This window comes from Corynebacterium sp. S7 (assembly GCF_054401105.1).
On the sequence record NZ_CM136760.1, the window covers coordinates 454,497 to 511,915 of the forward strand.

The 57,419-nt window shown below is 57.1% G+C and carries 54 protein-coding genes and 1 CRISPR repeat array (2 of these 55 cut by a window edge); of the genes, 43 read left to right on the forward strand and 11 right to left on the reverse strand.

Features of this window, described 5'->3' with window-relative positions:
• From ACXZ66_RS02240 to ACXZ66_RS02255, 4 genes are all read right to left on the reverse strand, one after another.
• Positions 1-24, reverse strand: the start of a protein-coding gene (locus ACXZ66_RS02240; RefSeq protein ID WP_458750198.1) for an FAD-dependent oxidoreductase. Its footprint begins 1,593 nt before the window's first position; the window shows 24 of its 1,617 coding nt (coding positions 1-24); the start codon lies at positions 22-24; its stop codon lies beyond the left edge, outside the window.
• A 306-nt stretch (positions 25-330) separates the two neighbouring features.
• The gene (locus ACXZ66_RS02245; protein WP_458750199.1) at positions 331-2,040 is read right to left on the reverse strand and encodes a long-chain-fatty-acid--CoA ligase; all 1,710 of its coding nucleotides are present in this window, start codon (positions 2,038-2,040) and stop codon (positions 331-333) included.
• A gap of 99 nt (positions 2,041-2,139) precedes the next feature.
• Positions 2,140-3,852: a long-chain-fatty-acid--CoA ligase gene (locus tag ACXZ66_RS02250; RefSeq protein ID WP_458750201.1), complete on the reverse strand. Its 1,713-nt coding sequence runs from the start codon at positions 3,850-3,852 to the stop codon at positions 2,140-2,142.
• 111 nt (positions 3,853-3,963) lie between these two features.
• On the reverse strand, positions 3,964-5,460 hold the full coding sequence (locus tag ACXZ66_RS02255; RefSeq protein WP_458750203.1) for an HNH endonuclease signature motif containing protein: 1,497 nt from the start codon (positions 5,458-5,460) through the stop codon (positions 3,964-3,966).
• A gap of 247 nt (positions 5,461-5,707) precedes the next feature.
• Here ACXZ66_RS02255 and ACXZ66_RS02260 point away from each other — a divergent pair, with 247 nt between their 5' ends.
• From ACXZ66_RS02260 to ACXZ66_RS02290, 7 genes are all read left to right on the forward strand, one after another.
• Entirely contained in the window at positions 5,708-6,511 is an 804-nt protein-coding gene (locus tag ACXZ66_RS02260) for a (Fe-S)-binding protein (protein WP_458750204.1), read from the forward strand.
• Complete coding sequence (locus tag ACXZ66_RS02265; protein ID WP_458750206.1) at positions 6,511-8,154, forward strand: lactate utilization protein B; 1,644 nt, start codon at positions 6,511-6,513, stop codon at positions 8,152-8,154. Before ACXZ66_RS02260 ends, ACXZ66_RS02265 begins: the two co-directional genes overlap by 1 nt.
• Positions 8,151-8,792, forward strand: coding sequence for a LutC/YkgG family protein (locus tag ACXZ66_RS02270; protein WP_458750208.1), 642 nt, complete (start codon positions 8,151-8,153; stop codon positions 8,790-8,792). Before ACXZ66_RS02265 ends, ACXZ66_RS02270 begins: the two co-directional genes overlap by 4 nt.
• A gap of 100 nt (positions 8,793-8,892) precedes the next feature.
• On the forward strand, positions 8,893-10,158 hold the full coding sequence (gene mshA / locus ACXZ66_RS02275) for a D-inositol-3-phosphate glycosyltransferase (protein WP_458750210.1): 1,266 nt from the start codon (positions 8,893-8,895) through the stop codon (positions 10,156-10,158).
• Between the two features lie 51 nt (positions 10,159-10,209).
• On the forward strand, positions 10,210-10,956 hold the full coding sequence (locus ACXZ66_RS02280) for a phosphoglyceromutase (RefSeq protein ID WP_458750211.1): 747 nt from the start codon (positions 10,210-10,212) through the stop codon (positions 10,954-10,956).
• Positions 10,957-10,987: 31 nt separating this feature from the next.
• Positions 10,988-12,241, forward strand: coding sequence for a sensor histidine kinase (locus tag ACXZ66_RS02285; protein ID WP_458750212.1), 1,254 nt, complete (start codon positions 10,988-10,990; stop codon positions 12,239-12,241).
• Positions 12,238-12,930, forward strand: a complete 693-nt coding sequence (locus ACXZ66_RS02290) for a response regulator transcription factor (RefSeq protein WP_018297860.1) — start codon at positions 12,238-12,240, stop codon at positions 12,928-12,930. The genes ACXZ66_RS02285 and ACXZ66_RS02290 overlap by 4 nt, the downstream gene beginning before the upstream one ends.
• A 9-nt stretch (positions 12,931-12,939) precedes the next feature.
• Here the strand turns inward: ACXZ66_RS02290 and ACXZ66_RS02295 are convergent, their stop codons facing one another.
• Complete coding sequence (locus ACXZ66_RS02295) at positions 12,940-13,818, reverse strand: hypothetical protein (RefSeq protein ID WP_458750214.1); 879 nt, start codon at positions 13,816-13,818, stop codon at positions 12,940-12,942.
• Between the two features lie 34 nt (positions 13,819-13,852).
• Between ACXZ66_RS02295 and ACXZ66_RS02300 the strand changes: the two genes are divergently transcribed.
• The 5 genes from ACXZ66_RS02300 to ACXZ66_RS02320 all read left to right on the forward strand — a co-directional run bounded on the left by ACXZ66_RS02300 (position 13,853) and on the right by ACXZ66_RS02320 (position 17,104).
• Positions 13,853-14,797, forward strand: a complete 945-nt coding sequence (locus tag ACXZ66_RS02300) for a Ppx/GppA family phosphatase (RefSeq protein WP_458750215.1) — start codon at positions 13,853-13,855, stop codon at positions 14,795-14,797.
• Complete coding sequence (locus tag ACXZ66_RS02305; protein WP_458750217.1) at positions 14,798-15,571, forward strand: hypothetical protein; 774 nt, start codon at positions 14,798-14,800, stop codon at positions 15,569-15,571. It abuts the gene before it with no gap.
• A gap of 40 nt (positions 15,572-15,611) precedes the next feature.
• On the forward strand, positions 15,612-16,427 hold the full coding sequence (gene proC, locus ACXZ66_RS02310; protein ID WP_458750218.1) for a pyrroline-5-carboxylate reductase: 816 nt from the start codon (positions 15,612-15,614) through the stop codon (positions 16,425-16,427).
• Between the two features lie 143 nt (positions 16,428-16,570).
• Positions 16,571-16,762, forward strand: a complete 192-nt coding sequence (locus ACXZ66_RS02315) for a helix-turn-helix domain-containing protein (RefSeq protein ID WP_018297855.1) — start codon at positions 16,571-16,573, stop codon at positions 16,760-16,762.
• A 240-nt stretch (positions 16,763-17,002) separates the two neighbouring features.
• Positions 17,003-17,104, forward strand: coding sequence for a 30S ribosomal protein bS22 (locus ACXZ66_RS02320; RefSeq protein WP_012359487.1), 102 nt, complete (start codon positions 17,003-17,005; stop codon positions 17,102-17,104).
• A 63-nt stretch (positions 17,105-17,167) separates the two neighbouring features.
• Here the strand turns inward: ACXZ66_RS02320 and ACXZ66_RS02325 are convergent, their stop codons facing one another.
• Positions 17,168-18,208, reverse strand: coding sequence for an HAD family hydrolase (locus ACXZ66_RS02325; protein WP_458750219.1), 1,041 nt, complete (start codon positions 18,206-18,208; stop codon positions 17,168-17,170).
• A 117-nt stretch (positions 18,209-18,325) separates the two neighbouring features.
• Here ACXZ66_RS02325 and ACXZ66_RS02330 point away from each other — a divergent pair, with 117 nt between their 5' ends.
• The 22 genes from ACXZ66_RS02330 (at position 18,326) to ACXZ66_RS02435 (ending at position 39,947) form a co-directional block, all read left to right on the forward strand.
• A complete protein-coding gene (locus ACXZ66_RS02330; protein WP_458751239.1) occupies positions 18,326-18,547 on the forward strand; it encodes a glutaredoxin family protein in 222 nt (73 codons plus the stop codon).
• Positions 18,548-18,644: 97 nt separating this feature from the next.
• On the forward strand, positions 18,645-19,973 hold the full coding sequence (locus ACXZ66_RS02335) for a glutamyl-tRNA reductase (protein WP_458751240.1): 1,329 nt from the start codon (positions 18,645-18,647) through the stop codon (positions 19,971-19,973).
• A complete protein-coding gene (hemC, locus tag ACXZ66_RS02340; RefSeq protein ID WP_458750220.1) occupies positions 19,974-20,855 on the forward strand; it encodes a hydroxymethylbilane synthase in 882 nt (293 codons plus the stop codon).
• Positions 20,856-20,857: 2 nt separating this feature from the next.
• A complete protein-coding gene (locus ACXZ66_RS02345) occupies positions 20,858-21,217 on the forward strand; it encodes a hypothetical protein (protein WP_458750222.1) in 360 nt (119 codons plus the stop codon).
• A gap of 340 nt (positions 21,218-21,557) precedes the next feature.
• Positions 21,558-23,267 carry a bifunctional uroporphyrinogen-III C-methyltransferase/uroporphyrinogen-III synthase gene (locus tag ACXZ66_RS02350; RefSeq protein ID WP_458750223.1) on the forward strand — a complete coding sequence of 570 codons (1,710 nt, stop codon included), beginning with the start codon at positions 21,558-21,560 and terminating at the stop codon, positions 23,265-23,267.
• A gap of 43 nt (positions 23,268-23,310) precedes the next feature.
• Positions 23,311-24,309, forward strand: a complete 999-nt coding sequence (hemB, locus tag ACXZ66_RS02355) for a porphobilinogen synthase (RefSeq protein WP_458750224.1) — start codon at positions 23,311-23,313, stop codon at positions 24,307-24,309.
• A complete protein-coding gene (locus ACXZ66_RS02360; protein ID WP_458750225.1) occupies positions 24,309-24,965 on the forward strand; it encodes a hypothetical protein in 657 nt (218 codons plus the stop codon). The genes hemB and ACXZ66_RS02360 overlap by 1 nt, the downstream gene beginning before the upstream one ends.
• Positions 24,965-25,450, forward strand: coding sequence for a hypothetical protein (locus tag ACXZ66_RS02365; RefSeq protein WP_458750226.1), 486 nt, complete (start codon positions 24,965-24,967; stop codon positions 25,448-25,450). Before ACXZ66_RS02360 ends, ACXZ66_RS02365 begins: the two co-directional genes overlap by 1 nt.
• 39 nt (positions 25,451-25,489) lie before the next feature.
• The gene (locus tag ACXZ66_RS02370; protein WP_458750228.1) at positions 25,490-28,081 is read left to right on the forward strand and encodes a heavy metal translocating P-type ATPase; all 2,592 of its coding nucleotides are present in this window, start codon (positions 25,490-25,492) and stop codon (positions 28,079-28,081) included.
• Positions 28,082-29,020, forward strand: a complete 939-nt coding sequence (locus ACXZ66_RS02375) for an endonuclease/exonuclease/phosphatase family protein (RefSeq protein WP_458750230.1) — start codon at positions 28,082-28,084, stop codon at positions 29,018-29,020. It begins immediately after the preceding gene.
• A gap of 16 nt (positions 29,021-29,036) precedes the next feature.
• Positions 29,037-29,387: a VOC family protein gene (locus ACXZ66_RS02380; RefSeq protein WP_458750231.1), complete on the forward strand. Its 351-nt coding sequence runs from the start codon at positions 29,037-29,039 to the stop codon at positions 29,385-29,387.
• A gap of 45 nt (positions 29,388-29,432) precedes the next feature.
• A complete protein-coding gene (gene hemE, locus ACXZ66_RS02385; protein WP_458750232.1) occupies positions 29,433-30,479 on the forward strand; it encodes a uroporphyrinogen decarboxylase in 1,047 nt (348 codons plus the stop codon).
• A gap of 22 nt (positions 30,480-30,501) precedes the next feature.
• The gene (locus ACXZ66_RS02390) at positions 30,502-31,878 is read left to right on the forward strand and encodes a protoporphyrinogen oxidase (protein WP_458750233.1); all 1,377 of its coding nucleotides are present in this window, start codon (positions 30,502-30,504) and stop codon (positions 31,876-31,878) included.
• A gap of 11 nt (positions 31,879-31,889) precedes the next feature.
• Positions 31,890-32,696, forward strand: coding sequence for a DedA family protein (locus ACXZ66_RS02395; protein WP_458750235.1), 807 nt, complete (start codon positions 31,890-31,892; stop codon positions 32,694-32,696).
• A gap of 119 nt (positions 32,697-32,815) precedes the next feature.
• Positions 32,816-33,130, forward strand: coding sequence for a DMT family transporter (locus ACXZ66_RS02400; RefSeq protein WP_458750236.1), 315 nt, complete (start codon positions 32,816-32,818; stop codon positions 33,128-33,130).
• Positions 33,131-33,231: 101 nt separating this feature from the next.
• Entirely contained in the window at positions 33,232-34,557 is a 1,326-nt protein-coding gene (gene hemL, locus ACXZ66_RS02405) for a glutamate-1-semialdehyde 2,1-aminomutase (protein ID WP_458750237.1), read from the forward strand.
• Between the two features lie 8 nt (positions 34,558-34,565).
• A complete protein-coding gene (locus tag ACXZ66_RS02410) occupies positions 34,566-35,174 on the forward strand; it encodes a histidine phosphatase family protein (protein ID WP_458750238.1) in 609 nt (202 codons plus the stop codon).
• A 1-nt stretch (position 35,175) separates the two neighbouring features.
• On the forward strand, positions 35,176-35,742 hold the full coding sequence (locus ACXZ66_RS02415) for a TlpA disulfide reductase family protein (protein ID WP_458750240.1): 567 nt from the start codon (positions 35,176-35,178) through the stop codon (positions 35,740-35,742).
• 2 nt (positions 35,743-35,744) lie between these two features.
• On the forward strand, positions 35,745-36,530 hold the full coding sequence (locus ACXZ66_RS02420; protein WP_458750242.1) for a cytochrome c biogenesis CcdA family protein: 786 nt from the start codon (positions 35,745-35,747) through the stop codon (positions 36,528-36,530).
• A gap of 68 nt (positions 36,531-36,598) precedes the next feature.
• Positions 36,599-38,206, forward strand: a complete 1,608-nt coding sequence (locus ACXZ66_RS02425; RefSeq protein WP_458750244.1) for a cytochrome c biogenesis protein ResB — start codon at positions 36,599-36,601, stop codon at positions 38,204-38,206.
• A 66-nt stretch (positions 38,207-38,272) separates the two neighbouring features.
• Positions 38,273-39,409, forward strand: coding sequence for a c-type cytochrome biogenesis protein CcsB (gene ccsB / locus ACXZ66_RS02430; protein ID WP_458750246.1), 1,137 nt, complete (start codon positions 38,273-38,275; stop codon positions 39,407-39,409).
• Positions 39,410-39,650: 241 nt separating this feature from the next.
• Positions 39,651-39,947 carry a helix-turn-helix domain-containing protein gene (locus tag ACXZ66_RS02435; RefSeq protein ID WP_458750247.1) on the forward strand — a complete coding sequence of 99 codons (297 nt, stop codon included), beginning with the start codon at positions 39,651-39,653 and terminating at the stop codon, positions 39,945-39,947.
• Here ACXZ66_RS02435 and ACXZ66_RS02440 read toward each other — a convergent pair.
• Entirely contained in the window at positions 39,944-40,228 is a 285-nt protein-coding gene (locus ACXZ66_RS02440; protein WP_458750249.1) for a hypothetical protein, read from the reverse strand. The genes ACXZ66_RS02435 and ACXZ66_RS02440 overlap by 4 nt on opposite strands.
• 55 nt (positions 40,229-40,283) lie before the next feature.
• On the opposite strand from ACXZ66_RS02440, the gene ACXZ66_RS02445 reads away from it, so the two are divergent.
• Positions 40,284-40,607, forward strand: coding sequence for a DUF4229 domain-containing protein (locus ACXZ66_RS02445; protein ID WP_458750250.1), 324 nt, complete (start codon positions 40,284-40,286; stop codon positions 40,605-40,607).
• Here ACXZ66_RS02445 and ACXZ66_RS02450 read toward each other — a convergent pair.
• From ACXZ66_RS02450 to ACXZ66_RS02465, 4 genes are all read right to left on the reverse strand, one after another.
• The gene (locus ACXZ66_RS02450; RefSeq protein ID WP_458750252.1) at positions 40,604-41,539 is read right to left on the reverse strand and encodes an AEC family transporter; all 936 of its coding nucleotides are present in this window, start codon (positions 41,537-41,539) and stop codon (positions 40,604-40,606) included. The two genes, ACXZ66_RS02445 and ACXZ66_RS02450, sit on opposite strands and share 4 nt — an antisense overlap.
• Positions 41,540-42,023: 484 nt before the next feature.
• Complete coding sequence (locus ACXZ66_RS02455) at positions 42,024-42,926, reverse strand: 1,4-dihydroxy-2-naphthoate polyprenyltransferase (RefSeq protein WP_458750254.1); 903 nt, start codon at positions 42,924-42,926, stop codon at positions 42,024-42,026.
• A 26-nt stretch (positions 42,927-42,952) separates the two neighbouring features.
• Positions 42,953-44,089 carry an o-succinylbenzoate--CoA ligase gene (menE, locus tag ACXZ66_RS02460; RefSeq protein ID WP_458750255.1) on the reverse strand — a complete coding sequence of 379 codons (1,137 nt, stop codon included), beginning with the start codon at positions 44,087-44,089 and terminating at the stop codon, positions 42,953-42,955.
• A gap of 1 nt (position 44,090) precedes the next feature.
• The gene (locus ACXZ66_RS02465; protein ID WP_458750257.1) at positions 44,091-44,693 is read right to left on the reverse strand and encodes a hypothetical protein; all 603 of its coding nucleotides are present in this window, start codon (positions 44,691-44,693) and stop codon (positions 44,091-44,093) included.
• A 272-nt stretch (positions 44,694-44,965) separates the two neighbouring features.
• On the opposite strand from ACXZ66_RS02465, the gene cas3 reads away from it, so the two are divergent.
• The 8 genes from cas3 (at position 44,966) to cas2e (ending at position 54,094) form a co-directional block, all read left to right on the forward strand.
• Positions 44,966-47,827 carry a CRISPR-associated helicase Cas3' gene (gene cas3 / locus ACXZ66_RS02470; RefSeq protein ID WP_458750259.1) on the forward strand — a complete coding sequence of 954 codons (2,862 nt, stop codon included), beginning with the start codon at positions 44,966-44,968 and terminating at the stop codon, positions 47,825-47,827.
• An 88-nt stretch (positions 47,828-47,915) separates the two neighbouring features.
• Positions 47,916-49,628 (forward strand): type I-E CRISPR-associated protein Cse1/CasA, encoded by a 1,713-nt coding sequence (gene casA / locus ACXZ66_RS02475; RefSeq protein WP_458750260.1) that lies wholly within the window; start codon positions 47,916-47,918, stop codon positions 49,626-49,628.
• On the forward strand, positions 49,625-50,275 hold the full coding sequence (casB, locus tag ACXZ66_RS02480) for a type I-E CRISPR-associated protein Cse2/CasB (protein WP_458750261.1): 651 nt from the start codon (positions 49,625-49,627) through the stop codon (positions 50,273-50,275). The genes casA and casB overlap by 4 nt, the downstream gene beginning before the upstream one ends.
• Before the next feature lie 19 nt (positions 50,276-50,294).
• On the forward strand, positions 50,295-51,437 hold the full coding sequence (cas7e, locus tag ACXZ66_RS02485; RefSeq protein WP_458750263.1) for a type I-E CRISPR-associated protein Cas7/Cse4/CasC: 1,143 nt from the start codon (positions 50,295-50,297) through the stop codon (positions 51,435-51,437).
• Positions 51,438-51,440: 3 nt separating this feature from the next.
• The gene (gene cas5e, locus ACXZ66_RS02490; protein ID WP_458750265.1) at positions 51,441-52,148 is read left to right on the forward strand and encodes a type I-E CRISPR-associated protein Cas5/CasD; all 708 of its coding nucleotides are present in this window, start codon (positions 51,441-51,443) and stop codon (positions 52,146-52,148) included.
• Positions 52,145-52,816: a type I-E CRISPR-associated protein Cas6/Cse3/CasE gene (gene cas6e, locus ACXZ66_RS02495; RefSeq protein ID WP_458750266.1), complete on the forward strand. Its 672-nt coding sequence runs from the start codon at positions 52,145-52,147 to the stop codon at positions 52,814-52,816. The genes cas5e and cas6e overlap by 4 nt, the downstream gene beginning before the upstream one ends.
• Complete coding sequence (gene cas1e, locus ACXZ66_RS02500) at positions 52,809-53,747, forward strand: type I-E CRISPR-associated endonuclease Cas1e (RefSeq protein ID WP_458750268.1); 939 nt, start codon at positions 52,809-52,811, stop codon at positions 53,745-53,747. The genes cas6e and cas1e overlap by 8 nt, the downstream gene beginning before the upstream one ends.
• 2 nt (positions 53,748-53,749) lie before the next feature.
• Positions 53,750-54,094 carry a type I-E CRISPR-associated endoribonuclease Cas2e gene (gene cas2e, locus ACXZ66_RS02505; protein WP_458750269.1) on the forward strand — a complete coding sequence of 115 codons (345 nt, stop codon included), beginning with the start codon at positions 53,750-53,752 and terminating at the stop codon, positions 54,092-54,094.
• Positions 54,095-54,169: 75 nt separating this feature from the next.
• A CRISPR array of direct repeats spans positions 54,170-57,419; the repeat unit is 28 nt; unit sequence GTGTTCCCCGCGCGAGCGGGGATGAGCC; it runs 5,151 nt beyond the window's last position.

Here is a 57,419-nt window from a genome sequence, read left to right on the forward strand (position 1 = left end):
CTGTGGTGTGCTTGCTGTGCTCATTTTCTCTTTCCGAATTTTACTTTCCGAACATGCGGGAGAAGAAGCTTTGTGGCTCCGGCTTCGAACAAGTACACCATTGTCCGGCGGGGACGGAGGCCTTAACCTGGTCGATGTGTTGGCCGCATCCGGTCCAAGTGGTCTTCTTGCAGTTAGAGCAGGTAATAGGTTGGCACATGGTGGGGTTCCTTTCGAAGTTGCTATACCCCCTGGGGTTTACAAGAAAGGAATATACCCCTAGGGGTATGCGGAAGGCGAGAAAATACCCCCAAACGGGGGTAATTTGGGGGATTTGTGCTGCTCTTGGCTCTATTGTTCTTTGATCAGTTGGAGAAGATCGGCTTGAACTTCGCGACGACGAATTTTGCCCAGCTGGTCCGACTTCAGCTCCTCGAAGTGGTAGAAGGTGCGGGGAACCTTGTAATTGGTCAGGCGCTTGGAGGCGAACTCCTTGAGGCCTTCGGGGTTGAGGGCCGCACCGTCGCGCAGAATGACACACGCTACTGGGTCCTCGGAACCATCCTCGCGTGGGCGACCGACGACCGCGACATTGACTACATCGGGATGCTGGCGGATGACATCTTCGACTTCGGCCGGATAAACGTTGAAGCCGCCAGCAATGATCACTTCCTTGGTGCGGGCAATGACCTTGATGAATCCGTCGGCTTCCATCAGGCCAACATCGCCAGTGCGGAACCACCCGTTATGGAAGGCTTCCTTGTTGGCCTCGGGGTTTTCAAGATATCCGCTGAAGACCTGCGGGCCGCGACAAATCAGTTCGCCTTCTTCGCCATCAGGCATGGTTTCGTCGAGGTTTTTGGGGTTGGCAATGCGAATTTCGGTGTCGGGCATCGGGATGCCGATGTATCCGGGGCGTCGGTTTCCGTCCATCGGATTGCCTGCCAGGATCGGGGAGGTCTCCGATAGGCCGTAGCCTTCGACGAGGAGGCCACCGGTGAGCTCCTCCCAGGCCTCCACCGTGGCAACTGGCAGTGGGGCGGCGCCGGAGAAGGAATTGCGGATGCCCCGGATCTCGATGTTTTGTTCCTTGGCCGCATCGATGATCTTCGAGTACAGGGTCGGAACTGCCGGAAACCAGGTCGGGGTGTGTTTCTTCATGATGTCCATGATTAGCGGAATGCGTGGGGCCGGCATGAGAATCATTTCGGCGCCGACGTGGACGGCAAGCACGCCAATCAAGGTCAGACCGTAAGCGTGGAACATCGGTAGGGCACCCATCATGCGTTCGTCCAACTTGCCGAAATCGGGGACCCAGGATTCACCCATCTTGCAGTTTGAGTACACGTTAGCGTGAGAAAGCGGGACACCTTTAGGCTTTCCCGTGGTGCCAGAGGTGTACAGGATGATGGCCGTGTCATCCTTGTTCACCTTTTGAGGGAACTTGACGTGCTCGGCGGGGCCGCCGATGGCATCGCTGAGCAGTGTCTTCCATTCGATGGCGTTGGGTGCGTCCCCCGATAGGGCGGCACGCTTTTCTCTGATGGAAGGCAGCGGGATCTTCAATAAGAACTGCTGGAGGTTGGGCATGGCCTCGATCATGTTGACGCTGATGATCGTTTCTAGTTCCGAATCTTTGCGCAAACTGTCGACGACGGGCACTGCCTTGTCCCAGACGATGGCCACCCGGGCACCGTGATCTTGGAAGAGGCCTTTGAGCTCGTGTTCGGTGTAGAGCGGATTGTGCTCAACAACGGTGGCACCCAGCTTGAGCACGGCATACAGGGCCGCGATGTGCTGGGGGCAGTTCGGTAGGACGATGGCGACGCGGTCGCCCGGGCGGACGCCGAAAGCCTTGAGGCCGGCCGCGGCCGCCCTCACCTGTTGGTCGAGGGCAGCGTAGGTCTGGGTCCTTCCAAAAAACCAAGTTGCAGATTTATGGGAGTTTTTCTTCAGGTTGTCGTCGTATACGTCAACGAGGGTTGTGTCCCCATATTCCAGTGTGGTGGGGGTCCACTCTGCGTATTGCTTCGTCCATGCTTTCGTTTCAAAGGCCGACATGGGGGCACCTTTCGGTCAAGTGTGATGCAGGTCATGATTAGGTATTTTTATAGTATGCCACACGCTTGTGAAACGAACCACAATTCTTAGTTAATTAATTTACTTCTTTTGCTCCAGTAACTTAAGTAGGTCAGCTTGGACATCTCGACGACGAATTTTTCCTAGCTGGTCCGACTTCAATTCCTCGAAGTGGTAGAAGGTGCGAGGGACCTTGTAGCGGGTAAGCCGCTCGCGAGCGAACTCCTTGAGGCCTTCGGGATCAAGGGCAGCACCGTCATTCAAGGTGACGCAAGCTACCACATCTTCTGAGCCGTCTTCGCGCGGACGACCGACGACGGCAACCGTGTTGACGTCTGGGTGATCGCGGATGGCATCCTCAACCTCAGCCGGATAGACGTTGAAGCCACCGGTGATGATGATTTCCTTAATGCGAGCGACAAGGCGGATGAAACCGTCCTCTTCCATGACACCCATGTCGCCGGTGCGGAACCAGCCGTTGTGGAATACCTTCTCGGTTTCCTCTGGCTTATTCAGGTAGCCCTTGAATACCTGTGGGCCACGGGCGAGAAGCTCTCCCTCTTCTCCATCTGGCATGGTTTCGTCTAAGTTGTCAGGGTTGGCAATACGAATCTCAGTATCCGGGAATGGAACGCCAATGTAGCCGGGGCGACGTGCTTCGCTCATAGGGTTGCCGACAAGGATCGGCGAAGTTTCCGTCAGACCATAGCCTTCCACTAGAAGGCCATCGGTGAGGCGCTCCCACTTTTCCACGGTGCTGGTTGGCAGGGTAGAGGCGCCAGAGAACGCGTTTCGAATTCCTTTGATCTCGATGTTTTGTTCTTCGGCGGCATTTGCGATCTTCTCGTAGAGCGTGGGAACGCCTGGCACCCAAGTCGGAGTGTGCTTCTTCATCACATCCATGATGAGGGGAATCTTAGGCGAGGGAAGCAAAACAATCTCCGCCCCGATGTAGACCGAAAGGGTGCACACCATGGTCATGCCATACGCGTGGAACAGAGGCAGGGCGGCCAACATGCGCTCGTCGTAGTCGCCGAGACCCTTGACCCACGCTTTGCCTTGCAGCAGGTTGGCGAACAGATTTCCGTGTGTGAGTTCGGCTCCCTTAGGCGTACCGGTAGTTCCCGAAGTGTAGAGCACTAGTGCCGACGATTCCTTAGTAACTGAAGGTTCAGAGACGATATCGTCGCCTTCGCCACCAATTGCGGAGCTGATCAGCGTTTCCCAGGGGACCGTATTTGGCGCGGGTGCGGTGAGTTGGTCGCGTGAATCACGCAACTTCTTAATTGGAATCTTTAGAGCAAGTTGCTGGATCTTGGGCATGGCGTTGACCATGTTGACGCTGATGATGGTTTCAAGATCAGTGTCCTTCCGGAGCTCATCCAAGGTTCCCGCTGACTTATCCCAGCCGATGACAACGCGTGCGCCGTGGTCCTTGAACTGTCCCCGTAGCTCGTGGGCGGTGTAGAGCGGGTTGTGCTCAACCACGGTGGCGCCAAGCTTCAATACTGCGTAAAAAGCGGCGATGTGCTGAGGACAGTTCGGCAGCATGATGGCTACGCGGTCGCCTGGGCGAACTCCGAATGCCTTGAGGCCGGCTGCAGTACGACGGACTACCTTGTCCAGTTCATCGTAGGTTTGGCGGCGACCGAAGAACCATGTCGCTGGTTTTTCTGCATTAATGGCGAGATTGTTGTCGTACAGATCAAGCAACGTGGTGTCCCCATAATCGAGGGTGTGGGGAGTCCAAGGAGTGTAGTGATCCAACCAAGCCTTTGATTCAAATGCAGACATTCAATGATCCAATCGTTGAAGCTTTAGGTTCAAAGCTGAGAAATATGATGTAACAGCCAAGTATAACGAGGCTGGAATGGCAACGTCGCCACCACTGCGAAAGCCGATAACTTAGGCAGTGGTGGATGAATCAATGTCAGGAACAGGGAATAGTAGACGATCGGGTTGCCTGCCAGGTTCAGGAGCCTTCGATTTGTTTCGACGTTTTAATCTCTGGGCGGCAGCCTGTTCATAAGGGTGAGTGGTGTTGGGTTGAGGCGCACCACCGTTGGCAGGAATAACTGCTACATCGCCAGTTTCAGGGTCTCGGTCGATGTAACCCTTGTTTCCCGCTCCGTCTCGATTGTCATTATTGCACCTGTGGTGTTCTCGACATAAGGCGATGAGATTTTCTATATCTGTCATCCCGCCTTGTATGTAGGCTCTTATGTGATGAATTTCTAACTCGGTGAAAGGTTTTGTACAACCGAACCAGGCGCAAACTGCCTGGGCTGCTATGAGCGCCAGCCGAAGGTGTACATCAGCTAAGCGGGTCCGGCCCATGGAAAGAGGTAGTCCGGTAACTGAATCGACCTGAAGGATGAAGTCAGTTCCAGTGAGACCGAGTCGAAGAATATCGAAGCAGTTTAGGCCGAATCCCGTGTTGGTTGCGAACCGAGTCGTTTCGTCTGCGTCAGCGAGATCATCCAAAGTGATGGATAAGACCACGCTGCCGACACCCTTGTTGCGCTGGGATTTCTCGTTTGAGTATGACCGTATGATCTGCATGAACTGATCGAAGCCACGCTGCGACCGAGTGCGCTTATCGTCCTCGGGGTTGGCGGAGATATTGGTTCCAGGGGCATAACCAGCATCAATGTGGCTCTTGATCTGGGCAGCTTCACCTGCAGGAGCCATGATGGTGATTTTGCTCATCCCTTGGGAGTCTGGTTCTCCAATATGAATACTGCGCCTTGAATGGGCTTCGAATGGGTCCCGCTTGCCAGAGGTATCTCGTGCATTTCGGTTTGCCTTGTTCACTAGAGCTTCGACGAATTTGCGGAGGTCCTCGGGGCCACGTGTTTTTGCGGCCTCCATTGCTTCGGCATAGATCTCGTTTCGTCCTGGTTGGGAATTTTCGGACAAGTCCCGCAGTGCTTGGTTGATAATGCGCTGCTTTTCTTCTGAAGCCTTTCGGTCCCTTGCCTGTTGGCGTGCGCGAGCCTGAGCCTTACGCTCTTCTTCTTCCCGGCGCTTACGTTCCTCTTCTTCTCGTGCCTTGGCTTCCTCGTCGTCGGGGAGGATCTCAGGTTCAGGGACAACTACCGGCTTAAAGAGAGAATTGCCACGATCAATGCGATCAAAACCGGCGCGACGGCTCAGTCCAAGCTTTTGAGTTAAGTATTCAATTGGATAATTTCCACCGACGAGTTTGCCTGCATTATCGCGGTCGCAGATATAGGCGAATGATGCGTCAATTGTTGCCTTCAGATTGACAACGGATTCGAGGCGTTCAAAATCCTCGTGGATGTCGGACAAAGAAAGCGAATCAGGGTCCATCATGATCTCGGAAAGCTGTTCGAGCGATTGTTCTATCTGATCAACGATTTGTTTAACTTTCCGTGCCATGATCCCCCCTAATTTCGATCTTGTGTTCGACTTGATAATTGGAAGTCTACATGCAATCATGGAAAGTGCAAGAGTAAATAGAAAGAATGTTCTAATGAAGTTGGTGGTAATTGAGGCGGGAACATTCGTCGATAAGTGAAAAGTGATTAAACGGCAACCGGATCATTAGTGGTTTTTATTAGTGGGGCGACGAAGAAACTGCAGTTCTACGATGGGTGACACTCACTCGATGGCGAACGGAGAAAATATGAAAATTGCACTTTTTAGCACTTGTATCGTTGACGCCATGTATCCGAAGGTTGCGCATGCAACTGTTCGAATCCTTGAAAGGCTCGGCCACCAGGTGATTTTCCCATCGGGGCAGGGTTGCTGCTCGCAAATGCATGTGAATTCCGGGTATTTCGACGATGCATTGCCGGTCGTGCGGAACCATGTGCAGGCCTTTTCGAAGGAAACCTATGATGTGGCCGTTGCACCATCTGGTTCGTGTGTGGCGTCGCTTGGGCATCAGCAACCGATGATCGCGAGGGAAGGTGGGGACGAGGCCCTCGCGAAAGAAGCGGAAGAGGTCGCGGCGAATACCTACGAGCTTTCTGAGCTGCTTACCGATGTGCTTGGTATTACCGATGCGGCAACCCAACTTGGATCGTGGTTTCCGCAGAAGGTGACCTATCATCCTTCGTGCCACGGAATGCGGCTGCTTAATCTCGGTGACCGGCAAAAAGACCTGGTGAAGTCCGTCGAGGGAATTGAGTTTTTTGAATTGCCGGATGCTGAGGAATGCTGCGGATTTGGTGGCACATTCTCTTTTAAGAATCCTGACGTTTCCGGTGCCATGGCAGATGCGAAGATCCGCAATATTGAAAAGTCAGGTGCAGATTTGTGCACCGGTGGCGATGCATCGTGCCTGCTTCATTTAGGTGGCGCTCTGTCGCGGAAGAAGTCGTCGTTAGGCACCATCCATTTAGCTGAAATCCTTGCTTCGACTAGGGCTAACCCGCTGGATGTTTCGGGTCCGGTTGAGCTTTCCATCACCGAAGGAGTGAAATAATGGCTGCAACACCACTGGGCATGCCGGGAGTTCGTCATGCATCTGACATAAGCAACGTGCACATCAATATTCCATTTCCTGAATCTGCGAAACACGAATTAAAGAACACCCAGATGCGGAAGAATATCGGTCACGCGACTCATTCGATTCGAAATAAGCGCGGGCACGTAGTTTCTGAGCTGCCTGATTGGGAGCAATTGCGCGATGCCGGTTCAGCGCTGAAGGAACGCACGATGGCTCAGCTGCCCGAGCTGCTAGAAGAGTTCGAGCGCAATTTCACTGCACGCGGTGGACATGTTCATTGGGCGCGTGACGCAGTTGAGGCGAACGAGATTATTACCAAGCTCGTCGAGGAAACTGGATCGAAAGAAGTTATCAAGATTAAGTCGATGGCTACTCAGGAAATCAACCTCGAGGAGCATCTGAATCGTCATGGAATCACTGCCACCGAGACTGACCTGGCGGAGCTGATTGTGCAGCTTGGCCACGATAAGCCCTCCCATATTCTTGTTCCGGCAATCCACCGGAACCGCGACGAGATCCGCGAGATTGTCCTGAAAGAGATGCCGGATGTAGATCCTGAGCTGACAAACGAGCCTCACGACCTGGCAGAAGCTTCTCGCACTTATCTGCGTGATAAGTTCTTAACCACAAATGTTGCAATTTCGGGTGCGAATTTTGGTGTGGCAGATTCGGGCACGCTGACCATCGTCGAGTCTGAAGGTAACGGCCGAATGTGTTTGACCTTGCCCGATACTCTGATTTCGGTCATGGGGATTGAAAAGTTGGTGCCAACCTTCTCTGACCTAGAGGTCTTTCTACAGTTGCTGCCTCGCTCGTCTACAGGCGAGCGAATGAATCCCTATACCTCCATGTGGTCAGGGGTTACGCCAGGCGATGGCCCTCAAAACATGCACGTCGTGCTTCTAGATAATGGCCGTTCCGCCGTCCTCAACGACGAAAAAGGTCGTTCCGCGCTTCACTGCATTCGTTGTTCGGCCTGCCTGAACGTTTGCCCCGTTTATGAGCAGACCGGCGGACACGCCTACGGTTCGACTTATCCGGGGCCGATCGGGGCGATCCTGTCGCCACAGCTCACCGGGATTACTTCGGCAGAGAATGCCTCGCTGCCGTACGCTTCGTCGCTTTGCGGGGCTTGTTATCAAGTATGTCCGGTCAAGATCAATATTCCGGACATTTTGGTGCACCTGCGCGACGAGGATGTCCGTGCCCAGCACGCAGAGAACCAGCACGCAGAGGACCAGGAATCGGCAACTACGAAACCAAAGCGGAAGCTGCCCTCGCCGCCCTCCCAAATGGACGTAATCATGAAGGGAGCGTCTGTCATGATGTCCTCGGGCAAGCGGATGTCCGCAGCTGAGCGTGCCCTGCCACTTGGCCGCGTAGTCGCAGGTAAAAACCGCAAAATCAGTTGGCTGCCCGGCATCGTTGGTGGCTGGACAGACCAGAGAGATATTCCAGCTCCTCCAAAGCAGTCGTTCCGTAACTGGTGGAAGCAACACGAAAATGAATCAGCTGAGCGCGTGGCACAGGACGGTGGACTGCGAACAGCAGATACCAGCACAACTACCAGCACCGATACAACTAGCCCATCTGAGAAGCAGAAAGAGGACGAGCAGTGAGCGACGCAAAAACCGAGATACTCGCGGGCATCCGCAATGCATTGGCAGATCAGCCGTCAATCCCAGAGGTTCCTCGTGAGTACCGGCGAGTTTCCACACTAAATCGGGCCGACACTTTGGATATGCTCGAGGACCGGCTGATCGACTACAAGGCCAATGTCTACCGCGAAACCGAAGGCTCCATTGCAGGGCGCGTCTCTCAATTGCTCGGTGAGAGCGCAAAGGTTGTCATCCCACCAGGGCTGGACGAGAAGTGGCGCCCAGAAGGGGAGCAGTACCAGTGGATCGTCGATACGCGAGGCGGCGATGAAGGCACGATGCTGAGCGCTGAAGAACTCAATGACATCGATGCTGTGCTCACCTCATCAACGGTGTCCTGTGCGGAGACCGGGACAATCTTCCTTTCGGGGCAGAATGACGAGGGCCGTCGTGCGATCACTCTCGTCCCTGACCACCATATATGCGTGGTTCGTGCAGACACAGTGGTCGAGCTGATCCCTGAGTCTTTGGAAAGGCTCGACCCGGTAGCCCCCATCACGATGATCTCGGGCCCATCCGCAACCTCGGACATTGAGCTCGTCCGCGTTGAGGGCGTGCACGGTCCGCGCACCCTCGACGTGATTTTCCTCGAAGCCTAGGCCGAAGGAAGCCTAAGCCGAAGGAAGCCTAGCTTCACGACGATAGCTCCCGCCCCTGCGCCCCGGCCACTGTGGAAAGGAAAGCATTATCATTGCTCACATGCGCGTTGCGATGATCTCCATGCACACCTCCCCACTAGAACAACCAGGCTCCGGCGACGCGGGAGGGATGAACGTCTACGTCCTTAATATTGCCCGCGAGTTGGCGAAGAAAGGCCTCCAAGTGGACGTGTTCACCCGTGCGACTCGGCCAAGCCAGGGTGAAATTGTGCATGTCAGCGAGAATTTCCGGGTTGTCAATATCATCGCTGGCCCGTTCGAAGGCCTATCAAAGGATGATCTTCCCACCCAGCTTGCTGCCTTCGCTGGTGGCATCGTGCAGTTCACCCGCCAAAATGAGCTGTACTACGACCTGATTCACGCCCACTATTGGCTTTCAGGCCAGATCGGATGGTTGTTCCGCGACTTGTGGAATATTCCGCTCATCTTTACCGGCCACACCTGGGCTGCCGTGAAGAATGCGCACCGTTCAGCCGACGATTCACAAGAGAGTGAGGCGCGGCGAATCTGCGAGCAGCAGCTCGTCGATAATGCCGACGTGCTCGTGGTCAATACGGAAGACGAGATTGATGCTCTGTGCATGCACTACGACGTTAATCATTCGAAAATCAAGGTAGTCACACCGGGAGCAGACACCACTTTGTTCACTCCCGGAACCAATCGCAATACAGAAAACGCTCGTCGTGCGCTCGGTGTCCCGCTGCACACGAAAGTGGTGGCGTTCATTGGTCGCCTTCAGGAGTTCAAAGGCCCGCAGGTACTTCTTCGCGCCGTCGCGGTGATGCTCGAGCGTGATCCCTATCGCAATATCCGGGTGCTCATCTGCGGTGGAGCCTCGGGAAGTGCCTCTTCGGTCGAATATTATCAAGCCTTGGCGCACAAGCTTGGTGTCTCACGCCGGGTACGTTTCTTGGAACCTCGTCCTCCAGAGGAGCTCGTCTCCATCTACCAGGCTGCCGATGTCGTTGCAGTTCCAAGCTACAACGAGTCGTTTGGCCTCGTCGCAATCGAGGCCCAGGCGACCGGCACCCCGGTTGTCGCGGCGCGAGTCGGTGGTCTGCCCGTTGCCGTCGCCGACGGGGAGACAGGCATCTTGGTTGATGGGCACGAACCTACTGCATGGGCAGATGCGCTCGAACGCATGCTTGACGACGATGAGATGCGCATTGCCATGGGTGAGCGTGCAGTAGAGCGGGCTGCGGAATTCTCGTGGGAAGCCTCCGCAAGCTCGATGCTTCACGTGTATGAGAAGACTTTGGCTGAGATTGATCCGAAGGAATCGCCACGCCGCGCCGAGGGCGCCTGAATCAGGGGATTTGTCCAGCGAAAACTACCGGAAGATGGCAGACTAGGAGGCATGAGTAACGGAAAATTGATCTTGGTCCGCCATGGCCAGTCCGAATGGAATGAATCGAACCAGTTCACCGGTTGGGTCGATGTCGACTTGACGGAGAAGGGCGTAAACGAAGCCGTTAACGCTGGCAAGCTCCTCAAGGAAGAGGGCCTGCTCCCAGATGTTGTGTTCACCTCTTTGCTGCGTCGCGCAATCCGCACCGCAAACATCTCATTGAATGAGGCTGACCGCCATTGGATCCCCGTGGTGCGTAACTGGCGCCTCAACGAGCGCCACTACGGCAAGCTGCAGGGTCTGAACAAGGCTGAAATCCGTGAGGAATTCGGCGAGGAGCTGTTCATGACTTGGCGCCGTTCTTACGACACTCCACCACCAGAGATCGATGTGGACAACAAGTACTCGCAGTCCGCTGATGCTCGCTACGCTTTCCTTCCTGAGGTTCCTCGCACTGAGTGCCTGAAGGACGTTGTTGAGCGCCTGATTCCTTACTTCATCGACGTGATCCGCCCTCGCGTAATCAAGGGTGAGAATGTCATGGTGGCAGCTCACGGTAACTCCCTGCGTGCGCTGGTTAAGTACCTGGACAGCATTTCCGATGAGGACATCGCTGCTTTGAACATCCCAACTGGTATGCCACTGGTGTACGAGTTCGATGAGCATGGCACGGTAGTCAATCCTGGTGGTACTTACCTGGATCCAGAAGCTGCTGCGGCTGGTGCTGCTGCAGTTGCAAATCAGGGCAAGAAGTAGTCGGTTCGGCGGAGTTTTTTAAACTAACTTGGTGTCCATTGTTCTAGCTTTCGTTTTAGGTGTCGTCCTCACCGTGGCCGCGATTCCCGTGGTCCGGTGGGTAAACGAGCGGCGTGACCGCGCACGTAATTCGGCGAGCCTGCAAGATAACCGCGTGACTACGGTGAGCCAGGTCCTTCACCTTGTTGTACAGGGAGCGCCCACCGCCATTACTGTGGTGGACCGCTCTGGCGACGTGATTTTGTCCAACTCTCGCGCTCACGAAATGGCCATTGTGCACGATCGGACCCTAAACCCTGAAGTGTGGGCTGTTGGCAAAGAAGTCTTCGATGACTTGGAAACCCGCACCATTGATCTTGCAATGCCGCGCCGCTCCACCGGCAACCGCGTTTCCGACGTCAAAGCGCTGATTAAGCCGTTGACGCTGGTAGATAACTATTTCATCATTGTCTATGGCACGGACGAGTCGGAAAATGTTCGAATGGAGTCCGCCCGCCGCGACTTCGTGGCCAATGTCTCGCACGAGCTGAAAACACCGGTCGGCGGCATGTCGCTTCTGGCAGAGGCGCTCCTTCAGGACCCCAATGACCCCGATATGGTGGAGTACTTCGGCAACAAGTTGCTCAATGAGTCACACCGTATGGCGGAGTTGATCTCGGAACTGATCAGCCTGTCGAAGCTCCAGGGCGCGGAAGCACTGCCGGAGATGACCCCGGTGAAGGTTGACGAAGTTATCGACGAGGCAATGTCGCGCAACCAAATCAGTGCGGACAATGCAGGCATCAAACTCACCCGCGGCGATCATACCGGGGTGGAGGTCATGGGGGACCGATCCATGCTGGTCATGGCGGTATCTAACCTCATCTCAAACGCGGTGAACTACTCATCCGAATCACAGCCGGTGAGTATCACTCAGAAGATTGCTCGCGATAATGTGATACTTATTCGCGTGACCGACCGCGGAATTGGCATCGAGCCGGAGAATCAGAAACGCGTTTTCGAACGCTTTTTCCGCGTTGACAAGGCGCGATCAAGGCAAACCGGAGGCACCGGTTTGGGCCTCGCTATTGTAAAGCATGTGGTTGCCAACCATAGCGGTAATATTAAGTTGTGGTCTCGTCCTGGGACGGGGTCTACATTCACAATCGAACTTCCCATTTATGTTCCAGAGCCGGAGCCCGAACAACCAGAGCTTTTGGAGGATGGCGATCAACCGTCAACTCCAACATTCCGGGAAGCGGTAACTCGTGCTACTGCACGTAGGAAAGAAAAGGAGAAGCAATGACGACGACCATCCTCATTGTTGAAGACGAGGAATCGCTCGCAGATCCGTTGGCATATTTGCTGCGCAAGGAGGGCTTTGAAGCCATCGTTGCTCCAGACGGCCGCACAGCTCTTGAGGAGTTTGATGCCAACGACGTTGATTTGGTTCTCCTAGACCTGATGCTTCCCGGCATGTCGGGCACTGATGTGTGCAAGCAGCTTCGTGCGGTGTCAATGGTACCGATCATTATGGTTACGGCGCGCGATTCCGAGATCGATAAGGTTGTTGGTCTCGAGCTCGGCGCCGACGATTACGTCACCAAGCCGTACTCCTCCCGCGAGCTCATCGCCCGCATCCGTGCGGTCCTGCGCCGCGGCCCGGAGGCGGAAGAAACGGAAGAGTCCGAGGATCAGATCCTCGAGGGCGGCAGGGTCAAGATGGATGTTGAGAGGCACACAGTGCTTGTCGACGACCAGCCAGTCCCCATGCCACTGAAGGAGTTCGACTTGCTGGAGTACTTGCTTCGCAATGCAGGTCGCGTACTCACTCGTGGTCAGTTGATCGACAGGATTTGGGGTGCCGATTATGTCGGCGACACCAAGACCTTGGACGTTCACGTAAAGCGTTTGCGCTCCAAGATCGAGGTGGAGCCCTCACGCCCGAAGCAGTTGGTTACTGTCCGCGGGCTGGGCTACAAGTTCGAGGCTTAGCCCGACGGCCTAAGCCAGAGCATCTTTCTCAGCCGCAAGCGCGGTTGCAGGGTGCACGGACTTGAACTCGCTGGGCAGCTCCGAGCGCTTCCGGCAGTGCTCGGCTACGTACTCGTAAGGCTCGTTACCAATAAGCTGACGCAACTCTTTTTCCATCGATTGCCACACTGGCACCCCGCCGGTGTGGCATTCGCTGTCTCCGGTGCACCACCAGTCGAAGTCTTCGCCACCCCCGCCCCATTGGCGACGGTCGTATTCACCAATCGTGGTGCGCAAAATCTCTTGTCCGTCTGGGCGCTCTTCCCACGCATCTTCGCGTGAGAATGGCACCTGCCAGCACACTTCTGGCTTGGAAGAAATAATGTTGCGACCTTCGGCCATTGCCCATTGGTGCAGCGCGCACCCAGGTCCGGCGCCGGTTGATCGTCGATTAGCGAAAATGCATGCCCCATCGACGCGCGCTGTCTTCAGCGACGGTTCATCCTCGTCGTCGTCCCACTCGAGCCATGGCTCGAGGATGGCGGGGTTGGCCGCTTCGATGTAGGAATCAACATCGTCGGGACGCAGCTCCCAATACTTGGCGGGCATTTCGGCGACGGCGTCGTAGAGCTCGTCGCGGTCGGTTTCATCTGACAAATATGCCCCGTGGATGCAGCAGCCCACCACGGGCAAATTCTCGTCGATACCGTGGCAGGCAGAGGTGCCAAAACGACACTGCCAGGTGGATTCTACCCAGGTCAGGTCGATAGAGAAGTAGTGATGAGGGTCGTCCGGAAGGTTGAACTCGAGCCATTCGCGGGCGAAATCGGGCGGCACTTCGCGCCCAGCAAGGATGGATTTTCCTGCAGGAGATTGTGCGGGAAATTCAAGAAAGACAGGTTGATTCACACTTCCACACGGTAGACCGTCTACCCTAGAACGTGTGAGACTAGGTGTATTAGATGTGGGCAGCAACACCGTTCATCTTGTTGCAGTAGACGCCCGAGACGGCGGACGCCCGTCGCCGATGAGTGACTGGAAGCAGTCGTTGCGGCTTGTAGAGATGCTTGACGACGATGGCGCCATCGACGACAAAGGCGTTGCAAAGCTAACCAGTGCTGTCGGTGAGGCAACTGATCTGGCGAAGAAGCTCAAGTGCGTCGAGATCATCCCCATTGCCACCTCTGCAGTACGCTCGGCAACGAACTCGGAGGAAGTGCTAGATCATGTTGAGAAGGAAACTGGCGTTCGTCTCGAAGTTCTTTCGGGCGTAGAGGAAGCCGAACTCACCTTCTTGGCAGCGCGTCGTTGGTACGGATGGTCTGCTGGTCGCATCACCAACCTAGACATCGGGGGTGGCTCCTTGGAGATTTCTACCGGTAATGACGAGGTTCCGGACTTGGCGGTATCGCTGAACCTTGGTGCGGGCCGCTTGACCCACGAATGGTTTGATACCGATCCACCTGAGCGCAAGAAGATTAACGCGCTGCGTGACTTTATTGACGCTGAGCTTGCAGAACCTGCGCAACAGTTCGCCGCGCTGGGTCCAACTGGTCACGCCGTGGCTACTTCGAAGACGTTCCGTACCCTCGCGCGACTCACCGGTGCAGAGCCTTCCTCCGCTGGACCGTTTGTTAAACGTACACTTACAGCGCCAGGTTTGCGTCAACTTATTGCTTTTATTTCTCGCATGACGGCTGCAGATCGTGCAGAGTTGGAAGGTATCAGCGCCGATCGGTCGCATCAGATTGTTGCGGGCGCCCTCGTTGCTGAGGCTTCCATGCGAGCATTGAAGCTTGAGAAGTTAGAAATCTGTCCTTGGGCACTGCGTGAGGGAGTGATCCTGACTCGTATTGATAAAGGACTCGACGGAGGAGATGACGAGTAGATGTCAGACGATGACAAGCAATTGACAGTCGCCGAGCTTCTCGCCCGCGCGCAGAAAGAGCAGCCGGAGGCTGAGCGCCCACGCCGTCGTCGGCGTCGTAGCCTTGAGGAGGGTGGTATCTCGGTCGCTGAGCTGACCGGGTCGATCCCCAAGGTTGAAAAGCGACCTGTGGAAGCGAAGCACTCTTCCGTTCCGTTGGACACGGAGGCTGCCAAGGCCGAGGTAGAGCCCAAGCCCGAACCCGCTAAGCCTGCTGAAAAGTCGCCACAGGTTGATGAAACCAATGTGATTCGCAAGGTAGAAACCGACGTTCCAGCCAAGCCCAAGGTAACGGCACCTTCACCTAGTGTCGAGGAAACGGGCAAGCTCCAACCCGTCAAGGACGAGCACCTCCAGCACGATTTCGAGGCAGACGCGAAGTCCAAGGATTCGGCCCAGCTCGAACAACTGCCGGAACAAGACCAAGAACAAGATCTTGAACAGACCCAAGCTCCAGCCCAGGACGAAGACCGAGAAGGTGGCATCAACGGCTTTGCTCTGATCGGTTTGATCATTGTCGGGTTGGTTCTGGGAGTTCTTATCTTCCTCGGGTTTGAATTCCTCTGGCAGACCCTGAATAAGTGGCTCGTCGCCGTGCTTGCTGTCGTGGTCACCGCGATCATGGTCGGCGTTGTGAAAGCAATGCGCACCGAGCGAGACGGCTTCTCCATGGGCCTTGCCGGTGTGGTTGGCCTGTTGATGACATTTGGGCCAGCGCTGATTGTTTTTCTCTAGCAATTCTCATTGATTGGCATCATGTGGCACCCTTGATGTCATGAAGAAAATTGCAGTTCTCGGTGGTGGCCAGATCGGTGAGGCCTTGATCTCGGGCCTAGTTTCCGCTGGCCATGACCCAAAAAGTATTACAGCTACCAATCGTCGTGAAGCTCGCGGCGAAGAACTCGTGGAGCGCTACGGCATCAACTCTACGAATGACAACGAAGAGGCCGCGTCGAACGCCGACGTGGTCTTTTTGTGCGTCAAGCCGGCCGGTATCCTCGCAGTGATCGAGGAGATCGCAGAAACCATTGCCACCAACGACATCTCCACGATCGTTGTGTCCATGGCTGCAGGCATCACCCTGGAGCAGATGGAAGAAGCCATCCCGGTCGCCGGTACCCCCGTAATGAGGGTCATGCCGAATACGCCGATGCTCGTGGGCAAGGGAGTCAGCGCGCTCAGCCCTGGCAAGCACGCCTCTGAGGAGCAAACAGAGGCCGTTGTGGGGCTCCTGGGGGCTACAGGGACGGTTGTGGTGGTCCCTGAGTCGCAGATGGATGCCGTGACGGCGGTATCCGGTTCCGGCCCGGCATACATTTTCCTCGTCGCAGAGACGCTTATCGACGCAGGCGTGTCCCTCGGCCTGACCCGCGATGTTGCACGCGAGCTCACCAACGCCACTATCGCAGGCGCGGGAGCCATGCTGGAACAAGAAGACGCGGACCCGGTGGCACTGCGCGCCGGGGTGACCTCGCCAGCGGGCACAACTGCGGCTGCAATCCGCGAACTCGAGGAGTCGGGCTTGCGCGGAGCCTTCTATCGGGCACTAGAAAAGAACGCTCAGCGCTCCCGTGAGCTGGGCGGACGCTGAAACCTGTAAATTTCTTGTACGAAATGTTGCACTTAGGTCGCAAGAGTCACATGATTCACGCTAGACTAGTCCAGGCACGTGCGTGTTAGTCCTGTGGGAGGGGAAGCCTACAGCGCGCCGCTTGCTGAAGGGTTAACTAACATATGGCAAACGAAGATAAGGGTAAGTTCCTCACCGTCGCAGAGGTCGCGGAGATCATGCGCGTCTCAAAGATGACGGTGTATCGCTTGGTTCACTCCGGTGAGCTGCCAGCTGTCCGTGTGGGACGTTCGTTCCGCGTGCACGAGTCGGCAGTGACCGAGTACCTCGACTCGTCGGTGTACGACGTCGGGTAGTTCGGGTAACCCGGATTAACTGGGGCACCCACTTTCTCTGAGCATGTTTACAAACATGTTGCAGGGTCGGTGGGTGCCCCAGTTTTTTCAGTGGGTGCCCCTGGTTGTATGCTTGTGAGACGTTCGTGTTGACGAATGGCGATCGTTTGAGTGTGCACCTCAAGCTCGGCGCCACGCTCGTGGAAGTCCACGCCCTCACAACACTTATTTGTACGTACAACGAAGAATTGAGGAAACCTTATGGGTTCAGTAATTAAGAAGCGTCGTAAGCGCATGTCGAAGAAGAAGCACCGCAAGATGCTGAAGCGTACTCGCGTGCAGCGTCGTAAGCTGGGCAAGTAATTCTACTTGCCTTGCGCATACAATCCCGGTCATCCCGCAGCTAGTGGGGCCACCGGGATTGTTTTATTTTGACCGGTTCCGGAAACGCTTCCAGCCGAGAAGAGAAAACCCGGCCGTGACAAGCGCTGGCACGCCCCAGGTGCGCACGGCTCGGCGCATACTGCGGTAGTCGCGGACCGTCCAGCCGCGTCGTTCAGCTTCAGCCTTGAGCTGCTTGTCCGGGTTAATGGCAACGGGAGTTCCCACCATGCTCAACATCGGAATGTCGTTGATGGAATCCGAGTAGGCGGTACACTGCTCCAGATCCAGCTGCTGAATGGCCGCCAGGGCAGCCACGGCATGCTTCTTGCCGGGGCCGTGCAAAATGTCTCCGACGAGTCGGCCGGTGAACTTTCCGTCCTTCTCCTCGGCAACCGTGCCGAGAGCGCCAGTAAAGCCGAAGCGATCCGCTAGGATCTGCCCGATTTGTACCGGGGTTGCGGACACGAGCCACACCTGCTGGCCCGCAGCTAAGTGCATCTTGGCCAGCTCGATGGTGCCGGAATAGCTCTTGTCCAGCATCGAGTTGTCCACGATCTCTTCACACAGCTCGCGTAGCACAGCAACGTCTTTGCCCTTCACAAATTCCAAGGCCTGCTCGCGACCGGATTGCATGTCCTTGGCATTTTCCTTGCCACTGAACCGGTAACGCAGCTGCTTGAAGGCAATTGGGATGATTTCGCTGAGCTTAAAGTAGCGCTTCTTGGCAAGGCCTAGGGCAAACATGATCAGGGAAGAACCCTGGATGACTGTATTGTCCACGTCGAAGAAGGCTGCGGCGTGGGTGTCTTGCGGGACGTCAGGGTCCGGAAGGGTGATGTGCTGGCTTCCTGCCACGGTAAATGCACCGGTGACGGAATCGTATCCAGATTCGAATTCCTTCAGGTCAATGCCAAAGGTTTCCTCGACAGCGGCCGCTGCGGCAGCCAGTCCTGCTTCGCGCTGCGTCTCGTCGTCAATCGGCGGAATAGCCGTGTCTTCTAAGAAGCGACGAACATTTCCGCGCGAGGCGGTCCAATTAGCCAAGAAATCTTGCGGGCTAGAGGGAAAACTCTCCGATGGCACGGCCGGGTACGGTCCTTTCTCGGCGGCGGGTAACCTTATCCATGTTAGGCGGGTTGAGCCCAGTACGCCCGGCAAGAAGAAAAGAAGGAGCCAGCAGTGGCAAAGACTGTCGAGCTGATGGTGCGCGAAACCTGCGGATCATGCGAGCGCGTGGCAAAACAAATCGCCCCGGTGATCGAGGCCGCAGATGCGACGCTAGAACTCGTTGACGTTGATGCAAGCCAGGAACTCGCGCTGGAATATGGCGACCGCGTTCCTGTTGTAGTGATTGACGGTGATGAGTTCGCGTGTTGGGAAGTTGACAACGAAGAACTAGCACTCGAGCTCGCTAAGAACTGAAGAAAATACTGAAGTTGGAACCCCTCTTGGTGCATTGATAGCCCGAGGGGGTATTCTTTGGTTTGATTCAAAAGCTATCTGGAGGACTTACGTGAGTGTGCTTGTTGTGGGAATGTCCCATCGTTCTGCACCCGTCGCACTGTTAGAGCGACTCAGTATGGACGATAATGTTCAGACCCAGACAACCTCGGCGTTGGTCGAGCGGCAGTCGTTGTCCGAGGCCATGATTATTTCGACCTGTAACCGCCTTGAGGTGTACACGGTCACCAACGCTTTTCATACCGGCGTGCAAGACGTCGTCGACGTGCTGGGGGAGGTCTCCGGGGTCAGCGAGGAAGAGCTGCGCGGCTACCTTTATGTTCGCTACGCCGACGCCGCCGCCGAGCACATGATGACGGTGGCTTCTGGGTTGGATTCGATGGTGATCGGCGAACAACAGATCATCGGGCAGGTCCGCTCCTCCTACCAAGACGCACAGGCACGCGGCACCGTGGGCCCAGGCCTGCACGCACTTGCGCAAACCTCGCTTCGTGCGGGCAAGCGCGTGCACGCCGAGACAGAAATTGACGACGAGGGTGCCTCTATGGTCACCTACGCTCTGGACGAGGCTGAAGCTGCCATGGGCGTCGATGATTTCAAGGGCAAGACCGCCCTCGTTTTGGGTGCCGGCGCAATGGCCTCGCTTGCTGCGACTCACCTGGGCAAGCGCGGGATTGACAAACTGATTATTGCCAATCGCACCCGCTCCCGCGCCGAGCGCCTGGCAGAGCACGCCCGTGAGGCTGGCGTTTCCGCCGAGGTCGTGGACTTCGAGGCTCGTGCGGGTGCCCTCGGGCGCGTCGACGTGGCAGTATCCGCAACTGCCACCGACGAATTCACGATCACCGCCGACGACATTTCGGGCCCCGTGATGCTGGTTGACCTGTCCCTGCCCCGCGATATCGACGACAGTGTTACCTCCAAGCCGGGCGTCCAGCTGGTCAATATTGAGTACCTGCACGAAAAGCGCCAAGGCGGGGATGCGGAATCAGAGGCGCACCGCGGCGCAGAAGCAATTATTGAAGAAGAGCTGGCCAGCTACTCTTCGTCGCAACGCGTGCGTGACATCACCCCGGCCGTGACCCAGTTGCGTCGCTCCGCGGCCTCGCTTGTCGACGAGGAATATCGCCGACTGCAATCCAAACTGCCCCACCTCGATGAAGAAGAGCTGCGCGAAGTTGCTCGGAGCATGAAGCGAGTCGTGGACAAACTGCTGCACAAGCCGACCGTGAAGGTCAAGGAATGGGCCGCAGGCGATGGCGTGATTTCTTATGAGTCGGCGCTGCAAGAGCTCTTTGACCTGCCAGTACAGACCCCGCCTGCTGTGTCCGTGGACGCGCAGCAGCTGCCGGGACTTGATCAGCTCGACGGACAGAAGGAGAAGTAGATGCTGAAAATTGGAACCCGTGGATCGAAGCTTGCCACTACCCAGGCAGGCCACCAGCGCGACGCCATGAACGCCGCTGGATTCGAGACCGAGCTGCATATTGTCACCACTGCTGGCGACGTGAACATGGCCCCGGTCGAGCGCATCGGCGTTGGCGTGTTCACCGCGGCTCTGCGCGAGGCGCTTTTCCGCGACGAGTGCGACATTGCCGTGCACTCTTTCAAGGATCTGCCCACCGCACACGAGCCACGCACGCATTTGATTACTCCGGTCCGGGAGGATCGTCGTGAAGCGCTCATCGCCCGCGACGGACTCACCCTAGACACGCTGCCAGAGGGTGCCCGCGTGGGTACCTCTGCGCCCCGACGCATCTCGCAGCTCAAGGCGCAGCGTCCTGACCTGGACATTCGCCCACTGCGCGGCAACATTGACACGCGCATGGGCAAGGTCACCGAGGGTGAACTCGATGCAGTGGTCCTGGCCTACGCGGGCATCTCGCGCGTGGGGCTCGGCGACCGCGCCACCCAAATCTTCGACCCGACCGTGATCATGCCCGCGCCGGCACAGGGCGCGCTCGCAGTTGAGTCGCGTGTCGACGACGAACGCTCCCGCGCCGCCATCGATTCGCTTGCCGACGACTCCGTCTTCACCGCGGTCATGGCAGAACGGACCGTATTGGCCGCATTGGAAGCCGGCTGTACTGCCCCCGTTGCCTCCTACGCGGAGCTCGACGGCGACACGATTACCTTGCACGCCGGCGTGTTCTCCCTCGACGGGACAACGCAGCTGGTTGAGACGGCGCAGGGAACGGATCCAAAGAAATTGGGGCGCGATGTGGCTGATTTGCTCATTGCAAGGGGCGCAGCGCGTATCATCGGGTAACTATGGCACGCCTGAGTATTGCTGACGACCGATTGACCGTCACCCTGGATTGGTGGGAGAAGATTGTCGGTCGGCGCTCCCATCTGACTATCCCGCTGCGCTCGATTGTTTCGGCGACCTGCGTGGATGATACCCGTGAGGCCCTTGGCCAGGGCAAGCGCACCTCGGCGACCAACATCCCAAACCTGACCTATACGGGCACAATGAATCGCGATATCGACGACCGCGTGCTGGCCATCTGCCACCGACGCGGTGCGGGCATTGTCATCGAATTGAAGGACGCAACCTACTCCACGATCGTCCTGTCCACGCCGAATGCCAAGGAATATGCGGCGAAGTTGGAGAGTCTGACCTCTCATTAATTAGGCCATTAAATGGGGCACTAATTGCGGGTGCAACTCAAACCCGACCCGATGTAAAACGGGGTTAAGTCAGGAAGTAAGATAGCGCCGTTTTTTCTTTATGGGCTTCCTAAATTAAGGTGTAAATATCATACGTTGATTAAGCAGCCCTGCATCTGGTCCCTTTAGGGCCTTTTTGAAGTTTCCAGATGTTGGTCTTAATGCATCTACCTGCAAAAATGTGGGGCTGTTCAACTTTCTTAGAACCCGTAAACATGCTTGAAATTTTGGCTTGCTAGGCCAAGGCGCCCGATCATATCCGTGCGTCTTCCGGTGAGCCCGACTTAGAAAAGAACCGTCTATGACCAAGGCCCCTCAGTCGCCACAACCGGGAAGAATCATCTTTGTCGGTGCAGGCCCGGGCAACCCTGATCTCCTTACCGTCCGCGCGCGTGAAGTGCTGGCAAACAACACCTATGCGGTGGTGGATGCTGATGTGCTCGACGGAGTGCGTGCGGTTATTGGCGAAAACCTCCCGGTACCTCAGGTGAAGAAGGAAGCTGCTCGCAAAGAGTATGAGCAGATGTGCGCCGAGGCGAAGGAAGCTGGCGCGCGTCGCAAACCGCCGAAGCCCGAGGACCCTTCCGCTGCCGAGATCGAAGAGGCAGTCGAGGGAACCGCTGAAGTTGTGGAACAACTCCAGCGCGTAGTTGCGCTTTCTGCGGAGTCGATCGCGGAAGGCGAGGCCGGCGATGGCGACGTGATCCGTCTGGTCTCCGGTAACCCGTTGACCCGTGATTCTGTCATGGAGGAAATCTCGGCCATCGCAAACGCGGGCCTGGAGTTCCAGGTCGTGCCAGGCATGTCCCTGCCGTCGACCGTGCCTTCTTTTGCCGGTATTGGGTTGGGTTCTACCTACACCGAAGCCGATGTTGCTAACCAGCCGGTGGATTGGGATCAGTTGGCCCAGGCTCCGCAGCCGTTGGTGCTTCAAGCCGAGGCCGACGACCTGCCCGTGATCTCTGAGGAATTGATGGCTCGCGGGTTTGCCGCAACCACTCCCGTGTACGTGACCACCAATGGCACCACGCGCCTGCAGCGCACTTTTGATGCCACCTTGGGCACCCTGGGCAAGCTCGATGCGGATTTGCCGGGTCAGCTCGTGGTCACTTTGGGCACGGCCGTGGACGATCGCACGAAGTACTCCTGGTGGGAAAACCGTCCGCTCTACGGCTGGCGCGTTCTTGTCCCACGCTCGAAAGAGCAGGCTGCAGCCATGTCCACTCGTTTGAGCGGCTACGGCGCGATCCCACAGTCGGTGCCGACGATTTCCATGGAGCCACCGCGCAATCCGGCGCAGATGGACCGTGCCATCAAGGGCATCGTCGAAGGTCGCTACCAGTGGGTCGTATTTACATCAGTTAATGCAGTGAATGCTGTCTGGGACAAATTCGAGGAGTCCGGCCTTGATGCCCGCTCCTTTGCCGGTGTGCACCTAGCTGCCGTGGGGACGAAGACCGCCGATGCGATTCGCGCGAAAGGCATGACCCCGGAGCTTGTCCCGCACCGCAAGAAGCAAAACGCAGCAGGTCTTGTCGAGGTCTTCCCTGAATACGTCGAGGACATCGACCCAGTCTCGCGCGTGCTTTTGCCTCGCGCGGATCTGGGCACCGACGTGCTTGTCGAAGGCCTGCATGACCTGGGCTGGGAAGTCGACGACGTGGTGGCCTACCGCACCGTGCGCGCCGCTCCACCCGCACCTGAGGTGCGCGACATGATCAAGTCGGGCGGCTTCGACGCCGTATGCTTCACCTCGGCATCGACGGTGAAAAACCTCGTCGGCATCGCAGGTAAACCGCACCAGCGCACGATCATCGCCTGCATCGGGCCAATGACGGCAGCAGAAGCCAGGGAGCAAGGTTTGCGCGTCGACGTCGTGCCCGAGGTCGCCGATGTCCCATCGCTTGTCGACGCACTGGCCGACCACGTAGCCACCCTGCGTGCAGCAGGGCAGTTGCCGCCTCCACGCAAGAAGCGTCGTGCACGTCGCAAGAGCGTGGAAAGCGCCTAAGGGAACCTTGCTGGGGAAACACGTGGCGGTAGGATAGATCTCCGTGAGCACTTTTGATTTCCCCCGCCGTCCCCGTCGCCTACGCCAGAACCCCGCAATGCGCGAGTTGGTTGCTGAAACCCGCCTTCACCCGGCGGATTTCATTTTGCCAATGTTCGTTGCAGACGGGATCGATGAGAAGAAGGAAATCTCGTCGATGCCTGGCGTGTACCAGCACACCTCGGATTCTTTGGTGCGTGCTGTCGAAGAGGCCGCTAATGCCGGAATTAAAAGCATTGACCTCTTCGGCGTCCCACTCGATGAGGACAAGGATGCCCAGGGTTCGGTTTCTTGGGATCCAGAGGGTGTGTTGAACCGTAACCTCACCCGCCTGCGCGAAGAATTCGGAAACGACGTCCTCATCATGGCCGATACCTGCCTGGATGAGTTCACCGATCACGGGCACTGCGGGATCTTGTCCACAGATCGCTACGGCAATTCGGTAGTTGATAATGATGGCACCGTTGAGTTGTACCAGCGCATGGCAGTAGCCCAGGCCGAGGCCGGCGCACATATTGTCAGCCCCTCGGGCATGATGGACGGCCAGATCGAGGCCATCCGCCAAGCCCTGGACGACAATGGTTTCCAAGACGTGGCCATCATGGCTTACTCCGCGAAGTACGCCTCCGCATTCTTCGGTCCCTTCCGCGAGGCCGTGGGTTCCTCGCTGCAGGGCGATCGCCGCACCTACCAGCAGGATCCCGCCAACGTGCGCGAGTCCTTGCTTGAGGTGCAGATGGATATCGACGAGGGCGCGGACTTCGTCATGGTCAAGCCTGCCATGCCATACCTGGATGTGTTGACGAAGGTTGCCGAAATGTCGCCAGTGCCCGTTGCTGCCTACCAAGTCTCGGGCGAATACGCGATGATTCAGGCCGCCGGCCGCAATGGCTGGGTGGATTTGAATGCGGTGATGTTGGAGTCGCTGACCTCAATCAAGCGCGCCGGAGCAAACCAGATCTTGACCTATTTCGCCGTCGATGCAGCTAAGGCACTTGCGTAATGGAAGTTTCCCCCCAATCGGCACCACCCCAAACACAACAGCCGCCACCTTCGAAGCAGGAGCCCGCGAAGAAGAAGCGTGAGATGCCGGAAACCGTCCGCGCGGTGGTTCTCGTCTGGGCGGTTGCCATAGGCGGCGAGCTGATCCACCAGCTGATCAGTATTATTTCCAGCATTGTGGATCCGACCGCCCTGCGCCAAGCCGCAAGCGATACTGCAAATCAGAGCGCACAAGATGGTGCGGCGATCCCTGACTCGGTAGTGAATATGTCGGTGTACCTCTCCATCTTCATGATGGCCTTGGTCACACTTGCCATTGTCGGTCTATTGGCGTGGATGCTGATCCTCTTCGCCCGCAGACACAAGTGGGCGGGCTATGCCCGGCGCCTGCTCTACCTCTTCTCCTTCTTCTTCGCCTTCCGCCTACTGCTGGTATTTTTGACCACCTCGGTGGCCTCCGATGTTCCTGTGTGGTTGGTGGCTATCGATGGGGTAGTGCAGATTGCAGTTGCCGTCGCAGCTATTTGTGGCATCATACTTGCGGGACGCGATGAAGTTCTGAAGTGGACTGGCGAAGACGAAGACTTGAAAAAGCTCCTGAAAGCCCGCGAAGAAAAAGATAAGTACAAGAACGATAAATCAGGAAAGAGCAATTAATGCCGTCGATGTTTCCTTCGTTTAGTGCCCACCCGGACGACCGAAATCGGCGATATGAGGAACCTAAGGTCGGCGATGACTGGCCGAGGGCCCTGCAAATTGGTTTCTGGCTGATCGTTGTAGGCGCCATCCTCATGGTGCTTAGCGCGCTGCTGATGATCTCTGCTGGTTTCCCCGGCGATCCGGCCGATACCGAGATGCGCGATGCCTACATGCGCAACATGTGGTTCCTGTCGGTTTTCAACATCGTCGCTGCCCTGATCATGGGCGGTGCCGCTCCGTATCTGCGTCAAGGCTCAAAGAAGGCACGCCGGATCCTCGCTGTGTGTATCGCCTTGGCGTGTTTCTTCAACGTGGCGGGCTTTGCCCTGCGTGTGGGTGGCCTTGTCATGATGGTAATCGTAGTAATTTTGGCTTTTGCTGCGCTTTTTATTTTCCGCCCGACTTCGAACGCGTATATTTCTGCTAAGAGCAATAATTATTAGCAGGTTTTCTCAGGGCAACAGGAAGGGCACGATCGAATTGTGACTGCTCCCCAACAAGATAAAGCAGCAGAGGCCATTGATTCGGCCGTGGATGCAGCGCGCCAAGCTGGCGTAGACATCGACGAAACGTCGGCGTATTCGCAACAGATCGAGAATCGGCCCAAGGTGTCGTATTCATTCGATCTGGAAAATCTGCCCGATGCGCCTGACGTCGGAGAGATTGAAAGCGCACTCGAGGCACTTCCCGGCGTTCGCGCGCGCTTGGTCTACCCCGATAAGAAGGTGTGGGTGACGGCTCCCGACATTACCGATCCCTCAGAGATCGTTCGCGTCATCGAGCAGTTCGGCGTGACGGCAACGATGACGGAGACGTCGCTGCGGCGTCGCATCGCAGGGTTAAGGATGCCGGAGTCAGTTGCTTATCGACGATACGCGCGTGGATCCTCGGGTGTGTCCCCAACATTGCGTCGACACCAAAATGAAGAAGCAAAAGCTCTTGATAGTGCACGCTCAGCCGGCTTCTTAAAGGAATCGGCAAACCAGTCTCGTCGGGATACCCAGGGCAGCGACGTGCTGTATACCGCCCGCACTCTGGTCACACCTCTGCGCCTCATTGTGGCACTGGTGTTTTCCATCCCGGTAGTTTTGATGTCCTATTTCCGTGATCTCCAGTTCCCTGGCTGGCAGTGGGTTGCACTGGCTGCGGCGACACCGGTGGTGCTGTGGTGCGCGTGGCCTTTTCACCGCGCCCTTGTCGGCGGTGTCCGCAGAGGGTTGACGGCGCTCGACGGTGCGAGTTCGCTTGCCATTCTCGTCTCTTATGCCTGGTCAATCGCGTTGCTCGTGGCCACGCCTGCGGGCGAAATCGGGTGGACCTCCTCGCCGAAGTGGTTGGCCTTTAACCACAGCACACTGGCAGACGGCGAGCTCTTCCTCGATGTCGCCTGCGGCATGACAGTCCTGCTGCTCGCAGGCAGGCTGTGGACTATGCGTGCGCGCCCCAGCTTCGTCGAAGAGATGGACAAGCAACGCGTCGATCCTGCCACGTTGGTCAAGGTCAGCAAGAGGAATCGTTCAACGGGTGCGATCACCCAGTCCAAAGTTCCTTTGGCTGAGGTGAACCGTGGCGATGATATTGCGTTGAAATCCGGCGACATCATCCCGGTGGATGGGCGTGTGATGGGTGGATCCTGCACGTTGGACCCGGGAATCGTCGATACGCAAGAAGACACCAAGGTGAAAGTCGGCGCGCAGGTCTATGCCGGAGCCCAGATTATCTCGGGAAAAATCAAGGTCCGCGTGGAACGCACGGGGCACCGCACCCGTCTGGCGGCGATTAGGCGCTGGGTACTTGAGGCCGCTGAGCATCAAAATCATGCCACCTTCCTGTCCACGCGCACGGCGTCGTGGCTGATCCCGGTGGCGATTGCGTTGGCGATCGTCGACTTCATTGCGTGGGTGGCGCTGACTAATAATTTCAACGCCGCTATGGCTACGGCACTGGCGGTTCTGGCCTCAGTCGCGCCGACCGCGCTTGCACTGTCGCCTTCTCTGGCGGTGCGCCTGGGACTGGAAGCGGCGGCGCGCAACGGCATCATGGTGCGCGATGGCTCGACGCTGCGCCGCCTCGATCGGGTAGACACGGTGATCTTCAACCGCGTGGGCACCTTGGTGGAGCCGGGCATGTACGTGGAATCGGTGACTGCCGAGCGTGGCGAAAACCCCGATATGGTGCTCCGCGTTGCTGGTGCGCTCTCGATGGAATCAGACCACCCCGTCTCCCAAGCCCTGGTGCGCGCAGCGCGGGAAGCCCGCGACAATGCCTCCGACGACACGGAAATCCCGCACTGGATCGATGTCTCTCACTTCGAGTCCGCACCTGATGGCAGCTATAAGGCCCGCATTGACATCACCACGAAGGATGACCGCGGGGAAACCCAGGTACACCAGGTTGAGGCCATGCTGTGGCGCCCGACCAACCTGTCCCGGCTGCGCGGACGCCTCGCCGCTGCCGCGACCTCCGGCGGAACCCCGATCGTGGTGCGCTGGAAGGGCAAGGACCGAGGCGTAATCACCCTCTACGACCCAGTCAAGGACGATGCCGGAGATTCCATCGATCGCCTCGAGGAAATGGGCATTGAAACGGTGATGCTCTCGCGCGATATTTATCCGGTTGCGCGTCGCTTCGCCGACCACCTTGGCATTTCCACGGTGCTCGCGGGCATTGAGCCCAACGACAAACCTGGAGCAGTGCGCTCCGTGCATACCCAAGGCGGGTGCGTGGCCACCGTCGGCGACAAGTCTGTCATCTCTTCACTGCGCGCTTCCGACGTCGGCATACTCGTCGGCGCCGGGGAGAACCTTGACCTCGGTCGCGATATGCGACGTGAGCTTTCGGTTGTCGTGCTTCGCGACGACGTCTCGGCCATCCCCGAACTCATCGAACAGGCCCGCAGGGTGTGTTCGGTCATCGACCGCAACATCGTCTTCTCCTGGATTTACAACCTCAGCGTCATGGTCGTGGCTGTCTCGGGTGTGCTGCACCCCATGGCCGCGACCGTGCTGATGCTCGGTGCCTCACTGTTTGTCGAGGCACGATCTGTATCTGTGAAGAAATTCCCGCGCGACTAAATGCTCTCCATCGTGTTGTGGGGGCTTGCTGCCCTCTGCGTAGTACTCGCGCTTGCCCCTGGTCTTTTAAGCACCGTGCCGGGATTCGCGCATGTGTTGGCGTTCCCGCACCTTGTCGGCATTTTGCTGATCGTCGTTGGCGTGCTGATCGCCTGGAAATCGCGCCGGTTGCGCGTGCCTGCCACGGCGGTCTCGGTTGCTGCAGCGCTGCTGGTGATCTTCCCGCACGCCTCGCCACTTGCACCGGTTCCCGTCGCGACAACTTCTGCAAGTGCTGCAAACCAACACCTTTCGCTAGTTACCTACAACTCCAAGGAGACCTTTACAGCGGCCGACTTCAAGAAGCTGCATGCGCGTTTCCATCCCGATGTGTTTGTGTTGCCCGAGACAGATCTGAAGCGCGCCGAGATTGCTTTCCGTGGCTCGAATTATCGGCTATTTACTTCTGAGGAGGGCAACACAACGGTGGCAGTGGCGTCGTCGATAAGCAACTATGCGCAGGGCACAGCTCCTGATATCACCTTCGGTGCCGTCGCGATTGAGCATGAGGGCCTGCCGAAGATTGTTGGCCTGCATTCGGCGCCTCCCACTCCTGGGCTGATGAATCAGTGGGAGGGCGACCTTGCGCGGGTGGGGGAGTTCGACGGTGCCGAGAATGTGATTGTGGCCGGTGATTTCAATGCGACGCTGCGCCACGGGGTGCTGGCCGAGCGTGAACAACTCGTGGATGCATTTCAGCAGTGTGGAAAACAGGGTGGAAAACAGGCAGGCACGTGGCCCGCGGCGGTACCGGGGTGGATGCGCACGCAGATTGATCATGTTTTTGTCTCCCCTGAGATGCAGGTTTCCAAGTGTGATGCTGTGAAAATTGGGCGCTCGGATCACGTAGCGCTCGCGGTCACGGTGACTCTTCCTTCGGCTGAGGAGGCCGGTTATTAGGGCTAGAATTGCCACCATGGCTAACAAATACCTGGATTCCGTGATCCCAGTTCTGGCAGTAAATAAGCTCAGCGACGTCCACGATTTTTATAAGTCCCTCTTTGGCGAAACCGATATTGAGCCCGCGGAAGGCGTCGCGGAGTGGGAAATCACGGAAGGGCACTACATTCAGGTGGCCGAGATTCTCGAGCGCGCCGGGACGAATGCGGTGCTGTTCGGCTGCACTGACATCGACGCTTTTGTTGCCGAGCTGCGCGACAAGGGCGTAGAGGTAAGCGACCCGGTGGACTACGGAGTGGTCAAGGTTGCGGTGACCACCGACCCTGCCGGAAACGAGTTGCAGTTCGCTGAAGAGGTTGAAGAATAGGGGCGCGGTTTCCTAATCTCAAACTTTTGAACCACAATGGTGAACATGAATCGACGCGACCTGAATAACGCACCTCTGCTTGAGGCCGCCCATGGCCGGACTCCCTCCCGTACCCCTGTCTGGTTTATGCGCCAGGCGGGCCGTTCGCTGCCTGAATATAAAAGGGTTCGCGAGGGCATCTCCATGCTGGACTCCTGCTTTATGCCGGAGCTGCTGGCTGAAATTACGATGCAGCCTGTGCGTCGCCACGATGTGGATGCCGCGATCTTGTTCTCTGACATTGTGGTTCCGCTGCGCGCCGCAGGTGTCGGCGTGGAAATCGTGCCTGGCCGCGGACCTGTGATGGATCGGGCCATCACCACGCGCGCTGACGTGGATGCGCTGCCGATCTTGGACCACGAGGTCACCGAGATCTCCCAAGGCATCGAGATTATTCTTAGCGAGCTTACCGACGCCCAGGCCCTGATCGGTTTCGTGGGCGCACCGTTTACCCTGGCCAGCTACCTAGTCGAGGGCGGGCCTTCGAAGAACCACGAGAAAACCAAGGCCATGATGCATGCCGAGCCAGAAACGTGGCACGCACTGATGCAACGCTTGGTTCCAACCATTGTGACCTTCTTGCGCACCCAGGTCGAGGCCGGCATCGACGCGATGCAGCTCTTTGATTCCTGGGCGGGCTTCCTCACCGAGCGCGACTACCGCGAGCACGTGCTGCCTTATTCCGTGGAAATCCTCGAATCGGTGGCAGGCGAGATCCCTCGCATTCACTTCGGCGTGGCCACAGGTGAAATCCTCGGCGCGATGAGCGACGCAGGCAGCGAGGTCATGGGCGTGGATTGGCGTGTGCCACTGGATCAGGCCGCCACCCGTTTCTCCAGCCCGCGCGTGCTCCAGGGCAACCTCGACCCAGCGATGCTCTTCGCTGGCACCGATGTCGTGCGCTCCGAGGTCGAGCGCATCAAGTCCGAGGCGCAGTCCGCCATCGCCGCAGGTACGGCCACCGGCCACATCTTCAACTTGGGTCACGGCGTATTGCCGAATACTGACCCGGATGCGATTACCGAAGCGGTGCGCATCATTCACGAAAGCTAATTAGAGAGTCAGGTACTAATTCATGAACTTTGCCATCATCGGCGCCGGCCTTGCAGGATTGACCAGTGCGTATGAGATCCGCAAGCAGCACGCGGACGCCACCATCGATGTCTACGAGGCCACCGACCGCATTGGTGGCAAACTTTTCACCGTCGCCTTCGAGGCCGGCCCCACGGACATGGGCGCCGAAGCCTTTCTGTACCGCCGCAAAGATGCCGTGGAGTTCTTCGATGAGCTCGGCTTGAAAGACCAGATCGTCTTCCCCTCGGGCTTGAAATCCCTGGTCTACACAGGCGGCCAGACTCAACCCCTGCCCGCCGGTGGCGTCATGGGCATCCCAGCGTCCTCGGAGCCACTCGCGCACCTTATTAGCACAGAGACAGCAGCGCGTATCGACGACGAAGCCAACCAGCCAGGCATCGACTGGCCAGTAGGGGGCGATCTCAATGTCGGGGCACTCGTTCGCGAACGCCTCGGCGATGAGGTGGCTGACCACGTGGTCTCCGCCCTGTTGGGTGGGGTGTATTCCTGCACCGCCGACGATCTGGGCGTGCGCGCGACCATGCCCGCTTTGGCCGAGGAACTCGACCGACTGGTCGAAGCAGGGGAGCCGGCCACCCTCACCGGCGCCGTGCGCAACCTCACTGCAGACAAGGAAAAGTCCGACGAGCCAGTCTTCGGTACTTTCCGCGGTGGTTACGCCGAGCTCTACGAAACCCTGGCTGAAAAGTCCGGCGCCGACATCTATGTTGATGCCTTTGTTTCCGGTATTGAGAAGACTGACGCGGGCTATAAAATCACCGGCGGCCAAGACACCATCTATGACCGCGTGCTCATTGCCACCCCAGCACCTACTACAGCGCTGTTGTTGAAGAAGGTCGCGCCGGAGGCCTCCGAGACGTTGAAGGCAGTCAAGCTGGCGGATTCGGCACTCGTCGGTATGCGCTTTGAATCGGCCGAAGGTTTACCGGATAACTCTGGCGTGCTGGTTGCTGCGGATGAACCCAATGTTCATGCGAAGGCGTTCACCTTCTCGTCGAAGAAGTGGCCACATATCGGTGAGCGCGGTGGTGCACTGGTGCGCGCCAGCTTTGGTCGCTTCGGCGATAACACCGCGCTGCGCGCCAGCGAGGACGACCTTGTGGATTGGGCACTCGACGATCTGCACAAGATCACGGGTTTTGACGGACGTGAGGCAGGCCTTGAAGAAATCTACGTGCAGCGCTGGTTCGGCGGACTGCCCCGCTTCAACGAGACACACCTGGCCACTGTTGCGCAGGTTCGTGACCACCTAGCCGACGTGCCGGGCATTGACGTCACCGGCGCGTGGGCAGGCGGCGTGGGCGTTCCTGCCGTGATTGCGGATGCCAAGTCCGCTGCTGCGCGCATTTCCGAGTAAGTTGAGTGGGCATGGCAGAAAACCGCGAACCGCAGGACGAGATTCCCGCAGAAGATACTGCAGAGGATACCGCCGAGGCTCAAGCTGAAAATCAAGCTGAGAACGAGCCCGAATGGTGGGAAGAACCGGGCATGCCATGGAACAAAAAGCCTGGCAGGGCGGACTACTGGTGTCTCGGATGGATCGGCTTTATCGGTTTGTTCGGCATGGCCATGATCCCGCTGCGCGCGTGGCTGTTGGGCTTGGACCCACAGGTCATGCTGGCGTTGACCGGTTCGCGCATCGGTGCAGCCTCCACGGGCGCACTCGCTGCGGTTGGTGAAGCACCTAACTGGATCTGGTACTTACTTATCGGCTCGCTGGTGGCCATCAAGTTCGACTGGGTCTATTGGTGGGCGGGCAAGCTCTGGGGCCGCGGAATGCTGGATGTGTATGCGGAGCAATCGCCACGCACGCACCGCAATATCCAGCGTGTTGAGCGCTGGACCTCAAAACTCGGTTGGGTGGGAATCTTCCTGGCGTATGTTCCAATCCCGCTGCCGATTGCGCTGGTGGTCTTCGTCATGAGTGGCGCAACCGGTATGGGCGTGCGCAAGTTCATGGTGTTGAACTTCATCTCGAAAACTATCTGGTCGCTGGGCTATTTCGCCTTGGGCTACGCCATCGGCGAGCCGGTTGTGTTCGTCCTTGAGCAGTACCAAAAGGTGGCCAACTGGATTGCTATCGCCTTGGTCGTGTTCATTTTCGTTTCGGTGTTCTTCAAACAAGCGAAGAACGACAGGGACGCGAAGCAGGAAGAGCAGCAGCAGGAAAAGTAAGCGGTAGGTCGTCGTAAAGCGAATCTTGTGTACAATACTTACCGAACACCGTAGACCTTTCGGTGTGTCGGACGAGGGAGCCGTACCCGACCGCGCGACAAGACGGCCAGAAAGGTCCCATGAATTGGGTAATTCTGATCGGTTCCGGGCTCTTCGAGGCAGCGTGGGCAAACGCGCTGGGTCGCTCGGAGGGGTTCACTAAACTCTGGCCCACCATCATTTTCTTTGTCACCCTGGTGATCTCCATGGGTGGGCTGGCTTGGGCCATGAAAACCATTCCTGTGGGCACTGCCTACGCGGTGTGGGCAGGCGTTGGAGCAACAGCCACGGTAATTATCTCCATGGCTACTGGCCAAGAATCGGCAACGGTGCTCAAGGTGGTCTTCTTGGCCATGATTATCGGCGGCATCGTCGGGCTGAAGATGGTTGCCTAAGTTGCTTGCCTAGTGGCTAATTCTGTGGGTTTACTGCCGGAGTTGTGAGTCACAGTCGGTGGGCTGTGAGTCCGTCGATGTGAACCTCTACAATGGAGCGCATGACTGCCCGAAAACTGACGTCGCAAAACACCCAGAAATCACAAGCACTCTTCCAAAAAGCAGTGCAAGTAACCCCGGGTGGTGTGAACTCCCCAGTAAGGGCCTTCGGCTCCGTGGGCGGGCACGCGCGTTTTATTGAATCCGCCAAGGGTTCCCAGCTGGTCGACGTAGATGGAAACACCTACGTTGACCTGGTAAATTCCTGGGGTCCCATGATCCACGGAAATGCCCACCCCGAAATACTGGCCGCTGTGGAAGCTGCCGCGAAGAAGGGGTTGTCTTTCGGTGCGCCGACTGAGGCAGAGATTGATCTGGCCCAGGCCATCATTGACCGCACCAGCGTGGAGGAAGTTCGCCTGGTCAACTCGGGCACCGAGGCCACCATGTCGGCCGTGCGCCTGGCCCGCGGGTTCACCGGCCGGGCAAAGCTGTTGAAGTTTGAGGGCTGCTACCACGGCCACGTGGATGCGCTCCTGGCTTCGGCGGGCTCGGGCGTGGCCACGTTCGCGCTGCCAGATTCCCCGGGTGTGACCGGCGCGCAGGCCGCAGATACCATCGTGGTTCCTTATAACGACCTTGACGCAGTACGTGCCGCTTTCGCAGAGCACCCCGGGGAAATCGCAGCCATCATCACCGAGGGCGCCGCGGGCAACATGGGCACCGTGGCCCCCGAGCCAGGATTTAACGCAGCGCTGAAGGAAATCGCCCACGCAGACGGCGCACTGTTGGTCATCGACGAGGTCATGACCGGTTTCCGCACCTCTTACTCTGGTTGGTACGGCGTGGACGAAGTTGCAGGCGATCTGACCACCTTCGGCAAAGTCGTTTCCGGTGGCCTTCCCGCGGCGGCCTTTGGTGGCCGCGCCGACATCATGAACCACCTCGCGCCGAATGGTCCCGTGTACCAAGCGGGCACGCTCTCGGGTAACCCGGTGGCCATGGCCGCGGGCCTTGCTTCGCTGCGCCTGGCCAGCCCGGATATCTACGCAATCCTGACCGCTAACGCCGACATGCTGGGTAAGTTGATCACCGAGGCACTGGATCGCGAAGGCGTGGCGCACCACATCCAGCGTGCGTCGACCATGCTGTCGGTGCGTTTCGCAGAAGGGGAGGGGCGCAACTTCGCCGATATGCAGGCAGCAGACACCTTCCGCTTCGCACCGTTCTTCCACGCCCTGTTGGACCACGGCGTCTACGCCCCACCAAGTGCTTTCGAGACCTGGTTTGTCTCCACGGCGCTGACCGACGCGGACTATGAGCGCATCGAGGCAGCCCTGAAACCTGCCGCCCAAGCCGCTGCGGCAGCCACACCACAAGGGGAATAATCAAACCAATGACCACCACAATTGTCCACCTTGTGCGCCACGGTGAAGTGCATAACCCGAAGAAGATCCTCTATGGACGCCTGCCGGGCTACCACCTCTCGTCGCGAGGCAAATCCATGGCCGCGGCCACCGCGAAATCCTTTACTGGCCACGACGTGACCCACCTTGTTGCCAGCCCAATGGAGCGCGCACAGGAAACGGCGCAGCCCTTCGCCGAGGTCACGGGCCTGGAGATTGGCACTGACCACGACCTGATCGAATCAGGCAACCAATTCGAGGGCCTGCGCACCAAGGGATGGCGTTCCCAGCTGCTCAACCCGATCCGCTGGCGCCTGATGAAGGACCCTTCAATTCCTTCTTGGGGCGAGCCTTATGACGACGTCCTCGCACGTATGATGGACGCCATCGAGCGCGCGCGCCTGAGTGCGGAGGGCCATGAGGCGATTTTGGTCTCGCACCAGTTGCCCATTGTCATGGTGCAGCGTGCGATCGTCGAAAAGCCTTTGCCACATAATCCACTGGACCGGCAGTGCGACCTTGCGAGTGTGACTTCTTTGCTCTTTCGTGATGAAATATTGACAGATTCTTTCTATTCAACCCCGGCTCGAGAAATTTGAGATGCGTAATCGTTTAACTTTGGTGGCAACCCTGTGTGTTGCTGCTCTCGGGCTGACCGCGTGCGGCCAGTCCAACACCCAGACGGAGACTTTTGCCTTCCATACCCCGGGTGGCCAGGTGGAAATCTTCTACGATGAGGCGGATCGCGTCCCTCTCCAGGAGTTTTCCGGCGAATCCCTCATGGAGGAGGGCGCCACAATCAATCTGTCGGATTATGCGGGCAAGGTCGTCGTGCTCAACGCATGGGGGCAGTGGTGCGGGCCGTGTCGAGCTGAGGTCGACGATTTGCAGCGAGTACAAGAGTCGCTTGGCGACGACGGCACTGTCCTTGGTATCAATGTCCGTGATTACAACCCGCAGATCTCCAGGGATTTTGTCACCGATAATGGCGTGACCTACCCGTCGATTTATGACCCGCCTTTTAAAACAGCGGGCGCACTCGGTGGCGTTCCTACTTCGGTAATTCCGACAACGATTGTTCTAGACCGTGAGCACCGCCCTGCTGCGGTGTTCCTGCGTGAAGTGTCCGACCAGGACATTCTCGATGTGACGAATCAGCTGATTTAACCATGGGCGAATTTTTTGCAGACATGGCCACTTCTGGCCCCCTTTTGATTGGGCTATTCGCGGCCGCCGCGGCAGGGCTTGTGTCCTTTGCTTCACCGTGCGTGGTGCCACTGGTGCCTGGTTACATGTCGTATCTGACAAGTATTGTCGGTGGCGAAATGGTGCTCGATGAGGAACACGGCATCAAGGTGGGCAAGAGGCGAAACCGCGCTGTTGTAGGCGCTGCCTCGCTGTTCGTCTTGGGATTTAGCGTTGTTTTCATCTTGATGACGGTCTCAGTCTTCGGCGTAATCAGCCTGATCCAACTAAACCAAGAGCTCTTGATGCGCATTGGCGGCGTGGTCACCATCATCATGGGCTTTGCTTTCTTGGGCTTTCTCCCAGGTCTGCAGCGCGATACCCGCATACAGCCTAAGAAGTGGACAACGTGGATAGGTGCTCCGCTGCTCGGTGGCGTGTTCGCACTGGGCTGGACACCCTGTCTGGGCCCAACTCTGGCGGCGATCATTTCCGTATCCGTGGGCACCGAGGGCATGACAGCCGCACGCGGCGTCCTGCTCATCCTGGGCTACTGCCTCGGGCTGGGTCTGCCATTCATCCTGGTTGCTATTGGGTCCTCGAAAGCGATGGGTGCGTTCGAGTGGCTACGAAAGCACTCGCGCACGCTGCAGATCATCGGCGGCGTCACCATGATTCTCGTCGGCATTGCCCTGTTTACTGGCGCATGGAACTACTTCATTAGTTGGACGCAGTCGCTCGTGGCAGACTACGGTACGACGATCATTTAGAAAGAAAGTTGGTTGACGTGCGCTTCGTGTGGACTTGGCTGAAAAAAGGCTGGCACTGGCTAACCAGTATGCGCACTGCGCTGATCCTGCTGTTCTTGCTGGCTCTTGTGTCGATCCCTGGGGCACTCTTGCCACAGCGCTCGATCAGTGAATTCAGGGTCGACGAGTACAAGGCCGCGAACCCCACGATGGGCGAGATCTACGATCGCCTGCAGCTGTTCGACGTGTTCAGTTCCTCATGGTTCATTGCCATTGTCACGCTGCTGATGATCTCGTTGGTGGGTTGTATTATTCCGCGTTCGTGGGACCACTACAAGGCGTACACAACCCCGCCGACCAGGGCGCCTAAGTTCTTAAACCGCATGCCTTTGCATACCGAAGGCGTTGTGGACAAGCCCTTGGACGAGGTCGCCGCGGATACCAAGAAATACCTGAAGCGTTGGCACGTCGAGGAATACAGCGCCGAGGAGGACCGTGCAGGTGCGCAGTCCCTGGCCGCAGAGCGTGGCTACTCGCGTGAACTCTCGAACCTGATTTTCCACATCGGGCTTGTGGCAATGCTGGTCACCGTCATGATCGGGCGCCTTGCCTACTACGAGGGCCAGGTCATCATTGTGACCAACTCGGAATCCCAGCATGCCGTACCAGTGGAGCAGTCCAAGGAATTCTGTAATACCTCGCCTGCAAACTTTGACAGCTTCCGCGCCGGCCCGCTCTTCGACGGCACCGGGCTGACCCCCTTCTGCTTCGAATCACACAACTTCGCCACCGAGTACACCCCGAATGGGCAGGCATACGAGTTCACCTCGGACATTTCCTATGCACTCGGCGACCAGATCTACACCGCGAAGGAAACCTGGGAAGACTACCAGCTGCGCGTAAACCACCCGCTGCGCATTGGCGGCGACCGCGTCTACCTCCAGGGCCACGGCTTCGCACCACAGGTGACCGTGACCTGGCCCAATGGTGAGTCCCGTACCCAGATGATCCAGTTCCAGCCGGACGACCCGACCTACTTCCTCTCCTCGGGCGTGATGCGCTTCGATCCTCCGGCAGGCATGTACCCCGACCTCTACGAGCGCCGGCAGAACCAGATCTCCATCGAAGGCCTCTTCGCCCCGACCGCACAGTGGTCCGGCGAAAACGGCGACATGCTCACCTCGGTCTACCCATCGATGGAAGACCCAGCCATGGCCGTGGACATTTACCGCGGCGATTCCGGCCTGGATTCCGGCCGCTCCCAGAACATCTTCGTGCTGGATCAGACCCTCATTGCTACGGGTCAGCTTCAGAAGGTCGATCGAGTCAACCTCACTCCCGGCGAGGAAGTCACCATCGACGGCGGCGTAACCATTCGCTTCGACGGCGCCGCCGAGTACGCCAACTACCAGATCTCCCACGACCCTTCCCAGGGCTGGGTCCTGGCTACCACGGTGATCATGCTGGCCGGCCTGATCGGTTCGCTGATGATCAAGCGTCGTCGCATCTGGGTGCGTCTGCGCCCAGCCGATAACGGTGGTACGCACGTGGAAATTGGTGGCCTGGCGCGCACCGACCGCGCGGGCTGGACCGGCGAATTCGAACGCGTCGCAGCAAAGATCCTGGGCCGCGAGGAAGACGATGACGACGGAGACGACATCGACGGCGTCGAGCGAGAGAGGCTTGACGACGAGTAAAAGCGCTGTGGATCACAGCTGTGCTTCTCTTGTACCTTTGCAGGTCATTGGGGTAGCGTAAATTCCATGTTTGTTAATGCCGAGCTGGCAAATCTCTCAGATTTGTCATTCCGTACAGCCTTTGTGATCTACCTGGTAGCTCTCGTTCTCTCTCTCATTTATTACGGCAAGATGCAAGGCGTTATTGATATGCGCCGCATCCGTGACGCGCAGGAATCCGAAGAATCAGAGTCCGCAGAATCCTCTGAGGCCTCAGAGGCCTCAGAGGCGAAGGAGCTGGTCCACGCCGGTGCGGCTTCTTCCGAGGCCTCCGGCTCGTCTGAGACTTCCGAGTCTTCTGACTCCTCTGGCTCTTCTGGTACCAGCACCGTTGACGAGGACTCCACATCAGACAGCCTCGCAGACGAGAAATTTGACCAGGCGGAGTACGACAAGCGTGTGGCAAGTGCTCGCAAGTTTGCTGGCATGACCCAGGCAATGGTCTGGTTCGGCATTGCCCTGCACGTGGTTTCTTTTGTCACCCGTGGTTTTGCTACCGGGCGTTTCCCACTGGGCAACATGTACGAGTACATCTTGTTCATGTCTGCGGTTGTCATGATCATCGCCGCCGTGGTTGCTCAGCGGAAGGGCTGGCACACCATGTGGCCGTGGGTTCTTACCCCGATGGTCGTGTTGATGTACTTCAACTCCACGGTGCTCTATGCAGATGCCGCTCCTGTGGTTCCTGCACTGCAGTCCTACTGGCTGCCAATCCACGTTTCCTCGGTCTCTATCGGTGCTTCCATCGGTATTATTTCCGGCATCTTTGCTCTGCTGTACCTACTGCGTATCTGGCAGCCTAAGGGCAAGGAGAAGGGCTTCTTCGGTGCTTTAGCTAAGCCTCTTCCAAGCGCGAAGAAGCTGGACTCGTTGACCTACAAGTCCGCCATTATCACGCTGCCACTGCTGGGCATTGGTATTTTGCTCGGCGCGATCTGGGCAGAGGCTGCCTGGGGCCGTCCGTGGGGCTGGGACCCGAAGGAAACGGTTTCCCTGATCACCTGGATCCTCTACGCGGCGTACCTGCACGCACGTGCAACCGCTGGCTGGAAGAACTACAAGTCCGCGTGGATTAACGTCCTGGCGCTGGCAACCTCCATCTTCAACCTGTTCTTCATCAACATGGTTGTCTCCGGCCTGCACTCTTACGCCGGCCTGAACTAAACGCGAGGCTAAGAAGAGAAGGTAGCTCGATCTCGGCAAGAAATCGGCTGCGGGAAGTGTGCATACTTCCCGCAGCCGATTTTTCTATTCAAACAGTTCCGTGCAGGGGTGAAATGAGCCCAAACTATCTGATGATTTCAAAATCTGTGAAAAGGTAGACATTTTTCCAGATAAGATAGCTAGAAAGCTGTACGCGAATTCGTGACTGAGATCACGTTCATCCACTCAAAAGGAGTACGTCATGGCTGGGCCCAGAAACAAAGCCGGGAAACCGGCGAGCGAGCAACCGGTCCTGATTGACTTAGGTGAAACCCTAGCCTCCCGGCGCAGGGAAACCGGTCGGCTTCAACAGGAAGTGGCCGAAGCCGCTGGGGTGTCGCGGTCAACGCTGCACACAATCGAACACGGTGGCGCTGGGGTGCGTTTTGAGAAAGTAGTCGCAGTTGCCCATGCTCTGGGACTTGAGCTGGGCTTCTTTGACCCCAACGAAGCAACTAAGAGCGAACAAGATGAGAGCGAAAAAGAAAAGCAAGCCTAATTAGGCTGTTCATCGGGGCCTGATTGCCCCTCGCGGAACTTCCTCTGGCGCTCCTCTTCTTCTTTCGCACGCCTGTCGGCTTCTTCTTTGGCGCGGCGTTCCTTAAAGCGGTTCTTCTCAATGTTCCAGAGAAACTCTTCGTCGTCATCCGGCCCTTTGATGGCCGGTGGTTGCTGAGGAGCAGATGTCGAGTCAAGACGCTTGGAACTGCCCGGCCCGAATGCGCGCCACAGCAGCCAGATGGCCACGATGATCAAGATAATTAATAAAATGCGTCCCATGCCTCCACGATACTAGTTAGGGGTTACCACTTTTGATTGAGTAGGGTAGTAGTTTGTGACCACCCCTCAGCAAAACTCTGAAGCTCCGGAACTCGACCCCGCAGTGCGCAAGCGCGCCAACAAAGCTGTGGCGGTCTATGGGTTGCTCCGTTTGCTTCTTTTCATCCTACTCACCGTGCTCATCCAGCTCGTTGCCCTCCTGGTCAACGCGCCTGTGCCACTTGTAATGTCAGCGCTGCTGGCGCTGATCGTGGCTTTCCCACTGTCCATGCTGGTGTTCCAGAAGCAGCGCGTCGAGGCCACCCAGGCAGTCGCGGCTTGGTCGGAGCAGCGCCAGGCGAAGAAGCAATGGGTCCGCGACCAGCTAGCCGACCGCTAATTACCAAATAGCGCCGCGATCACGATCATCGCGGGCAGCGCTAAGAACGTAGTAATAAACACGGTATCGCGCGCGACGACCTCACCGCGCTGATACGTCGCGGCATAGTTGTACACGTTCTGTGCTGTCGGCAGCGCCGCCAGAATCACGCTGGCGTACAGCAGTTCGGTAGAAAGCCCCATGGCCACGCCCACAGCCCACGCGATCACGGGCATCACGGCAAGCTTCAACGTCGATGCGGTGATGATGGCAGGGCGATCCGGCTTGGACACCAGCACCTTTCCGCCGTAGAGCGAGGCACCAAAGCTCATCAAGATCATCGGAATCGATGCGCCACCTAAGATCTCCAGCGGCGCCATCACAGGATCCGGCACGGTCCAATGCATCCCCGCGATGATCAGCCCGAGCAGGGGCGCGATGACCACAGGCGAGAAGATGCCACTGCGGATCGCCTCCAGGATCTTGCGCACGCGAGATCCCGAGGAGGATTCGTCGACACTCAAGCCCGCAATCACAAACGGCGTGATAAGCACCATTTGCACCACGAGCACAGGGATTACCCACGTAGCATCGCCGATGACGTAGATGGAGATTGGCAGGCCGATGTTCACAGAGTTGAAATAGCTTGACGACGCAGCCCCTGCCGTCGTTGTGGGGATGTCCTGCTTGAAGAACAGCCGAGACAGAATCCAATAGAGCGCCGCCGTGGCGAACGTGGCGATAGTAACCACTAGGACCACAGGGGAGAAGAACGTGGAGACATCGGAACGTGCAACCGACGAAAACAACAGTGCAGGCGTGGCCACGTAGAACGCCGTGCGGTTGAACATGAGCCGTTCTTTACCCGGTCCGATCACGCCGCCCCGGGCGAGGAAGTAGCCTGCTCCGATGACGACGAAGATGATGGCGAAGCCGGTGATGACGTCAAGCACGTACTTTGATCCTTACCTGTAAACCTGTTTCAAACTCTGTTTCAAACGTACGACCAGAACTCTACTAGGTGAAGGGGCAGCAGTTGGCGCTAGTAGCTGGATAGGCAACGTTTCAAAGGGGCATGGAGAGCGACCTGCCAAGATAGGATAAGGCTATCTCGGGCCCGGCTGAGTGATTGTTTTGAAGGGGGAACATCAGCGCCTTCCGCGACTCGTAGCTTTCCAATTGCGCTCTCCGGTCGCACCCTGGGCTTCGGGGCAGCGATTGTTCTTGGAGCGGACTTTGTTGCCGTGCTCATTGCACTTATGTGTAGCTTCGCAGCCAGCATGTTCTCGCGGTGGCAGAAGAAAGAGGATGCCCCAGCTGACTGAACCGGGCACTACTTTTCGATATCGAACACTACGAAAAATCCGCCCAAAAACGCCGTTTTAGGCATGATCTGTCAGACATAATTACTAGTGTTCGATATTGACCTGAGGCCACTTACGAAGCCGCCCCGCCAAAGAACAACGCAACGGTGGTCAAGATCGACCACAGCAACATCGCCCGGCCATTCATGCCCAGCACGGGGATGAGCGCAACTCCCTTGGTGCCCTTCAACACAGTCAATGTACTTTGCAGCGCGAATGGCAAAGCCAGGAAACCAATTAGTACCGGAGTATAAGCCGCTGCCAAAAGCAGGCTCATGATGAACGGAGTCATCGAGAGCAGTGCGAACAGGCGCCTAGAATGCTTCTGGCCGAGGCGCACGGCAAGCGTGATCTTCCCGCTCTCGCTGTCGGAAGGAATGTCGCGGATATTGTTGGCCAAGTTCACGCTGGCAGACATCGCGCCGATACCCACGGCAAGCGCCAATCCGACCCAGCTGACCTGGAGAGACTGGGTGAACTCGGTACCAAGAACGGCAACCAGACCGAAGAAGATGAACACGGCAACCTCGCCGAGTCCACGGTAGCCATAGGGGTTCTTGCCACCTGTGTAGAACCACGCTCCGGCGATGCACACGGCACCGACAATGATCAGCCACCAGGCAGACCACAGCGACAAAATGACACCTGCAACAGCAGCGACTCCGAAACAGATAAACGCCGCGCTCTTGACATGCTTCGGGTCTGCCAACCCAGAGCCCGTCAGGCGGGTAGGGCCGGTGCGGTCATCGTCGGTGCCGCGGATGCCATCGGAGTAGTCATTGGCGAAGTTCACGCCGATGATCAGTGCCCACGCCACGATCAACGCTAGGAGCGCGCGTCCGAGGTGTGCACCGTCATGGAATGCTGCAGCACCAGTACCAGCGATGACCGGGGAGAAGGCATTGGCCCAGGTGTGGGGCCGGGCGGCCTGCCACCAATCGCGGCGGGTTGCAGTGTAGGTAGCGCTATTGCTCATGAGATCAATAATGCTCCAAAAGCAGACTAAACGCTAAAGAGCTCCAGAACCTTCGTCCGGTCGACCTTGCCCGGGCCAATCAGGGGCATCTGGTCAAGCTGTTTTACTTCTTTGGGGATCTGCCAGCGTGGGAGTTGATCAAAGGCTTCAAGCAGATCGGCAAGAGTTGCCGAGCCCGTATACGCCGCCGAAATGCGCTGGCCCAGGCGAGAATCGGGCACACCAACCACGCACGCCGCGTCGACACCTTCGACACCAAGCATGAAGTTTTCCAGCACTTCCGGGTGGAGCTTTAGCCCACCGGAATCGATCACCGCGTCGAGGCGCCCAGTGACATGCAACACGCCCTCGTCGTCAAGCATGCCCCCATCAGACGTGGCGAACCAACCGGGCTCGGCGAACGCTTCGTGGTCGGGCATGTTGCGGTAGCCGTGCGCGATCATGGGGCCGCCGAGGTGGATGCGGCCGTCGGTGACGCGGACCTGCGCGCCGGCGATCGGCGTGCCGTTGTAGACGCACCCGCCGGAAGTCTCCGAGGACCCGTAGGTGGTGACAACGTTGATGCGCAGGGCCTTGGCGGAGGAGAGCAAGCGCGGGTGGATGGAGGAACCGCCGACGAGGATGGCGTCGAAAAGACGCAGCGCTTTGATACCCTCGAGGGTCTCCATGGCCTTATCCAGTTGCATCGGGGTCAGCGAGGTGTAGCAGCGATCGCCCGTGGACTTTAAGTCGAAGGCGTAATGCGCGAACTCCGAAATGTTAAAACCGTGCGTGAGATCCAGCGCCGCCGGCTCAACGCCTGCGATAAGGCTGCGGATGAGCACCTGGAGGCCAGCAATGTGGTGTGCGGGCATGGCCAACAGCCACTGGCCCGCGCCACCCAAATATTGATGCGTGGCATCCGCACTGGAGACCAAGTTAGCGGGGGTGAGCTGGGCACCCTTCGGCTTGCCCGTGGAACCAGATGTGGAGACCACGAGCGCAATATCTTCGCTGATATCCGAGCCCGCGCGCTGAGTATTAATCAGCAGATCCGCGCGTGCTTTATCTTTCAGCGGCACCGGCAGCAGCGTGCGTTGGCCCGAGATCGCTTCCTCCAGGTCAGGCAGGATTGCCGTGGGGTCGGCGGGATTAACCGCCAATACCTCCAACACGTGGGTCACCCTAGTTCTCCGAGTTATCGGAGTTATCTGGCGCGGTGAACTGCTCCAGGTACTCAGGCAGCTCGCGGAAAAGTGGCAGGGGGGAGGACTGCTCTTCGTCGACAGCAACAAGCGTGCGCTGAATCAGCAGGGACGGATCCTTGAACGGCGTCTGCTTGCCCTTGGTATCTAGCGGCCACCAGTTAAACAGCGTTGCGGAGTAGAATTGCAGCTGCTCATCGCCCACGATGGACACGAAGCGTGTGTTCAGGCTTGCCTGAGCGTGATGGTCTTTTCGCTTATCGACGACACTCGTGGTCTCCACATCAGCCGCCTCGTCAGGAGTCGGCTCAGTCAGGTCTTCGAAGATGGCACGGAAAGGCACCGCCCCGTCGAGGACCCACGCGTAAGTGGCAATGTTCTGGTGGAAGGCGTGATTGCTCTCGGCTTCGCTGAGCAGCATCACACCAGACTCCAACACCGGCGACTCCGTGACCTGCTGAGTCACGTCATCCCAGCCCTCCGGCAGCTCCCAAAAAGTACCCGGGGTGCCGAAGCCGTAGGGGGAGATCCCTCGGATGGCGATGTCGTGGTGAGCAAGGCGGTCAGCAAGAAAATCCGTCATGGTTTACAGACTAATCGGTGGTGGGTGTGGGTGGGGCGTTGCGGTGGGGGTTGGTTTCTGTTGGTGCAGCAAACTAAGAATCCCCGCTTGCGCGGGGAAGTGATGCCGAGACGCTTAATTATGGCTCATGCCCGCAGTCGCTGGCGATTCTGCATCACTTTGCCTATTTTAACCTCCAGCAGAGTCGAGTTAAAAAGCTCGCATTCAAAAATAAATTAACTAATTAAGTGTATCGGTTGACCAAACGTATAAATGTCGTTTATGCTACGAATATGACCACTCTGAACAGGACTCCAGTTGAAGAGCTTTCAAAGTCAACAATCGCACGCGCATCAGACACATTTCTTCAAAACTGTTCGAATGCGTCGAAAAGCCTTTGGGCGAAAACTGGAGAAGATGAGCAATGTATGAGCCTTCCTCAACACATTGCGGATTCCCTGTGTGCTGCTGCTTATATTTGGGAAGATTGGGTTTCTGGCTCGGTTAAGGGCACTCTATCCCGTTTGACGGGCTTGGATGTTGGCGAAGTCCAACGCCTTTATTTGTTCCTTGCTGGATGCCATGACTTAGGGAAATCGACACCGGATTTTGAAGCAATGGCACGAAAGATCCCTGGACAGGGACATTTGGCAGCTGCAGTTGAGGATGCGGGACTTAGTCTGCGGTATGCAAACGAGAAGGGGGCTGAGGAATGGCTTCCCCACGGAAAATCATCTGGTTACCTGCTCTGGGAAGGACTAAAAGGCAAAGGGATTTCATTACGCCTGGTTAATAGTCTTGCTTCCGTGGTTGAGGCGCACCATGGTATTTCCTCGAGTGTGGCGTGGAAGAAACTCGGCAGTGGCTTTAGTCGTCTTGGAAAGGAATGGAAGTCTGTCCACGCAGATCTTTTCAATGGAGTTTCTACCGCAACTGGTGTCGACCAGGTACTGACGGTTCTTGAGGAAAAGGAACGAGACCTTAACGCCGATTCGCTCCAGCTCTTAACGGGGCTAGTGGTGATGGCTGACTGGATCGCTTCGAATACCAAGGCCTTTCCACTTCAGGTTGAAGGAGGACAGGCGGAACGCTTGCGTTGTGCTGTCGAGGAGATCAAGCTAACTGGACCCTGGGCGCACAGGGTTGAGATTGAAGATATAAACCAGTTCTATCGGCAATCTTTTGGGTGGCATGAGAGCTTTAAAGTCCGCCCCGTTCAAGAAGTCGCAGTGCGAGTTGCTAGACGTATCGCGGAGCCTGGTGTTCCGTCCCTCACCGTCATTGAAGCGCCGACAGGAGAAGGAAAAACGGAGGCGGGGCTCGCAATTGCTCAAATTTTAGGGAGCGCTTGTGGCGCCCAGGGGCTTTTCTTCGCGGCTCCAACGATGTCTACTGCAAATGGCTTGTACGACCGAACGTCACGTTGGGCGAGTCGCGCAGCACAGGGCGAGTCAGTCTCGTCGATGTATCTTGCGCATTCGAAAAATCAATTATTTCGCCAATTTCGTGAACTGAGGTTTAGCGAAATTGGTCAAGACGAAGACGAGTACGGCTCGGTCATCGCCTCGCAATGGATGTCTGGAAGCAAAAAAGGCCTCTTAAGTAATTTCGCAGTTGGCACCGTCGATCAGGTATTAATGCTTGCATTGCAAATGCGACATTCTATGCTGCGGCATGTTGCCTTAGCGGGAAAAGTCATCATTATTGATGAAGCCCACGCTTACGATGCCTATATGTCGGCGTATCTCGAAACGGCTTTGTCATGGCTAGCGCGCTACGGGGTGAGCGTGATCATAATGTCTGCAACGCTTCCGCCGACACAACGCAAGAACTTGGTGGCTGCATTTGCAAAGGAATTACCTGGCGTTGAGTCGCTGAACGAGGTAGAGAAAGTAAAAAGTGCCCAGGGGTATCCCTTAGTTACCTCCGTTAGCTCCAATGGCATTCGGTATGAAGTAGCCACCGCCCGCCCCAGCGACCTCGTCGCTTCGATAAAAATTATCGATGACGATTTGTCTACCCTAAGCCACAAGGTGGAAGAGCTGCTCACGGAAGGCGGAATTGCTCTTGTGATCTGCAATACCGTGCGCCGAGCCCAAGAAGCCTACGCAGCGCTGACCAATATTTTCCCTGGGGAGACGCAACTTCACCATTCCGCTTTCATAGCCAGTGATCGGTCCGCGAAAGAGGACGAATTGCGTCGCGTACTTGGCCCCAGAGCTCACCGTGGGGAAGATCGGCCCGAACGTTTAATCGTTGTGGCAACTCAGGTGGCGGAACAAAGTCTCGACATCGACGCAGATGTTTTGATTACAGATATCGCCCCTATGGATTTGATTATTCAGCGCGCCGGACGCTTGCATCGGCACAGCAGACCAGAAGAAGACAGGCCAGGTTCGCTTCAAGTACCGCAGATTTTACTGCGAGGAATTCTCCAGGAACACCCAGTACCTGTTTTCGATTCCGGTGCCGAGGCTGTGTACGACGCGGCCATTTTGATGGCTACGTTCCACCACTTGCCACAACGATTCCGACGCCCGGATGACATCGAAAACTTAGTGCGACATACATACGAGTTAGTGGAACAACAAGGCCCAGTACCAATGGAATGGGAGGACGGCTGGGCTGCAGCGCTTGCATCCAACCGCGAGAAACGGGATGACGCCGAAAGTAGAGCTAAGGATTTTAGAATTCCAGAGCCTTCCCAAGCTGAGCATCTCAGTAGCCTTTTCAAGCGAATATCTGGCGGAGGAACAGATATCTCGGGTGAAGAACGAGGCATAGCCCAAGTCCGAGACGCGGAGCCCAATGTAGAAGTTATTGCCATTCAACGGTCCGACTATGGTTACCGACCATTTGGCCTCAGTGATGAGGCTGATCTCCAAGATTCGACGGATTCGGATTTGTCTTATAAACAGGCGTTGCGTTTGGCAGGTTCGACAGTACGGCTCCCAGCCTGGGTAACACGACGTGAAACTGACTTCGAAGAAGTGATTTCCGCTTTGGAGAGGTGCACTCCTACAACCTGGCGCAACAGCTCCCTTCTCCGGGGAAGGGTTGCCCTAGATTTTGACAGCGCCGGTGATGCCGAGATTGGCAGATTTTTGCTCCACTACTCACCGGAACTCGGACTCACCGTTGAGGTGAAGAACTAGTGGCAATACATCGGCGCATACGCGCTCCAACTCATTTCATTTATAAACCTAAATCATCACAGTCAACATACTAAGAAAGGAGGAAGCTATGTTTTCCCTAATCTACGAACCGTGGATCCGTGGAGAGAACCGTCAGGGAGCAACAGTTGAAGTCAGTTTAAATGATGTTTTCGATGGAACAGCAGACCTTGTTCGTCTTCAAGGAGATTCTCCTGTGCAAGACTATGCTGTTCTTCGGGTGCTACTTGCAGTATTTTGGCGAGCGCACGTCCCCGAATCCCATGTAAACCCAGGTGAGACCTTCGGATTTTCGTGCTGGTTTGAAAAGACGTGGAACCTATTGGAAAAGTCCAGTGCGGATCCTGCCTCGGTGGAATACCTTGAAAAGTACGCAGATCGATTCAATCTATTTGACCCTGAAAAACCATTCATGCAGGTTGCGGATCTGCATACGAAAGATGGGTCATACCGGCCAATTTCCCTGCTAATCCCAGAGATCAACAGCAAGTATTTCACCATGCGCGCTGGACACGGTGCCGAATCCGTGAGCTTCGCAGAAGCAGCACGGTGGCTCATCAACTTACATGCTTTTGATTTCAGTGGAATTAAGACCGGAGTCGAAGGAGACAGTCGTGCTAAAGGAGGTCGGAGCTACCCCATTGGTCAAGGTTGGTCGGGACTTACTGGCGGTACTGTTATCCAGGGAGAATCCCTATTGCAGACCCTACTGTTGAACACAGTTGCAGAAGCGATCTCTGTTGAAACTGATAGGCCAGTTTGGGAGAGGCTCCCGGATGGGCCAGACGTGCGATCGAAAAATCTGCCAGTTGACACCATAGAGCCAGCGTCATCACAGCCACAGGGACCAGCAGATTTGGCTACTTGGCAGACACGACGGGTTCGACTCATTACAGAAGATAACGCTGTCACAGGCGTACTTATTACAAACGGGGATCCAATTCCCGAAGCTGGTGCAAACGTGTTCGGAGATCCGATGACCCCGTATCGTTTCTCCGCGAATAAATCCAAGAAGGGCTTGGACGTTTATTACCCAAGGCCCTATGACTCACAGCGGACAATGTGGCGTTCTTTGGACGCACTCATCGTCTCGGAGACTGATGCGGGATTCAGCGAGAAAGAAAAGGCGCCAAAGCGTCCAGAAATTTTGACAAGCATCGCGGAAGTTTCGAACGATTTTGATGAGATACCCGAAGTTCTGAACCTCTCTTTGGTCTCTGTTGAATACGGACCAAAGGCTTCATCTGTCGCCTCAACTATTTCTGCCGAGGTAGGAATACCTACCGCGATGCTTTTGGAAAATCACGTAGACGTGCGTGATGCCGTCCGCAATGCAGCATCAACCACAGGCGATGCCGCAGTTGCACTGGGTCAATTTGCCGGCAATCTCAACACAGCAGCAGGTGGAGAATACTCATTTCAGGCGCAACATACTGACGGCCTATTGGCTGAGCTGGAACCGAGATTTCTTGAATGGCTTCGAGAATTACCGGTGGCAGACGTGATGGAATCTGATGAAATGCACGCCCAGATCGGGAATTGGCAGCAGACGGTTCGCAATGCCACTGAAGAACATGCGCAGATATTGCTTAAAGGTGCAGGACCCAAAGCTTTTATTGGCAGGCAGGTCTTCCAAAATGCCGATGATACAAGAGGGCGATTGGTCTCAGCAGGATCGGCGTATAACCAACTGAAGCGCAAACTTGACGAAGTTCTGCCTGCAACAAAACCGGAGAAAGCCGACAGATCTTTGGCTGAATCGACAAAGAAGGTAGGAGAATGACTTCAACCCCAGTTTCCGAACAAGCTCATCAAGAACGGTCAGAGATTTATGGGACGCTAAAGCACTCCGTCCGCGCGACCTGTTCACGATTGCAGAGTTCATATTTATCAAGCGGAAATACTGCATCTGCTGCTGCGGCTCGAGCACAGCTTTCGAATCTGCGGCAAGGTGCAGGAGTCAGCCTAAAGACCAATCCTCTTGCTCTTGAAAATGTACTTTTCGTCCTCGAGCCTAGGCTAGATCCAGGTCTTCTCGGCAAAGGAGATGCCCCTTCACCTTCGGAAAAAGCAGCATTTTCAGCGATGACACTCTTCGCAGTGCACATGCAATCTGCTGCTGTACCGGTGCATCAGACAGGTACAAGCTTCGCATCGGCTTGCGGAAAACTGCACAGCCTTGAGCTCTCAGGCTCGATTAAGCCTCGCATTGACGCGATGCTTCTCTCCCACGATGACGATGCTCGTTTGATCCATGTTCGATCGTTGATCACTCTCTTACGAGCGCACTCAATTGCCTTCGACTATGGCCAATTTGCCGAAGATTTGCGGTCGCTCATGAACCCAAAAAAGCGCGCAGGCATCCAGTTGCGCTGGGGTCGCGATTTTGCTTACGGATCCTACACACCCACTACTCCTAAGAACTCTTAATCCTGAAAGGATTTTCATTATGTCTACAGTTGTTGATATTCACGCCCTCCAAACCCTGCCACCAAGCTTGATCAACCGCGACGACACCGGCGCACCGAAGACTGCCATTTTCGGTGGTGTACCTCGTCAGCGTGTGTCCTCGCAGTCATGGAAGCGAGCAATCCGCCGCTATGTCGAAGAAAACATAAGCGAGGACCTCATCGGCGAGCGCACCAAGCGCACCCCCGAACTAATTGCCAAAAAAGTTCATGAGCTGAACTCTGAGTGGGAATTGCCAAAGGCTGTTGAAGGCGTTGAAGCACTGTTCAAGGCTGCGAAGATCAAGCTCGTTGACGTGCCACAAAAGCAGGAAGAAGATCCAGACGTAGCTCCGGACGAAAAGCAGGATTTCACTGCTTACCCGCAAACCGGCTACTTGCTCTTTCTCAGTCCGCAACAGATTCAGCGTGCAGCCGAAGCTGTCATTGAAAAGGACGGAGAAAAGTTCTCCAAGAAGGAGGCGGAGGAGATTCTCGACACCAAGCACTCTATCGACATTGCAATGTTCGGTCGAATGCTCGCCGATGCTCCGACCTACAATGTTGATGCTTCGGTCCAGGTCGCACATGCGATCAGCGTCCACGAGACCCAACCGGAATTCGACTACTTTACAGCGGTAGACGATGTTGTTGAAGACGCTGAAGAATCAGGCGCAGGCATGATCGGCACTGTGCAAATGATGTCGTCAACGTTGTATCGCTTTGCGACGATTAACGTGGATGGCTTGGAAGATAATCTTGGCTCCGCACAGAACGCTCGCGAAGCTGTAGGTCATTTCCTCAAGGCATTTGTTGAGTCGATGCCGACTGGAAAGCAGAACACCTTCGCCAATAATACGTTGCCCGAGTTGGTCTACGTCGCGGTTCGAGACGGTCGTTCGGTAAGCCTGGTGAACGCTTTCGAAGAGCCAGTCTCGGGAACAAGTGATCAGGGGCGTCGCCGCGTAGCAGCGCAAAAGCTCGCCGACGAAGAACGCCAAGTGATTGAAACCTATGGCTTCAAGCCGAAGAAAGCTTTCGTGTTGTCTTTGGGAGATCTTGGGGAGGCCTTTGAAGGTATCGCGGAACCAACGAAACTCGACGATCTTGCAGAGCAGGTTCAAGCCGTGCTCGAGGAGAACTAAATCATGAGTTCGTCATTGTTACTTTTACTCAAGGGGCCGTTGCAATCGTGGGGTGATCAATCACGTTACGGCACTCGCGCAACAGCGTCGACCCCGACCAAATCTGGGATTGTCGGTATGGTTGCGGCTGCGCAAGGGCGGAGGCGAAGCGATCCGATTGAAGATCTTGCAGAGTTGAATTTTGCTGTGAGGATTGATCAATCTGGTGCATTGCTACGTGATTACCAAACTGCGCAGCCGTGGCAACGCGATCCTAACGGGTCGGCCTCGTTGGTTACTCGCTATTACCTGCAGGATGCAGCATTTGTTGCTGCAATCGAGGCACCTGATCGAGCATTGCTCGAGAATTTCCGGGATGCCTTAAACGACCCCAAGTATCCATTGTTTTTGGGCCGTCGATCCTGTCCGGCGCCTCCAAATCTGGTGCAGGGAATCGTCGACAAGCCTGCTGTCGATGCTCTTATGTCCCTAGATCAATGGTTCGCTACCGCATCGCATAAGCGGAGCAGGAATCGGACTGTTGAGTTACCGATATATCGGGACGCACTGCCTGGAGAAACCGGAGAGAAGCGTCAGGATGTCCCTGTCTCCTTCGATTCGGCGCATCGTCAATATAATTGGCGCGAGGTTGTTTATGCCGGTTCAAAGACGATAGAGAATGAATCCGGTTCGAGCACTGACCCATTCTTTGAAGCGGTGGTGTCGGTATGACCTCACTGACAAGGATTTTGATCAACCCAGCGAGGCGCCAGGGAAGAAAACTTCTTACCGACCCGCAATCGATGCACGCAGCTGTCAGGGCAGCTTTTCCTCCTGATCTGGATGAAAGCACTGGTCGAGTGCTGTGGCGCGTGGACAATAGGGATCACGAGCATGTGCTTTACATTGTTGGCAGCGAATTTCCAACCGCAGATCACATCGTTGAACAAGCTGGATGGACATCGCGTCCGCCACAAACAGCTGAGTATGATCGATTCCTCGCGAACCTCAAAAAGGGCCAGAAGTGGTGGTTTGAGTTAGTCGCGAACCCTACTTACAGCGAAAGCAGAGGTGAGGGGAAACGAGGCAAAGTCAAGGCCCATGTTTCGGCCAAACACCAATTGCAGTGGCTTCATGAAAAGTCCGAGGATGCGGGATTTTCGCTGGTCAAAGAGGGGCCCGGAGAAGCGACCATTATTGGACGCCAGGGCCTGAACTTCTACCGCAATTATGAGGCAGGAAAGAATAAGGTCCGGATTACTACAGCAAGATTTGAAGGGCAATTGGAAGTTAGCGACGCCGATAGCTTGCGTAAGACGCTGGTTTCTGGGATCGGTCGCGCCAAAGGTTATGGATGTGGGCTTTTGACGCTTGCACCGATAAAGGATTCTCATGGCTGAGACACCGAGCCAAGTACCCATTGCTCGTGTTTCGCTGGGGAGAATGGAAAACCGGATTTCCTTTCTATACGTCGAGCGAGCAGTGGTTCACCGAGACGGAAACGCGTTGACAGTGACTGATCAGCGTGGAACTGCACATGTCCCTGCTACTCAACTGGCCGCAATTTTGTTAGGGCCGGGTACGAGAACGACGTATGCGGCGATGGCTCTACTCGGAGACTCTGGTGTCACTTCAGTGTGGACCGGTGAAAAGGGTGTGCGCTATTACGCAAGCGGACGTCCCCCTGCTAAGAGCTCAAAAATGGCAGAAGCACAGGCGCGGATCTGGTCTAACCAAAGATCTCGCCTTGATTGTGCTCGCGCAATGTACCAAATGAGGTTCCCTGGAGAAGATGTTTCCACGCTCACCATGGCGCAGTTGCGTGGACGCGAGGGGGCCCGAATGAAAAAGGTGTACGCAGCCGAGGCCGAGAAATCCGGTGTGGATTGGTATCGACGAGATTACGATCCAAATGATTTTACTGGTTCTGATCCGGTGAATCAGGCGCTTACCGCTGGTGCTTCAGCTTTGTATGGTGTGGCTCATGCAGTAGTAGCGGGTCTCGGCTTTATACCTGCCCTTGGAATCATTCATACCGGCACAGATAGGTCGTTTGTCTATGACATTGCCGACCTATACAAAGCAGAGATTTCGATCCCGGCGGCGTTCGAAGCTGCTGCCGAGGACCGGATGAATGCAGGAACGCTAGTCCGAAGGAAAGTGCGTGACCGAATAGTTGAAACGCGGTTGATGCAACGAATGATTCGTGATCTTCAGAATCTAATGAAAATTCCTGAAGATGAGGCATACAGCGACGTTGATCTGATGTTGTGGAGCGAACTTGAAATTATTGCCGCAGGTGTGAATTGGGCGTCTGAAGGTGCTGATTAATCATGATTGTTCTTGTTGTAACGGCCTGCCCTGCAGGACTGCGTGGTGATTTAACCAAATGGCTGAGTGAGATCGCGCCTGGAGTGTTCGTAGGGCGCCCCGGGGCAAGAATTCGGGAGTTAATTTGGGAACACACGGTGGCACTCTGCAAGGACGGAAAAGCGCTTTTGGTCCAATCTTCGGACAACGAGCAAGGGATGGAAATTCGCACTCATAAACATGATTGGGAACCGACCGATTTTGATGGGTTGACCCTCATGGTTCGGCCAGACAAGAAGAATAAATCTGGGAAATCTTCTGAACGTAGAACTGGGTGGGCAACCGCAAGATACACGCGGAAGAAATAAATTGACCCGAGGTGTAGTTTTTCCAAGTCGTATCTAGAATGGGGTTTGGCTCCTTTAACTTGCTGGTCAGCAAGTGTGTTCCCCGCGCGAGCGGGGATGAGCCGGAAGGCAATGGAAGCGCTGTACCTGCCCCTCGGTGTTCCCCGCGCGAGCGGGGATGAGCCCGTAGTGCGGCTTCATCAAAACCACCCTTAGAGGTGTTCCCCGCGCGAGCGGGGATGAGCCCCACCTACACAAGGCTTATGGTGTGCCGTTGGTGTGTTCCCCGCGCGAGCGGGGATGAGCCCGGTATTCAGATGATCCGAGAGATCTATCCGCAGTGTTCCCCGCGCGAGCGGGGATGAGCCCCACTGCGAGCGTTAATGTTGCTGCTGATGGTTGTGTTCCCCGCGCGAGCGGGGATGAGCCGGCATTAGTTGTTCTCCTTCAAGAGGTTGGTTGGTGTTCCCCGCGCGAGCGGGGATGAGCCCCCACGACCCCGCAGGCCGCACAATCCGCCTACGTGTTCCCCGCGCGAGCGGGGATGAGCCCGGCGCTAAATTATGGTCCGTCGAAGCCCAATTGTGTTCCCCGCGCGAGCGGGGATGAGCCGGAACGCCTGATCGTCCGGTGTTACGCCTTCCTGTGTTCCCCGCGCGAGCGGGGATGAGCCCAAATCGCCACCATCATCACCCACAGTGGTGACGTGTTCCCCGCGCGAGCGGGGATGAGCCCATTTGACGCGGCACCCTTCAGCCCCGTAAAAGGTGTTCCCCGCGCGAGCGGGGATGAGCCCAAACGGTCACGGTCCAAATGCTCATACCGATAGTGTTCCCCGCGCGAGCGGGGATGAGCCGGCCAAGAAGAATCTTGTCAATAGTGTCAAGGCGTGTTCCCCGCGCGAGCGGGGATGAGCCCAGACTCAAAAGCGCGAGCAACCGTTGCGTTGAGTGTTCCCCGCGCGAGCGGGGATGAGCCGCCCATGCCCATGTAGTGGTTGTCAGGCAGTTGGTGTTCCCCGCGCGAGCGGGGATGAGCCCGGAGTGCCATCAGGGGCACCGAAGTCTAGACCGTGTTCCCCGCGCGAGCGGGGATGAGCCGTGACGGCCCTCAGGGGTGCCGAACACGTAAACGTGTTCCCCGCGCGAGCGGGGATGAGCCTGTATTGCACAGTGCCACCGGCGCAGGCGTAGAGTGTTCCCCGCGCGAGCGGGGATGAGCCCGCACAGCAGTGGTCGTACCCGCTGGGCAATCAGGTGTTCCCCGCGCGAGCGGGGATGAGCCCGGGTAACGCGGTGCCAACTTATGCAAATGCTCGTGTTCCCCGCGCGAGCGGGGATGAGCCGCTTCCGGCGCACCATCAACCAGACGGGCGATCGTGTTCCCCGCGCGAGCGGGGATGAGCCCGTCACTACTTGCCCTCCTTCGACAGAAGGATCGTGTTCCCCGCGCGAGCGGGGATGAGCCCTCTCGCATCGGAGAATCAGACAAATGAATGCCGTGTTCCCCGCGCGAGCGGGGATGAGCCCGTCCGAGCTTCCGCGCCGGGCCGAACAATATGGTGTTCCCCGCGCGAGCGGGGATGAGCCCAACAGCCCACACTCCCGGACGAGCGTGATTTCGTGTTCCCCGCGCGAGCGGGGATGAGCCCTCGGTAGCGTATCCATCCGCATCAGTTCCTGTGTGTTCCCCGCGCGAGCGGGGATGAGCCGGCATGGCTGAGCTGTACTACACCTCATTCATGGTGTTCCCCGCGCGAGCGGGGATGAGCCACTCGCGGGACATCTCGGCCGCAATGTCCTGCGGTGTTCCCCGCGCGAGCGGGGATGAGCCGATCACGAGCAAAGCATAATTCTTGCCGGACACGTGTTCCCCGCGCGAGCGGGGATGAGCCGGCCATCATGACTGCGGTGGGCATCATGGGTGGGTGTTCCCCGCGCGAGCGGGGATGAGCCCGAACTGCAGGAAACCAATGGCACGCACCAGAGGTGTTCCCCGCGCGAGCGGGGATGAGCCCCCTTTGGGCTCGCCGTCGTGACGGGCGAGCCTGTGTTCCCCGCGCGAGCGGGGATGAGCCCCAGCGGCAGTGTTCGACATGGCTATCAATGACGTGTTCCCCGCGCGAGCGGGGATGAGCCCTCCACCCACGCATGAGGATCAACGAACCCCAAGTGTTCCCCGCGCGAGCGGGGATGAGCCCACACGAACGAAGAAATGGAAAGACAGTACACAGTGTTCCCCGCGCGAGCGGGGATGAGCCCCTCATGTCCTACCGTGACCGCGTTAGTGTGTAGTGTTCCCCGCGCGAGCGGGGATGAGCCCCACTGCTCGAGAACCGCGCCCCGGATGATTGGGTGTTCCCCGCGCGAGCGGGGATGAGCCACCACCCATCACCAGACTCGGGCAGTTTCATTGGGTGTTCCCCGCGCGAGCGGGGATGAGCCGGAAACACCTTCACACCCTAAGAGAGAGACCAAGTGTTCCCCGCGCGAGCGGGGATGAGCCGGATCATAATGGGTGAAAGAGAAAACTGGTTTAGTGTTCCCCGCGCGAGCGGGGATGAGCCCAATCTGCTACACTCAATGCCGTAGCCAGTTGTGTGTTCCCCGCGCGAGCGGGGATGAGCCCGCCAGCAGCATCTGTAGCAGCTGTATTCGCTGGTGTTCCCCGCGCGAGCGGGGATGAGCCCTTCCTTCCTGATTTGGAAAATCAATAAACTTTGTGTTCCCCGCGCGAGCGGGGATGAGCCCGAAGTCTGAGGTGCCAGCAAGGTCCATCGCTTGTGTTCCCCGCGCGAGCGGGGATGAGCCGTCTGTGCGCCTGGCTGCTGGTCAGCCGCTGTCGTGTTCCCCGCGCGAGCGGGGATGAGCCCTGCGCTGCGTTCTGGAAGTCTTGCGCCGCAGCGTGTTCCCCGCGCGAGCGGGGATGAGCCCCCGCCAGACGGCAGGTTCGTATGGTCAAGTAGGTGTTCCCCGCGCGAGCGGGGATGAGCCCTGTGGGTTAGCCAGCATTTCAGCCACCGACAGGTGTTCCCCGCGCGAGCGGGGATGAGCCCAGGTACCTGCGGCGATGCAGGATGAAGTCTTTGTGTTCCCCGCGCGAGCGGGGATGAGCCAGTCGCGAAGGCTACCGAGGACGTTGCGAAGGCCGTGTTCCCCGCGCGAGCGGGGATGAGCCCCGGCTCGCGGACCAGATCGGATTGACCGCTGCGTGTTCCCCGCGCGAGCGGGGATGAGCCGACCATCGCTCCTTTGATCGCTGACTTCCGTTTGTGTTCCCCGCGCGAGCGGGGATGAGCCCCCATACTTGCGGGCTTCCTCAATGATGGGCCAGTGTTCCCCGCGCG

Excerpts from the sequence above, each read along its gene's own strand:
- ACXZ66_RS02330 (WP_458751239.1), top strand. The coding sequence starts at position 18,326 with ATGGTGCGCGAAACCTGCGGATCATGCGAGCGCGTGGCAAAACAAATC.
- casA (WP_458750260.1), top strand. The coding sequence starts at position 47,916 with ATGTTTTCCCTAATCTACGAACCGTGGATCCGTGGAGAGAACCGTCAG.
- mshA (WP_458750210.1), top strand. The coding sequence starts at position 8,893 with ATGCGCGTTGCGATGATCTCCATGCACACCTCCCCACTAGAACAACCA.
- ACXZ66_RS02380 (WP_458750231.1), top strand. The coding sequence starts at position 29,037 with ATGGCTAACAAATACCTGGATTCCGTGATCCCAGTTCTGGCAGTAAAT.
- ACXZ66_RS02425 (WP_458750244.1), top strand. The coding sequence starts at position 36,599 with ATGCGCACTGCGCTGATCCTGCTGTTCTTGCTGGCTCTTGTGTCGATC.
- hemC (WP_458750220.1), top strand. The coding sequence starts at position 19,974 with ATGCTGAAAATTGGAACCCGTGGATCGAAGCTTGCCACTACCCAGGCA.
- cas3 (WP_458750259.1), top strand. The coding sequence starts at position 44,966 with ATGACCACTCTGAACAGGACTCCAGTTGAAGAGCTTTCAAAGTCAACA.
- ACXZ66_RS02265 (WP_458750206.1), top strand. The coding sequence starts at position 6,511 with ATGGCTGCAACACCACTGGGCATGCCGGGAGTTCGTCATGCATCTGAC.
- ACXZ66_RS02365 (WP_458750226.1), top strand. The coding sequence starts at position 24,965 with ATGCCGTCGATGTTTCCTTCGTTTAGTGCCCACCCGGACGACCGAAAT.
- ACXZ66_RS02410 (WP_458750238.1), top strand. The coding sequence starts at position 34,566 with ATGACCACCACAATTGTCCACCTTGTGCGCCACGGTGAAGTGCATAAC.
- ACXZ66_RS02345 (WP_458750222.1), top strand. The coding sequence starts at position 20,858 with ATGGCACGCCTGAGTATTGCTGACGACCGATTGACCGTCACCCTGGAT.
- ACXZ66_RS02360 (WP_458750225.1), top strand. The coding sequence starts at position 24,309 with ATGGAAGTTTCCCCCCAATCGGCACCACCCCAAACACAACAGCCGCCA.
- proC (WP_458750218.1), top strand. The coding sequence starts at position 15,612 with ATGAAGAAAATTGCAGTTCTCGGTGGTGGCCAGATCGGTGAGGCCTTG.
- ACXZ66_RS02315 (WP_018297855.1), top strand. The coding sequence starts at position 16,571 with ATGGCAAACGAAGATAAGGGTAAGTTCCTCACCGTCGCAGAGGTCGCG.
- ACXZ66_RS02420 (WP_458750242.1), top strand. The coding sequence starts at position 35,745 with ATGGGCGAATTTTTTGCAGACATGGCCACTTCTGGCCCCCTTTTGATT.
- ACXZ66_RS02390 (WP_458750233.1), top strand. The coding sequence starts at position 30,502 with ATGAACTTTGCCATCATCGGCGCCGGCCTTGCAGGATTGACCAGTGCG.
- ACXZ66_RS02250 (WP_458750201.1), bottom strand. The coding sequence starts at position 3,852 with ATGTCTGCATTTGAATCAAAGGCTTGGTTGGATCACTACACTCCTTGG.
- ACXZ66_RS02280 (WP_458750211.1), top strand. The coding sequence starts at position 10,210 with ATGAGTAACGGAAAATTGATCTTGGTCCGCCATGGCCAGTCCGAATGG.
- ccsB (WP_458750246.1), top strand. The coding sequence starts at position 38,273 with ATGTTTGTTAATGCCGAGCTGGCAAATCTCTCAGATTTGTCATTCCGT.
- ACXZ66_RS02395 (WP_458750235.1), top strand. The coding sequence starts at position 31,890 with ATGGCAGAAAACCGCGAACCGCAGGACGAGATTCCCGCAGAAGATACT.
- ACXZ66_RS02255 (WP_458750203.1), bottom strand. The coding sequence starts at position 5,460 with ATGGCACGGAAAGTTAAACAAATCGTTGATCAGATAGAACAATCGCTC.
- cas2e (WP_458750269.1), top strand. The coding sequence starts at position 53,750 with ATGATTGTTCTTGTTGTAACGGCCTGCCCTGCAGGACTGCGTGGTGAT.
- ACXZ66_RS02245 (WP_458750199.1), bottom strand. The coding sequence starts at position 2,040 with ATGTCGGCCTTTGAAACGAAAGCATGGACGAAGCAATACGCAGAGTGG.
- ACXZ66_RS02400 (WP_458750236.1), top strand. The coding sequence starts at position 32,816 with ATGAATTGGGTAATTCTGATCGGTTCCGGGCTCTTCGAGGCAGCGTGG.
- ACXZ66_RS02375 (WP_458750230.1), top strand. The coding sequence starts at position 28,082 with ATGCTCTCCATCGTGTTGTGGGGGCTTGCTGCCCTCTGCGTAGTACTC.
- ACXZ66_RS02320 (WP_012359487.1), top strand. The coding sequence starts at position 17,003 with ATGGGTTCAGTAATTAAGAAGCGTCGTAAGCGCATGTCGAAGAAGAAG.
- ACXZ66_RS02455 (WP_458750254.1), bottom strand. The coding sequence starts at position 42,926 with ATGAGCAATAGCGCTACCTACACTGCAACCCGCCGCGATTGGTGGCAG.
- cas6e (WP_458750266.1), top strand. The coding sequence starts at position 52,145 with ATGACCTCACTGACAAGGATTTTGATCAACCCAGCGAGGCGCCAGGGA.
- ACXZ66_RS02305 (WP_458750217.1), top strand. The coding sequence starts at position 14,798 with ATGTCAGACGATGACAAGCAATTGACAGTCGCCGAGCTTCTCGCCCGC.
- ACXZ66_RS02350 (WP_458750223.1), top strand. The coding sequence starts at position 21,558 with ATGACCAAGGCCCCTCAGTCGCCACAACCGGGAAGAATCATCTTTGTC.
- ACXZ66_RS02290 (WP_018297860.1), top strand. The coding sequence starts at position 12,238 with ATGACGACGACCATCCTCATTGTTGAAGACGAGGAATCGCTCGCAGAT.
- ACXZ66_RS02415 (WP_458750240.1), top strand. The coding sequence starts at position 35,176 with ATGCGTAATCGTTTAACTTTGGTGGCAACCCTGTGTGTTGCTGCTCTC.
- casB (WP_458750261.1), top strand. The coding sequence starts at position 49,625 with ATGACTTCAACCCCAGTTTCCGAACAAGCTCATCAAGAACGGTCAGAG.
- cas7e (WP_458750263.1), top strand. The coding sequence starts at position 50,295 with ATGTCTACAGTTGTTGATATTCACGCCCTCCAAACCCTGCCACCAAGC.
- cas1e (WP_458750268.1), top strand. The coding sequence starts at position 52,809 with ATGGCTGAGACACCGAGCCAAGTACCCATTGCTCGTGTTTCGCTGGGG.
- ACXZ66_RS02435 (WP_458750247.1), top strand. The coding sequence starts at position 39,651 with ATGGCTGGGCCCAGAAACAAAGCCGGGAAACCGGCGAGCGAGCAACCG.
- ACXZ66_RS02440 (WP_458750249.1), bottom strand. The coding sequence starts at position 40,228 with ATGGGACGCATTTTATTAATTATCTTGATCATCGTGGCCATCTGGCTG.
- ACXZ66_RS02465 (WP_458750257.1), bottom strand. The coding sequence starts at position 44,693 with ATGACGGATTTTCTTGCTGACCGCCTTGCTCACCACGACATCGCCATC.
- cas5e (WP_458750265.1), top strand. The coding sequence starts at position 51,441 with ATGAGTTCGTCATTGTTACTTTTACTCAAGGGGCCGTTGCAATCGTGG.
- ACXZ66_RS02260 (WP_458750204.1), top strand. The coding sequence starts at position 5,708 with ATGAAAATTGCACTTTTTAGCACTTGTATCGTTGACGCCATGTATCCG.
- hemL (WP_458750237.1), top strand. The coding sequence starts at position 33,232 with ATGACTGCCCGAAAACTGACGTCGCAAAACACCCAGAAATCACAAGCA.
- hemE (WP_458750232.1), top strand. The coding sequence starts at position 29,433 with ATGAATCGACGCGACCTGAATAACGCACCTCTGCTTGAGGCCGCCCAT.